A 53,442-nucleotide genomic window follows, 5' to 3' on the forward strand; every position below is an offset into this window, starting at 1 on the left:
TGGGGCACATCAGCCCGCAAGCCTACGAGGCCCGGATGAGTGCTTGAAACTGTGTCCACGGTTGCTGGGCAAGATCAAAACGATCAGCTCCGAAGTCCGTAACACTCACACTTTCAACGAGCTTCCCGTAAACAGTCCTACCCATGTAGCCATTCAGCTTTGCGCCCTCGGGCCCTGACATGTCTTGAACTGTGTAGGGAAGACCATCAGGTCCCCGATAAAAGACGTTAGACGCCAAGTTGGGATTACCAGTCATCCCCCCCACCACGTCCCCAACATAGCGCTGCGTCCAAACCTTGGTTGACGCATCCTGAGCCTCTACAGGGTCTTTCAAATCCTGAATCCCATTCCCCTTCGCTCTGTACCACCCTGCCCCGTCCACGTCGAAATTACCCAACCGCAACGAGCGTGTGCTCCAGCGAAAGAGCTGTTTAAGCGCCTGCCAGATCCTGTCGAAGTCGCGGTTTACAGTCGAGGACAGGAAGTCGCCATTCTCCTGGTAGTCATTCAGCCGCTCAAACGGCACGTTGAGTTGTAGGTAGATATCAGCCTGATCGACTGGCGCCACCGTAAAAGTGATGGTGCTGGTGGGGTTCCCCACATTAGTGATGGCGAACCCGGAACTGATCTCGATACCGTCGATGTATACGTCTAGGTCTGTCGCGGCCAGCAGCAAGAAGGGAATGGTGAATATCTTTGTCACACCGTTGCCGGTGTAACGCTTGTCGGTGGGTCCTTCTGGAACTGCCATGGTCTGCCCCTTGGTGGTGGCGGGCTAGTAGTCCACTTGAACTTCATGGACGCCCGCATCTGGACGCCAATCGTCACGCCGGGCCTCTGTCGGTTTCCCGACTATTCGGCCAATGCGTACGGGGGTTTGGCTGATGGCGCCAGCGCCTGAGTCGAGGTAGTCGTCGGCCTGATTGGTCAATGCCGGGTTGAAGTTGCGCATCTGGTCCCACAGCGGGCCGCGCAGTACGTCGACGTGTGCCCACAAGAAGCGGGCTGACAAGGGCGATTCAAAGGCATCAAGGATGCGTTTCTGTTTGTTGGTGCTCGAGTACTCTTCCCCTACCCCGCAGCCGGTGCCCTTCAAGGCTTGCTTGAGGATGTTCGGGACGAAGCCCCCCGGCCCGTTGGTTTCAACAACCACTCGGGTGATTTGAAATTTAACGACAAGCTCTCGCACCTGGTGCACTTGGCCACCGATGATCCGCCCTTTGTCGTCGAACTCGGCCAGTTCGCCGGTCAAGCCTTCGGCGACGTGCCAGTAGAGTTGCCCGCGGGCGTCGGTCAGCAGCAGGGTGAATGCTGAGGCATCTGATTTGATCTTGCCCAGCGAACAGTCCCAGTAGGCCACCGCGCCGACTATCTGCGTTGCGCCCAAGAACATGGCCACCGCATTGTTGGCGTGGCGCAGTGTGGGCTGGACGTCGTAGGGGATGATGCGTTCCGGGTCCAGACGAACCTCCGTCACGGGTTTCGAGTGGAGCTGATACTGCGAATCCCATTCGTTGATGGTGCGGGTTTTCTTGCGACGGTCGGCCAGTTCGGCAGCGTTAAAACGCTCCGGCCATGCGCTGCCGGCGTAGCAGTCCACGAGCGTTTGTGGAGGCGTGAAGAACGCGATCCCGCTTTTCGTCAGTTGATAATCGACACCCAATGCCAATAACCGGGCGTGCTTGCCGATACCTGAAAACACCACGTCCGGAACAAAAGGCAGGTCGTAGGCGTTGAGCTTGGCATCGTCTATCCGGTGTTCCTGGGCGAACATGCGGATGGTCAGGCAGTCAGCGCCCAAGCCCTCTACTTCGTCGTAGAGGCTGTCGTGGGTGTGAGGCGTACCAATGAACAATTGCCGGGCGCCGGGCACCATGATGTGGATCTGTTCGCCCAAGCGGTAGCGCATTTTCTCCCGCGCCTCGGGCGTGCCAATGTTACGCGGCACTTCTACGTCATCGTTCTGGCACTCGTCTGCACGGGCCGAGGTGACGTTGGACAGGATGCCTTTGGCGAACATGCTGCCGTTGCGGCTGTCGACTGCCCCCAATACCCACCACTGTTCCACCGTGCCTTGGTTGTGGGGCAGCAGGTGGCGCGTCAGCGGGTGGTTGCGGATGACATTCTGTGTGTCGCGGCTGGTCTTGTAGGCGGTGGGATCAGACTCTGACTGGTGCAGGATTCGGTAGGTCGGGTCGCAGTAGTACCGCCATGCGTTGTAGACCGCAAGCAGCGTGGATTTGCCGAACCCACGGAAACAGCGCAACACCGCGAGGTTTCCACGGTGCTCCAGCCAGTAGCAGGCCCGCACGTGTATGTCCGGTACCGCCCAACGCATGCGCTTGGCCCACATCAGGAAGAAGACCAGCAGCGAGACCTTAGTGGACATTGGTGCCCTTACTTACACGCTCAAGCAGCGCCAGGGCCTGACGTTCGGCCTGTGCGACTTCTTGATCCAGCTCCTTTTCCTCATCATTAAGGGATGGATCTTTGTCCTTGGTCAGCGTGCTGGTGATGTTCATGACTTTGACCAATAGGGTCATGGACGCCGCTGCGTTCTTCTTCGACCAATAGCGGTTGCCGCGCTCTTCCTGCGTCAAGTCAGACGCCGCTTTGCCTGCGCCTGGCCACGTTGACGGATCGGCCTCGTTGATCACCACGTCAGCCAGGCCCACGGACAATTCCTGCAGGCGGGCGATTTGATCCAGTCTCATCGCTTAACCCCCACAGTCGCCCCAAGGTTTGGCGCACGATCGGGCATGGCTTCGCCCGGTTCCCACCAGAACGATTGCCCGAAGTCCTTTTGTGCGCGGCGTTTCATACGGCGCAGGTAGCCGGGTGACAGCAGCTCTTGCATGTCATGGAACACGGCATGTTCAAAAGCGGCCTTGGTGTACCAGCTGCGAATGAACGGGGTGTTCTGGTAACCGAGGCGAAGCAGGTTTGCACCGACGTCTTGAGGTTCAGTACCCTTTTTGAAGACGCTGCCCACCGTCAAGCCCACATCGGCAGCGGTGCCGTACACCGGGCCGAGCAGGCCGGTAAGGTTGGATTGACCGCCCCGGTTATCACCACCAAGACCGGTATTCAGTATGTCGCCAAATATGCCTACGCCACCCCCGCGCAAAGCTGCCTGCACCCAAAATTTGGGGTCGTTAATGTTGCGCGGATCACGGCCATTCATGATGTCCATAAGCTGGTTGGTCATGGCGCCAGCCATCAATAAACCCGTGAAGACAGAGGCGGAATAGGCCAGCTTGCCAGCGGTGGATTCGATCTGTGAGGCGCGTTTCCAGTGACGCTCGAACATGGCCACGCCAAAGGATTTAAACAGGGTCAGGTGACGCAATGACTCGCCACCGATGCTGCCGGACTGTGTACCTTGACGCAGGGTTGCTCGGGTCATCAGGCCAGGCAGGATTGAGGTGAATTCGGCTTCGTTCTGGATGTAGCCCAACAGTTTGCCGATGGCATCGTTCTTTTGTTTGGCGCTAAACCCTTGCAGGCCCGCGATGGATTCAGGAGTGAGCATGTTCTGACCACGCCAGTTTTCAGGGGCTGCCGATTGCCACACGGCCCAGTCATCCTGATGGATGCCATATCGCTCCAGACGTGCCTGTAGCTTCGGGTCTGAACCCCAAGCGCTACGGGTGTCGCTGGCCATGCGCGACATGATTTCAACCGAAAATCCCCGGCGCATTGCGGTTGTCCAGCCCTCCAGCAGCGTGACTTTCATCGTGGCGTTGGCCAGCTTGGAAGTCCAACCGGCTGACAGGTTGTCGGTGTGGAACGTGACCATGTCCGAGGTGATGCTGTCCATCCCAATGGCCATGCGCGAAGCCTCAGCGCGGTAGTCCTTGGAAACACTCTTGAGCGCGCTCACAAGGGTTTTGCCAATGGGTAGGCCATGGTAGGCGCTGGTAATGGCCAGCGACTGAACATCGCCGATGACAGAAGCAATCAAGGTGGCCTGCAACTTGGCCGCCACCATGAAGTTGCGGATACCCTGATTGAACTCGGCAAAGCGGGCATTCACGGGCACGCCCAAGCTGCCGTTGAGTACGTTCCACACCATGTCCGGAGTGGCACCAAATTCGGTACCGGAGAAGAAGCCGTCGCCCTTCCCGTCTTTGATTTTGGCGGTGTCAAGCAACAGGCGATAGGTTTGCGCTGAGTTGGGGCCAAGCTGCTCGATCATGACGGTGTCTTTGATCTGGGCATGCACAGAGCCCTGCATCGCTTCAAACACAGAGGTAGGCCCAAAGTCGCGCATGTACTCCAGGTATGCGTCACCGTCTTTGAAGTGAATTTGCCGGTGGGCATCGTCGTGCTTGGCGGCGCGACTGGTGCCACCCGCAGCCCCCGGCGTCATCTTGTTCAGGCCATCTGTTTTCAAGGTTTCGTGCGCAGCCAGCAGAAAGTCGGTCACCGCTGCATCATTCATCTGCGTACCGTCTTCGTTCAGATAGCGTTTCCTGTCCAGCCTGTTCAGCACAAATCCCGCCCAAGCGTCCGGTGTTGCAGCCCGCACCTTCACCAGGCTGTGGGGCTGCGGTAGCCATCCATAGTCGAGTCGCCCAATGTTCGCGCCAGCGGCGTTCTGCCGTTCACGGATGGCGTCCATCTGCTCCCGCCATACCTTGGCACCCTTCGCGGCTAGCTGGTTGCCCGTGTCGCGACCGAACACCTCATGCACAAAGTCCCGCTCTGCGGCCTTGTTGGTGATCATGCCCAAGAACTTGGGGGCGGCCGCATCGATGGTTTCCATGATCGAACCAAACGCCCGGTTGCGCTCACCCTTGATACGGCTGTCCACCTGGCGCAGGCGCTCGAACAAAGCAGAGGTAAAAGGCTGCTTACCCCCAATGACCGCAGCTCGGGTCTCTTGGTTGGCCAGCTCGCGGGTTTGCGCCAGCAAGTTCTGTCCCTTGCGCTGCGCTGCCTTGTCAACGCTGGCTAAGTGATCGGCCATAGCGGCCTGAGCAGCGGCCAACTGGCGCTGTTGCTCGGTCATGGCGTTGAATTTGGCGGGATCGGTGCGAGCAAGGTCGCGGATGTGAAAGCTGATCTTGTCCTCGATCACTTGGGCCTCGGCCTTTTTGAGCGGACGGCCAATGGCCTGTTCAACTTCTTTGATGCAATCAGCGCGCATCGCCATGGGCTTGCCTCCAGTGGGAATGGAAGCAAGCCTATGAGGTGGCGGTAGACGGTTTCCCGACTATTTGGGGTGAGGTCACAGACGCAGCAGGCAACCAATGGCCGCCGTGTAGGAAGAGGCTTCACGAATGCCAGCCGCATGTTCAGCTTCGATCTCGGCAAGTACCTGATCCGCTCGAGCGCTGGTGGCGTTGCCGTCTGCGTCATAGCCCGTGCGCACCATGGCCTCGGGGTTTCGGGCCACAGCACCACGTAACAGCTGGAGTTCGGCAGGTTCGGCGCGAGCGGCGGACTTACCATCACCAGCAGGTTTACCAGTGTTGTTTACCACTGCGGGGCCCGGTTTATCTGGGTTGGCAATTTTTGGTGCTGCTGGTTTACCACTGAGTGGTAAGCCGGGTTTCGGTGCGCGGGTTGCTACCGGCTCACGGGGCAAGGTGGCTTCATGCTCTCGCACCAGGGAATCAATTTCTTCACGAGCGGCACGTTCATTGATCTGACGCGGGGTCAGCGGTTGCTTGGCTGCTGCGACTCCTGCCGCCAGCGGCTTGCGTTGGAAGCCTTGAATGATCTCGTCTGCTCGTGAGTTAAGGCGTTCATCGAAACGCGTCGGCAGTTCGCCACGTTCCAGGGCGTTGAGGTCTGCGCGAGCCTGTTCTGCGTTTCGATTGCCGGACAGGCTGTCATTCAGTTCGGACTGTCGACCCGATAGCTGTGCACGCTCTTGCGCTATGGCAGCACGTGCGGATTGTTCGGCTTTTTTACGGCCAAGGCCTTGTCCTTGAAACGCTTTGGCGCGGTCACGGAAGGTGGTATCCAAGTCATCCAGGGTCTTGCTGACGGTGGCCAACTCTGCACGCACATCGCGCACGTTGGGCAGACTGCCGGTTGCAGCGTGTTCAGCCTCGGCCCGAATCACCGGCAGCAGTTCTTCGCGAGCGTTGACCAGGGCGTGTTCTCGGCTTGGGGCAATGACGTGTGACTCATCACCGGCCCGCAAGAAGCTGGCCGACTGAATGTTGTCCGGCAGCACCACCGGCTCGCCGCGGTTGATCGATTCAATCGCCGCGCGCAATGCATCTTGGTGGGCAACCGCAGATCGTGGATCTACCGGTAAACCGGGTGCGGTGTCGATATCAGCATGCTGAGCGTTGCGATCCGCAAGGGCAGCATCAATCTGATCGGTTGTTGGCCGGCGCAGGGTCGCCCGGCCAATTCCAAAGAAGCCCAACCCAAGGATTGCGTCAGTTGCAATGGCCGTTCTATCCATCACCCGGTATTGCGCGGCTTGGGCATGATAGCCACCGGACTCAAGAAACTCTGCGGAAACACCACGGTGAGCCATCCCTAGACCAACGTTCGCGCCAACCGCCAGCGCCGCGTCACCGACTAACGATTTTGCAAAGCCTGCCATTGGAATAGCAGCGCCAACGCCCGTCACAACGCCCTCAGTCAAGCCCAGCCATGTTGCGGTGCTTTCGTCGATTCCTTCCGCCATCGATACCTGCTTGCGCGAATAACCCGCAGGCCCACCGGCAGCCGCCGCACCACCCAAAGGCCCGCCCAGCACAGCCCCCACGACTGTGCGCGGCAGGATTGCCATAGCTTCACCGATGATCTGGCCAGCAATACCAACCTCAGTCCGGTCGGGCCGCAGGCTCATCACGGATTCAGCCGTGCTCTCGCCGATTTCTTGAGCTTGCGACTCTCTGAATTGTTGCTGTGCTTCGATCTGGCCTTGCTCGGATTCGGGAAAATAGGACGCCCCGATAGCAAGGTCGGACTCGATCCCAAGGCTCCCCAGTTGAAGCGCCGCCGATTGGGCCGTGCGCACGGCCTCGATGCCACCGCGCAGCAGGCCGGGGCCAACCACATCAAGGGCGCCTGTGAAGAATCCGGGTTTAGGTTTGTCGCTTGTACGATCAAGGCGCTGATCCTGGCTTAGTGCCTCATTGTCTTCGACCAATCCGTCTAACCAGCTCATTTGACTTTCACCACCATGGGTTGATGGGTCGCCGGATCAACTTGCACCCTGCCCGCATTCATCAGGTAATACGAACCCTCTTTACCTGGTACCGGCGACAGCGGCATGTCTTCAAGCTGGCTAATGGGGAATTGGCTGCGCTCAGCCAAACCCTGCAATTCAATGTCCACGATCTTGCTGAAGACCTTGTCACTCAGGCCGTAGGGTTTGATGACCTTTTCTCCGCCATGTTCGCCAACACCACCTGTGGCCATGTTGACAGCCTGTTCAGCCAGATCACTGTCCAGCTCGGGTGATGGGCCGTCATGCTTGATACCCTTCGGCCCGGACATGCCCGCGTACAAGGATTTGTAAGCCAGATACGCCTGTTCACGCTGCGGCGTACCCGGTACCAAGGCATTACCCACGGCTTTATCGAAGGCTTCGCGAAACATGGCGTCCTTGGGCATCGGCGTTGATTTGTCCGTCAACACCCTGGCACCGGCCAGTAATGTCTTGGGCACATCGGTGCCATCATCTCCCTTGAGCCCACGGAGCTGGGCCATGCCGGCCAAGATCGTAATGGGCTGGTCCGCTGCCAGCGGCTTGATGGCGGCGGCATAATCCGCACCGGATGGCGCTGAACTTGCGATGGCCCCCAACAGTTGCAACTTGGTGCCGTCATCGGCCTGGGTCATCAAAGCACTCAACATCGTCTGTTCTTCGGGCTTCCACGGGTTTCGCGCCACCTCCGGCCCATAAGCCTTGCGCACGGCATTGACCACATCGAAGCGTTCGGCAATCTGCTCGCCCAGCTTCTGTTGGCCTTCGGGGGTCATCACCCCCGACACGTCGAGCGGCGCCACATCAGCACCGGTTCGGAGGGCGTTAAACGTGAGCGGATGCTCACGCAGCATTTTGGTGTTGTTGTCGACTGCACTTTGCAGGCGCGTGACATTGGCCTGCTCGGTCACGCTAGCGCCCTGGCTGACCATCTGCTGACGCTTGCGGTCGATGTACTGTTGCTGCTCTGCCAGAGGCGCACGCAATAGGCTCTGCACTTCGGTCATTTCATGCATGCGGGTGTTGAATTCCCCGGCTGCGGACGTGCCCGACAAAGCCGACTTCCAACGCTGCTGGTCGGCGGGTGTCGGCGGTATGCCGGTGGTAGCCTGCTTGTCCATCTGACTGAGCACCCGTTCAGCCTTCATTTCCCGCATTTCGGCCTGACGCTGCTGGTGTTCCTTTACCTGAAAGATTCGACCACTGACGGTGTTCAGCAGTTGGTTACGCTTCTGTGGGTCAAGCTTTTTGGCGTAAAAGCCGTCTTCGGCGGTGAGGTCGTGCTCGACCTTTTGCAGGCTGGCCAAGCTTTCACGCGACTCAATAACGCGCTGGGTGGCATGCGTAGTCCAGTTGCCGTCTTTGAAGTCTTGTTTCTTGCTGGCCCACCCTTCGCCGAACGCCAAGCGCCCAGCTGTATCGATGTCTTCGGCATCCATCCGCGCATTGATCTGTTCGACGTTGGCGCCCGGCATAGCGGCATCCTTGCCCAACATATCCATGCGCGACAACAGATCGCTTTGAGCCGAAAGAATGCGCCCCTTGGCCGAGGCGGCGCGCACGCTGTCCAGCCCACCTAACTGGATGCGCTTTAACGAATTGCCAATGTCACCCTGCTGCGCCTCGTTAAGTCCGGGGGTTTGCAGGGGTTCGAGCTGCGCCACGGCCGTGTTGTAGGCCTCCTCTGACTTTTCATAGCTCAGCGTACCGGTGCGCATCTGCTCATCCAGATCCAGCGCAATGGTCTTGACCTGTGATTCACGATCGATCAGCGCGTTGCTGGCTTTTACGCGGGCAAGTGCCTGATCTTCTTTGGTTCGCTCATCAAGGATGCTAAGCCCGGCATTGACCAGCGTGCTGGCCACTTGCTGGGCGCCACGGTTCTGCAAGCTGGGGTCGGGGGTAATGACGCGGTTCTGCACGACGTCTTGCTGGACGTTGACCCGGCCAAAGTTACCCAGGGGAATCTGTGCCATTAGCCGTTACCTCCTGCTCTCGGCGCCGTGCCATTGGCCGAGGCCTTCCAGCCTGACATGGCCAAAGACGAACCGGTATTCAACACGCTGCCCACGGCCTGCGAGTTTGCCGCCGCCCGCGCCTGGCTGCCGCTGAGTTTGTAATTGCTGGCATCAACATAACCACGGGCCTTTTGGTTTTGCCCGTTGAAAATGGTCAACGCCGCATCTTCTTCGGCATTGCCGATGATCTCTTCATTGATGTTGATGGCGGTACCGGCCCCGGTCTCAATGCCGGACGCCGCGAGCGCCGCATTGGCCTCACTGGACTGATTGCGCGCAAGGCGACGTATGCGGTCAGCCTGTACGGCAGATGCGCTTGCAGCAGCGTCTGCGTCTTTTTGCGCCTGCTCTGATTGAGCATCCGCGTTAAGACTGGCCTGTTTGGCCGACTGATTGCCCGAGTAAACCGAGTACGCCGTGCCTGCGACTGCCGCAGCCGCTGCAACGTACCCACCATATGCAGCCATAAACGCAGCGCCGGCAGCCATTAGATAAGCTCCTTTTGAAACAGGGGCGCGAACAGTTCAAGCCCCAACGATTGATACAACCGTGACGTACCCTCGACGTTTACGCCGGTGCCGATGCCCATTTGAATATGCTTGGCCCCCTTCATACGCGCCCATGCCTCAAACGCCCTGATCAGGCGGATAGCGGTAACGCCATGACGCTTGTTGGGCTCAATGAACAGGGAATAGTCGTAGGCCACCAGGTCATCGTTAAACCATTGATCAACGACCGCCCCAGCCATGCCGCCGACCACAAGACCATTGACCTCTGCCACAAACACCACCCCGCTCGGGCCATTGATCAGCTCGTGCAGGAAGCTGCCCGATTTGTCCGCGTTGAACGCCATGGTGGAATAGCTGCTGGTGGCATGCAGTAACGTGCCCAGCTCGATAAGCCGGGGTACGTCTGAGTGTTTGGCTGATCTGATCATGGTGTTACCTCAATCGTTGAACGTGGCTTTTTTGATGACGCACAGCAGATGGAACGGCAGCGGTTGGTCCTGAGTGATTTCCAGTGAGGCTTGGCCACGGTCCCACCCCAGGTTCTCCATGCGGTGAACGCCGGTAAACAACACAGGGGGATGGTCAAGCACCTGCACGCCCAGATTGCGGAACGCGACGGTTTGGCCATTGATCTTGCAGCCGATGGTTTCGAGGAATCGCAAGGTGACTTCGCCGATACGCATGCTGTTGCCCTGCACGCTGCCTGTGTTACCGGCGACTTCAGGGGTCAGTGTTTTGATTCGGGTTTTGAAGTTGAGGCCAATGGACGTGGTGTAGGCCTTGCGCGGAATGCTGACTTGGCCAGCAGTGACGAGTTGCTGTTGCATCACAACGCCATCCGCCACGATGTCGACCATTTTCCCTTCAAGGTGATTCAGGCCGCCCCATACGGTCTGGCCGTCAGCGCTGGATGCATTGACCCCGGAATCGACACGCACATCAGCGGCGAATCGCTCGATGTAACGCACGTTTTGACCGTTGATGGTTCGGCGAACCACAACCCACACTTGATCCCCGTTTTCACTCGGGATGGATGCCGCTGATTCAAAGGCGCCATCGGTGACCTGACGCGCCCAACCGATGACGTCTTGATCACGATCCACCGTCATGGTGGCCATCACGCCGTCAGCCCGAACCATGTACAGAATGGATTCAGGCTCTTGCTGATAGGCCATATCGACAATGCCAGACTTGGTGGCGTGTTCGGACAACACCGACATGTCAGGCGAGCCAAAGGTGTCGGAGTCGTATTTGTAGGCCATTGCCCGCAACTTACGGTTCGCACGCTGAACGAAATACAGCTCATTGCCGATGCGTACCGGGCGCACGCGGTTGCAACCGTAAACGGATGGGTTCTTGGCGCGAATGTTGGTCGGGGTAATGGCCTTCTCTACCCCGCCGCTGACGGTGAATTCACCGCCGTAGGTCAGCGGGATCAGGGCGTTGATCTGGCCAATGTGCAATATCGGGTTGATCTGATCCGAGGACAGGTTGTACGAGATAGCGTCATCGTCCTTGGTGCCCAACTCGAAGTTCAGGTACTCCCCGGTGCGCGACTCCCAGATGGTTTGCGGAAAATTGGGCGAGCCACCCAAGGCAAGGCGTTGCTCGTACAAAGTGCCCGCGCCCGGATAGCCGTCGATATCGTTCCAGACAGACGCCTCAAGCGACCAAGCATTCGCCGGTGATGCCACCGCCGATGTAGGCGCCGAACGAATGATGCCCGAGGCCACGGTGGAACTGGTGTAGGTACTGACTTCAAGCAAGCCGCCGTTGATTTTGACGAACTTGCCAATATCGTTGGGGCGCCAGCCAGCAATGCCCAAGGTCATGCTGACAGAGCCCCCGACAGGTGTGGCCGCACTCAGTGTGTTGGTGGTTTGCGGCGAACCTTTTAACGACCAGGTGGGCCGCGTTGCTGCACTGAATGCGTTCAATACCTCAACGGTGGCCACGGTTGCACTGGTGACGGCAGAAATGCGGGCAATGCCGCCGCCTGACCAGATTTCACGGCCCACATCGGCGGCCAGGAATGCGGCTTCGACCGCCGTTGCCGAACGCCCTGCCCCCACGGTTGGATCGCTGAGCGTGATCGAGGTCAGGAAGTCGATACCTTTTTCGTCAAAAGGCTTGGTCACAAACGGCGCCGGGGCAAGGCTCCACTCTGTGTGAGTGATGCGCCGCAACCTGCCAACCGGCACCTTGCTGTTGAAAATGAACATGGTGTCGGCACCCTGCACATAGTCCATGCGGTCAAGCAGGTCGTGGCTGTAGGGGCTGGCCAACTCAATGCCGCTGTAGACCCCGTTGGCAAAAAAGATCCGCACGTACAAATCCCCGAACTCGATCATGTAGGCCTGTGAGGCGTTGAATACGTAGGGGATCAACCGACACTTCTTGTCAGGGTATTTGGCGGCTGCACACATCAGGGTTCCGTCACGGCGCAAACAACCGCCATGGATCACTGGCCAAGCGTTTTCGATCACCTCCGCACCGTTCTGGTACCGGGCAATATCGACACGGCCCAGCATGCGCGGGGATACCTCACCGGCGGTGAAGTTGGTCTGTATCAGCGTCAGGCGAGGCATTAAAAGCCACCTCCGAATCGCGCACGCAGCAAGCGTTCGTCACCCAAGGTCTGCGGCGGATCTTCTTGGCCATCGACAGCGCGGGCACGCTTGAGCGCCATTTCAAGCTTCTGCTCAAAGGACTGTTGCAGCGCGGATGATTGGGTGACGGGGTACGCCAACGCGGCAGCCATGGCCAGTGTCAGCAGCTTTACCAGACCGGCATCCCATGTGTTTTCCACTTCGTTGCGGAACACATAGCGCAGCTCCAGCACGGTGGTGTTGGCTTGCAGGGTTCGGCCTTCGACCAGGTAGTCGATCTGGGCATTACGGCTGCCCACTTCCAGCACGCGCAGGAAGTCGGCCGGCAGTTCAAATGAATGGCTGTAACCGAACGCAGGCGCTACGGCATCGGGTGCCAGCACTGCCCGCTTGATTGCGCAGTTCCACGGATGGGCGCGCAACATGTCATCGCGAATAGTCGGGTACAAGTTGGCGCAGAGCTTGGCCCGGTCAAGGTTCAACTGGTCAGCAAAGTCGTTGATGGTTTGCGAGCCCAGCATCAGCAGCGCGTTGGAACAGATAGATACACCGGTGGCCATGCTCATCCTCAAAACCTCCAGATACAAAGACCGGGGCACGCGGCCCCGGTCGGTTAATGCCATCCATGGCCGCCACGAATCAGTTTTGACCGGCGTACTGGGCAACCAACGTGATCACTTGGCCTGGCTGCAACGCTGCACCTGCAACAGTGGAGAGCAGTTCACTTTGGTCAGTGGCCAAGCCTTGTTGGGCCACGGCCACTTCAAACAGTCCACCGTTTGCAAACTGAGCCTCAGCCACAGCGTTACCAGCAGCAGCAACCGATGTGGCAGCGAGGTAGCGAGCCTGCGAAACCGGATCGCCTAGGTTGATGGTTGAGGACGCAGCGCCACCCCCGAAGTACAACTTGGTGCCAGGCATCAGGCGAGCACCGAATGGGATAAAGCCCCAGGAGATTTTGTCGCCGATGGCAACGCCACCAGCAGGAACGGTGTAAGTGCTGACCAAAATCTGAATGTCAGCCCCTTGCAGATTGGGCTTAACCAACTGCTGTGGGAGCGCCGCACGGGCTGCGGCTACGAATGCGTTTACGGTTGCCATGGTGTGGCTCCTAAATCTGGACTGAGGGGAAACGTCAAAGCCGCTTACGCGGCCTCAGTTACAGCGATTTCAACCACCTTCTCTTCCTCAGTCCGTACAGCACCGATGGACTGCTTGGCATAGATCCGGACGTTGAAGCCCTTACCTGGATCCTCGCCAACCTTGGTGGTGATATCGGCGCCTTTACCAAGCGTTACGCCAGACTTGGCCCAGGCATACAGTCGACGGGTAGCACCGTCGTATGGGGTGCGCTCAGATGGAATCCAGGTAAAGCCCATCCACTTACCCTCCACATCGCCTTCCTGCAGGAACTTGCCGGCCATGTAGTCAGCGCTGGTCAAGGTAGCGTCCGCGAGAATGTCGGCAGCCGCAGCAGCCGTGTAGGTGATGAACAGCTCTTCACCGTTGTGGTTGTCCGCTTCGTTGCGGCGGAATATTTTGCGGGCCTGAATGATCTTTGCCTTGGTCAAGCCAGTGCCGCCCACAGCAATTTTCTGGGCAACTGGCAAGATGACGTTGCCGGTGGTCGAGCGCGAGCTGCCGCCCATTGAGGCGATGATCACGTCGTCTTTCGCACGATTGAGTGCTGCAACCATTGCCTTGACGTAGTCCGAAGTTGGGTCAACCAACATACGGATCTTGTCCTGGTCGTCGATCATGTCGCCATCGTCCCAGTCGAACAGATCAACAAAGCGCGTGCTGTGTGGCTGATCATTGATCGGGGTGTCTGCGTGTCGCTGGGTGCGGCGCTGCGCAGTACGTTGACCTAGGCGGTTAACAGACTTAGACATGCCGACAATGTTCGGCTCGATGGAAACCCGCGTTTCAAAGCGCGAGGTCATTTGCTGAGCCAGATGGCGGAAGTTGTCAGCAAATTGCTGAACAAACGCCTCGGTAATTTGTTGGGACATAAGATGCACTCCAATGCAGATAAGGGATTGCCTGCCGGGTATCCGCGTTGCGGGCCGGTATTCCTGGCGTGCATCGGCTCTGCGGCGCCTCGGGGCTTTCTGGGTATCTGCGTGCCATCGCAGGCCAGCCCATTGCTGGGATGCCTGCGATGTTTGTGCATGGAGGGTGTCGGTTTCCCGACTATTTGCGGCGAGGGTCAGAAGCGGGTTTTGGGCTTGTTGTATTTTTGATCGTACATGCCGTCGAGCTGGGCCTTGATGCCTGCCCGTTTCGGGTCGTGCTGTGGCAACGCTTCAAGCTGGGTGCGCAGCTCGGCGGCCTTCACTGCAAAATCCGCTTCGCTGACTTGCACACCGCCGTTGATGGGGCTGTCTTCGTTGAGTTCCTTGCCGATGTTGGCGGTGAACGCAATAAAGTCCGGGTCGTTGCCGTACTTAGCCATCAAGGTGTTGAAGTTGCCCGGGGCATCACCCTGGCTGGCGAACGCTTCGGCCGCACGGTAGGACGCCGACACGTTGGTGCGGATCGATTGTTCATCTCCCCAAACGGCTTTCAGGGCGGCGGTGCAATCCTGCTGGGTCAACACGGCTGCACCCCCCATCAGGCCCGGCGCGGCTTTCAAGTACTCGCCAATCACATACTCGACCTGGTCATTGTTCAGACCCTTGGCATGAGCACCCTTCAAAAACGATTGAGTGCTCTCGTCGGCCTTGAATTCATCCCAATCAAAGCCTTCCAGCTCGATCTTGGGGGCGTATTCCTCATGACTCTTGGGCGGCGCATCCCCTGAACCCATGCGGGTTTCAAGGTGTTTATAGGCCTCGGCAACCTTGCGCGACGAAGCTTCCAGATCAAGGCTGCCATCCTCCTTGTTGGTTCGGTATTTCTCGGGAATGAAGTCTTGGCCAGCCGCACCCCCAAGTACCGTTGGAGCCGGTGCGGGGGCCGGTGACGGGGCTGTGACCGGCGCATTGCCTTCGCCACCCTCGCCCGCTTCGGCCATCAGTACAACGCTCATGAAACGCATAAAACTGTTCTTGAAACGCATGGTTATTCCTCTTGGTCGTTGACGTCTTCAACGCCATTAGCACGGTTAATTCGGAGCACAACGTGGTCGAGTACCTCGCGGTTCCCGGCTTGTTTGTAGGTGGTGAGAATCGCGTCGATGCCGCCCACCGTGCAGGCGTTACGGGCAAAGCGCTGAATCAGCAGTTCCAGCACGATCCGGCCTTCGTGGTGTTCCTCGAAAACACGCTTGAACATGGCGTCGACTTGTTCCGGGGTCATGTTCATGCGGCGGTTCCCTGTTGTTTGAGTGCAGCTTCACCGGCCTGCTGTTGCATGGCTTGTTGCTGGGCCTGTTCCTGAGCGGCTTGTTGGGCTTGCGCTCGATCCTCGCGAATCTTGTCCCGGTCGGCCTTGCTGCGAATGACAGCGGACGGCACGCCCAGAGCTTCGCCCTTGAAGCGCTGGGCCTCGTCCATGTCGATGTTGTCCATCACCGTGGGGTCAATCGGGGCAAGAGCTGCGGCGCCGGCAACGAATTGGTCGATGGCTGAAACCTCTTCCAGCTTCTGAGACCTGGCCAGCGGCGACAGGTAGCGCACGGTGAAGTTGCGGCCCGCCAACGACTCAGGCGCTGCACCGAGAATCCCGGCGCGATAGGCCAAACCAAAACAGCGCTCGATCATGGGTTGCAGGTATTCAGTTTGCAGGCGCCCATACACCGGGCCCAATAACTGCCTGATCAAGTTGACGCGCACGTGCACCTCGGTGGCAGTCATTGCCGGGCCGTCCTGTGCCTGGAGTTGATCGGCCATCAGGATCTTGCGGATTGAAGCCTGCAATCGGGCAATCTTGGTCTCGGCGTACTGGAAGTTCGAACCGCTCTGCAACGGCTTCATGCTGTCCACAGAGTTGGCCACAATGATCTTGCGCGGCCCGACCTTGATTGTGCGCGGGTTCAACACGCCGTCGTCTTCAGCGATCCACATGCCTGCGATGGCCAGATCACCCGCCGCCAAGTCCATGCGGCACAGTTCGTTGAGGGTGCGCGAATCCGGCAGCGCATCGAACACGGGGCCAACGGCGTACACGCTGTCCGGGATCATCATCCAGCGCGGTACCACCACCGGCATTTCGTGATAGCCCGACTCGCTCACCAGCTTCTTGGCCTCGACCTCCACCTTGCAGGAAGCGATCGGCATATTCTTGGCCAGCCTGGCCCCGACCATGTGGGTGGTGCGCGGATAGATGGCGTGAACGAATCGCACCATTTCCTGCGGCTTGTCCTTGGCCAGCTTGCGGGTGTTCTCACTGAGGTTTTCTTCGCCAAACTCATTAACCGCCTGTTCGGCGGTGAGTTTGTATTCGCGGTAGACGGTATCAATCTTGCCGCCCGCCTTCGACGCCGAGGCGTACACGCTTGCAATGGGCCACAGGTCGAAGGTGAAACCGCCTTTCTCTTTGTCCTGATCGATGTACAGGGCAAACCAACCGGCGCACACCACATCAATCAACCCCTCAAACGCGGCCGCGTCGAAGTTCGATGCGTGGATGTTCTGCCAGAGAATGTCGGCTGAGTCGTCCAACCAACGGCGTTCATCCTCAGTCTCTTGCCCCACATCCATGCCGAACCACAGGGAGTTCGCCGGGGTCAGGCCCGACATGATCCCGGACGACAGAATCCGCGCTGCGTCGGTGGTGGTGCCGTCAATCATCCGGGCCTTGCGCATCTGCGCTTCCATGGCTGAGATTTGCTCCGTGCAAAAGCCACTCCCCCGAATCGGGTAGCTGTGGTCGAAGCAATCACGCCAGACCGACTCATGCGGCGAGCGCAGCGACTTCAAGGTGCTCAACGTCTTGGCGATCTGGGCGGCGGTCATGATCCGAGGGTTCTCTTGCCTTTCTCAAGGACGCTGCCCGCAGCACCAGCGGACGACAGCAGGCTGCTCTCGGCCTTGCGCTTCTTGCGGGTGGCGGTTTCTTCATTGGCCTTCTGTGCCGCCAAGTCAGCGGCCTTTTGGGCTTCTACGGCGGGGTCTGGCACATCAACCACTTTCGGCTTGCTTGGCTTGCTTCCCATGGTCTTACCCCTTCACAACAGGTTCAGGGCACAACCAGCCTTCACCGGTCAAGACGGGCTGCTTAAGCGTGGTGGCGTCTAGGGTGCTGGTGGCCTGGGACGCGGGCTTGGCATCGAGCGTGCGCAGTGGATCAAGCACCAATGGGGCCCCGCCTTCGGTCAGGCGAATGACTTCGGCTTCGGCTTCTTCTCGGCTGACACCGATAAAGTCACTGAACCAATCCGCATGCCCTTCGGTTGGCGTGTACCAGACCTTCCAGCGGCCACCACCGTTGTGCTTGGCGGTGTAGGTCGGTACGACTGGGGTTTGAGTGGTCGCGCCGGTGCTGGTGGCGGGCGTGGTAGTGGCGAGAGGTTCGCCGGGGATCTGGGTCTTGAACTCTGGAGCTGGCATGGTGCAGGCCTCGATGAAGGTTGTTGATCAACGAGGGCCAGCATCAAGGGGGTGGGCTGTCGGGTTCCCGACTATTTGGTGGGATTACGCTTGCAACTGCTGGTGATGAAGTCTTGGAGCCCAATCACTTGCGCGGTCACTTTCTTGTTGGCGACAACGAGGTCGGCATAATCCTGTCGAGCATCTGCTGCAAGTTCGGGGGTGGCTGCATCAGCGCTGCCGGTGGCGTCGGTATGGGCTGGCACACAGGCGGCACGGACGTACACGCGCTTAACGCCAGCAGTGAGGTCAGCAACAAGTTGAGGTTTCGAGTCTTCGGCATTGCGGATTGCCTCCTGATACTGGCGGTCGATGGAGTCACGAACGATTAGGGCCTGCTCGTATGCCTTGGCTTCGCCTTCCAGCACACCCACACGGCTCGTTGCGGCATCTAGACGGGTGCTGACGTGATCGAGACGCCAGAGCGCCAGCAACAGGCCAATGACGAGGACGGCGCAGAGACCTGCAAGTGTCTTCATTGCACATCCTTGCACTTGGCATGGCGCTCAAGTTGACGAGACCAGACGCCCCAGCATCGTTTGTTGCCCGGCGTGGAGCAGTCGAAACCAGCGGCATAGCGGTACTTGAGCAAGTCGGTGCAGGCTTGGCCGTAGTTGCCAGCCAGTAGATCACGGCGCATCGATGACGCGCGCCAGTTGCCAATCCCGTACTGGCCGATGAAGTCCATGTACACATCGAACTCCACCTGGTGCAGCTTCACGCCCGGCAGTGACGCTGCAAACTGCTTCTCAGCTTGGCTGTTCAGATTGCGAGCCAGTAACTCGGCACGGGCTGGGGTGATGGTGTCGCCCATCTTCACGGGACGGCCATCCTCGTAGCGAGTCGACCCGTAGCCCAGAGTGGGCACATCGCCTTGGGTGGGAATGACAGCGGTGTCGGTAAAACCCTCACTGAGTTTCCACGCGCCAAAACCTGCGGCGCTCATGCTCAACAGGGCGACAGCAATGCGCTGACGTGCGGCGTTCATCGTTGGCATTGATCGCGGATTGCTTCAATGCGGGCAATGCTTTCCGCATGTTCGCGGCGGTCCCGTCTGATTTGGAAGTAGGTACTGATTACCAAGCCCAGCACCGCAACCACAACGCCAGTGATACCGACCCAATTGACCTGAGAAAGCCAGCCGACCACCCCGGTAGCGGCCCCAAGCATCATGCCCTTGTTGGCAACAGATGCGCCCACCGCCTCAATAATTCCTTCCGGAGTAGGGTTTGCCATGCTGTGACTCCTGACTGGGGCTTTCATGGTGGGCCTCCAGGTTAAAAAAAAACCCAGCGCGGTGGCTGGGCTGCGATGACGGCAAGGATCATCGGGGGGATGTGTCGGTTTCCCGACTATTTCAAACTTTGGCGTGGTAGGCCCACCAATCGCCTACAGCGACCATGGGCAACGCCTTACGCTCTCGTCCTGTGGTCTGGCACCAAAACGACACCAGACGCTCACCTTCCGTGTAACGAGGCTCTGCGCCCTGCTTCCAACCAATCAGCGTGGAGCGCGGGACGCCAATCGACTCAGCTGTCGACTGTATGGAATAGCCAGCGCGCAAGATCCCGGTAATCACCGTGAACCAATCAACGCGAAGCTCTGCCGGGGCAAGCATGGCTACCCCCAAAACGCGCGCGCACGCGAGACAGACAACGTGTGAACCTCTATCCCAAGCCCCCTGCCCATCACGTAAGTCATTTCGGATACAACACGCTTAAAGTCCATAACCGGATCATCTGATTCATCAAAGTGGAACGGATGCACGGCACGGCGGTACCCAAGCAAAGCTTCTGGCTCACCGGGCAATTCAAGGCTTGCATCAACGCAGAGCAACACCCAGCCATCGGCAAGTTTGTGAGTGCTCCAGATCAGTATGGGCAGGCTCATGATGACTTCCCCACAAGCGGCACAACACGCACTGACACGCCCGGTGTCTCGCTGAAACGCTTGCTGAGAGACACGTTAACCACCTGAACGTCATCCTTGAAAACGATGCCGTTGATACCGTCACAGATGGCTTTTAGCACGTTGTCTGCGTCAGGTTTCTTGGTAGGCATCACATCACCTGCCAGTGCTTCAGCGGTTTTCTTCTTCGACCAGGACGCAGCAACAGAAACCAGAATTTTCATCTCAACCAGCACCGGGCCGTCAATCAGCTCCCGTCCTGCCATAGCCTGCTGTGCTGCCATCGCAATCAAGGTTTCGTAGTTGGCGGTTTTCTGCGGCGTGAACATTCGAGCGTGACCACCGATGGTGCTAACACGTGGCCTGCCCTTCCCCACAGCTTCACCGGGTACTACGAATGAAACGGGTTTTAGATCAGACATGCGTGTCTCTCCGGATGCCGAGCTTTGCCAGCAGCATTGCCCTGGCGGATTGTGGGTTGGCTGGAATCCCCTGCGCGATGACCAGCGCTTCGGCTTCCTTGCGCGAGTGCTCCAACTGGACCTGTTCACGCGGCCGAGTGCTGTCGTGGCCAATACCGTGAGCGATACGCCCTTCCAGCGGCTGGCCGGTCTGCGCACGACGAACAACGATTGCGTAATTGCGCTCAAACCGTTGGCGCAGCGCCTTGTCGTTGCTCGATCCAGCATGCAGATCGAACGTGCTGGTGGCTTCGGCTGCGATCTTCACGGCCTCGTGGCTGTACTTGCCTGAACGGGCTTCATCCCACGCTTGGGCTTCCGATGGCAGTCCGGGCACTTGCAGGCACATAGCCCGAAAGACGTTTGCAGGCGGTGGCCAGTCGAATTCGTCGCCTTTCTCGACCAGAACATTGAGACCGTTGGCGATTTGCTTGCCCGTAATACCCTTGAGAACCGTGGCCCATGAATGGCTCATGTCAGCTGATACGCCGAAATTCGACGTCCAGCGGTGGCCGTACATCTCGCTCATCTTGATCCAGAGCTTGTCGAGCAGCGGTTGCGGCATCCTCTCCGTCTCGCTCGGCAATGGCTGCTCGCACCCGATCTGGAACTGAGAGTGGGCCTTGTCGAGTATTGCGTTGGCCTGATGAGGCACCCGGGCCTTGATGGTTTTTGGCAGGGTTTTCGGGTCGAGCGTGTCCATTGGCGGTGCTCCCGCTGGCTTTGGCGTATTGGATTTGGGAGTTGAGGTAGGCAACCAGTTGGTATTCCCACTGGGCCTGGGATTGCTCTTTCTCTGGCCTGACGTACCAGTACGAGCAAAATGCGTCGAGCAGCTCGGTGGTGGCTGCACTGACAGGGATTTTGTTTTTGAAGCAGATGGCCTTGAAGGTTTTCGGGTCTGGAGCCCAGCCATCGAGCGGCATCGGGAAATAGCTCCCGCGCTCTAATAATTTAATAGGATTAACGGATATCGGAGGTAGGTTGCTGATCAGGGGTTCGCTTGATTCTGATCCGGTTGTTGATCCTTGCTCTGATTCGACGAAAATACCGGATTCATTGAGGTTTTCCGGTGTTTCTTCTGGTTGTTGATCAGGTTGTTGATCGGGTTGTTCATCGGTTGCTGATGTTTTGGACGGACTATCCCAATCCGCATTCGGCAGCTGATAAACAAGGGGGCCAACAGGGGTTATTGCACCAAGGGTGATCAGGCGATCAACCAGCGATCTGACCTTTTGCCTGGTAGGGGATCCAGACTCATGACGGCCACGCGTAGGGGCAATATACAGCTCTTCACGGAACATTTGTTCGCTGAGTCGCCGCTTTTGTCCAGACACGCCTGTCCTGTAATCCATAAACCGGCGAATGGCGCAGTAAAGCTTGAAGACGTCAGCAGGCTCATCAGCCAGGGCGCTCCACTCTGCGTCATTGATCTGGAAGGAAGGCACAGTTAGTCCTCCTCGAGCTGATCAACATTCTGGACGTGTTCCATCCAGCGCTTGGCCTGATGAAAAATCGCCTCAATGTCACGCTGGTTGAAGCACCGCATATCGTTAGGCACGATCTTCAAGTCAAGGACAGACAGGATTTGAGCGAACCGCTCGAACTGCTCGGGTTTCATGCGGCTGATCGTCGCCTCGTCGCAACCGACTGCAAGCGCTACCGGGCCGTTGCCGATCGATGCAAGACGCTGCATGAGAACGGAGTAGTTCTTGCGGGCCCTTACGTTCTGCTCTTGGTTCAATGGTGGTGTCGACATAATCAAGCCGCCACTTCGGCGGAACCCTTGAAGCGCTCCGGGTACAAGATGTGAATTTCGGTTATTTCGTGATCGAAAACCTGGCACAAGTTTTCGGCCAAGGATGTGGATGCGCGTTGAGCGCCCCGCTCAATCCGGGAAAGGTTTCCGGTATCGACTGTCTCGCCGACCTGGGCAAGCCGCGCCGAAACCTCGGCGAGTGTCCAGCGGCGCAAGGTGCGCGCTTGTTTTAAGGGAGTCATTGCAAGGCCCTGAGTTGATTTCAAGGACAATTCTGCGCAGTGCGCAGATTTAACACAAGCAAAATCTGCGCTGGACGCTTTGCGTGTAACGCAGTAAGTCTCGAGAATTGCTGAATGGATATCGGACAAAGCATTAGAAAAGCGCGTAAAGCCAAGGGCTTGACGCTAGAAGCTCTCGCCAACCAGGTCGACACCGACACGGGCAACCTGTCACGCCTTGAACGTGGCTTGCAGGGTGCGAGTCAGGAGCTACTGAAAAAGATCATGGCTGCTCTCGATATGACTATCGGGCATAGCCAGCCGCTCGATGATGGGCATTCAAATGTGCAGATGGCTTTACAGCCAAACAGAGCACCTAAGGAGTACCCGCTGATTAGCTGGGTTAATGCTGGATCGTGGGCAGAATCCCCCGAGAATTTTCAGCCAGGTGACGCAGACGAGTGGATTTCATCAACCGAAAATGCCGGTGATCATGGTTTTTGGCTCGATGTGAAAGGCGACTCGATGACCTGTTTTGGAAACCCAAGTTTTCCAGAGGGGTCCAGGATCTTGATCAGGCCAGAATCAGACTTAGTTAGCGGAAAATATTATGTCGTCCGGCTGCTAGATAGCGGAGAACAAACCTTCAAGCAGTACGTTGAAGATGCTGGGCATAAGTATCTTCGCCCGCTTAATCCGAATTACAGAACTATAGAAATCAATGGCAACTGCCACTTTATTGGCCGCGTTGTCGACGCAAAAATGACCGGACTTTGATAGGGACATCAATATGAAAAAGCTGACCTCTCGAATCGCATTAGCCGGGCTTATAGTTTCCGGACCTGCATGGGCGCTAACTGGTAACGACCTCATAAACATGATCCCTCAGTATGAAAAATCGGCTGGAGATTTTAGTGGCGGTATGTTTTTAGGATATGTCGTGGGTGTAGCAGAGACAGCTAATGGCGTTCTTTACTGCTCAAAATCTGGCGTAACTAACGGACAGAACGCAGCAATTGTTATCAAGTACCTCCGAAACAATCCAGAAAAGTGGGCAAATGATGCCAACTCGCTGGTGTTGAACGCCCTAATTACAGCCCACCCGCCTTGTAAAAGCAAAACCTAAAAATCCTCACTAATTAAGCATACCCGCCTTGAGCGGGTTTTTTTCGTCCCAAGAAAATAATCTGCGCTTGACGCAGAAAATAATCTGCGCATAATGCAACCTGTGTTCTGCGCTGCACGCAGATTGTAGCCGCTGTAAAACCACACAAACACCGCTCTTTAGCTCCAACGCATCACCACTGCCGGATCACCACCGGCCCAGATTCAAAGGCAAGCGATGGACCGGCCTCAACGGTCCAGAGGGATGGCAACTGTCCCAGGGTGCGCAGCGCAAAGCCCCGAATCAGTTTTCCAGCGGACAAGGTCGCGGCTGGAGAGAAGGAAGCACCGGAATTTTTCACTTCTGCACCTGGGCAACCGGGTGCATTGGGAAAACAACCCTCACAGGAATACGACATGAATAGCACCACCAAACTCGGCAGCAAAATCAAAGTCGGCGACCTGATGTACGTTGGCCTTAATGGTCGCATCGGAAAAATCATCGAGTTCAAAGCACACCCGGGCTGGCCTGGTCTCCCCGGCCATACAGGCCGCGTGGCGATTACGGACCGGGGCTCAATAACAATCGGCGATCAGCATGTTTGCCGAGTTCCTGCGTAACGGGCTTTTTCACTTCTGCCACCGCATCGGTGGCAGAGGGAAACCAACCAAACGCCACCTTGGAGGCGACCATGACTTACGAAGTGATTGTTGAAGGGTTTGTCCTCCAGGTGGAGGTTACGAACTGCGAAAACACCCCGCCCAACCCGAACAGCTGGGCCAGTGATTGGGATTTTCAGGGCAGCCGCGAACTGGAATTCGTTGTTGTTTCAGGCATCACTTATGACACCGACGGTGTGCGGATGGATGCCCCGGCCAGCGAACTGGCAGATGCGGCCGAACAATACGAAAAGCAGATCGAGGCCGAACTCTGGCGCCAGATCGACAGCCACACGCATCGGCAACGGTGGGCAGCATGAGCCGTGCCCACATCATTGCAGTAGGCATGATCAATTCACGATTTGTTGAGCTGCTCGCAGGCAACACCTCTGCGCAACTGCACGCCGAAACGAGCATGGCCATAGAAATGGCCCACTCACTGGGTGCGATCGATACCAGCGAACACCGACATTTTGTGGCCCGGCAAGACCGAATCCTTGAGCGCCAGCATCAAGACCTTATGGCTAAGTTGGAGGGGTTTCGAGCATGACCATCATCGCCACCAACCGAAAATCACTCATCCAAGCCCTGCACCGTCAGGGCTTTTTTCTGGTTAACGAATTGCCCCGCCCGATTCGTATTGAAGTACGGCGCGGTATGTTGATCGCGAGGGTGTCATGACCAACCGCCAACGTCAGCGCCGCTGTCTGCTGTGGCGAGGCTCATTCCCTGCCCTCGCCATCTTCGCCGTCCTGATGCTGCTCAGCGCTTTCGCTGATCGGATCACCCAATAACCCCTCCCCTTTTCAATGCTGCGCACGTCGCGGCAAGGAAACTCTTGTGTCCGAATTAGCCATCAAGCCCACGTTCAGCCTGGCACCGCAAAACCTCGACGAGGCATTGAAGTTCGCCGACTACCTCGCGAACTCCGACATTGTCCCGAAGGACTTTCAGAAAAAGCCCGCCAATATCCTGGTGGCCGTGCAGTGGGGTATGGAACTGGGCTTGCAGCCCATGCAGGCCATGCAAAGCATCGCGGTCATCAACGGGCGCCCATCGCTCTGGGGTGACGCGGTAATCGCTCTGGTCCGCAGCTCGCCGCTGTGTGAGTACGTGTACGAGACCGACGACGGCGAGACGGCTTCCTGCCGGGTGAAGCGTGTCGGAGAGGACGAGCAGACCCGTACGTTCAGCATGAACGATGCCCAGCAGGCCGGCCTCAAGGGCAAGCAAGGCCCTTGGGCGCAGTATCCGAAACGAATGCGCCAGATGCGCGCCCGGTCCTTTGCTCTGCGAGACGTATTCCCCGACGTGCTGCGCGGCATGCCGATGGCCGAGGAAGTCCAGGATATCCCAACCGAGCGCGAGCTCAACCAGACCCACGCCCGTAAAGCCGAAGAGCCGAAGGTGCTGCCGGCCTACCCCGACAGCAAGCTGGAGGAAAACGCGGAGAAATGGCGCGGAATGATCGCGCAGAACCGCACAAGCCCCGAACACCTGCTGGCGAACCTCACCAGTAAATACGTCGTTACCCCTGAGCAAGAAGAGCGCATCCGCGCCCTTACCCCTATCGAAGGAGAAGCCACCGATGAAAGTGCATAACGTTCAGCAAGGCACGCCCGAGTGGCATGCTCTTCGTTCCAGCTATTTCACCGCTTCGGAGGCGCCCGCGATGATGGGCGCTTCGAAGTTCCAGACCCGCAACGATCTGCTGACCATGAAGAAAACCGGCATTGTTCCGGACGTCAACCCGCAGCAACAGGCCGCATTTGACCGTGGCCACGCCACTGAGGAAATGGCGCGCCCCTTGGTCGAGGAAATGATCGGCGAGGAGCTTTACCCCATCGTCGGTACCAGCGGCAACCTGCTGGCCTCCATGGACGGCGCCACGATGCTGGGTGACGTACTGTTTGAGCATAAGCTGTGGAACGAGAAGGTCGTGACGCAGATCCGCGCCGGCGAGCTGGATCCCCACTACTACTGGCAGTTGGAACAGCAGCTGCTGGTGAGTGGGGCCGAACGCGTGATTTTCGTCTGCTCCGACGGCACCAAAAACAGGTTCGCGCACCTGGAATACAGCCCGGTTGCCGGTCGTCGTGAGCAGCTGGTCGCTGGCTGGGCCCAGTTCGAGCAGGACCTTGGCGAATTTGTGGTCAAGGAAGCCAAGGTCGAAGCGATTGGCGCTGCCCCCGATCAACTGCCGGCGCTGCGAATCGACGTAACCGGCATGGTCACCGCCAGCAACTTGGACGCGTTCAAGTCCCACGCCCTGGCTGTAATTGGCGATATCAACACCGATCTGTCGACCGACAAGGACTTCGCCGATGCGGACGCCACCGTGAAGTGGTGCGGCGAGGTTGAAGAAAAGTTGAAGGCAGCCAAAGAGCACGCACTGAGCCAAACCGAAAGCATCGACGTGCTGTTCAAGGCCATCGACGACATCACAGCAGAGACTCGACGCAAGCGCCTGGAGCTGGAAAAGCTGATCAAAGCGCGCAAGGACATAATCCGTAGCGATATTGTCATGGATGCCGCGAAGGCCTTGCAGGCGCACATCGACCAGATCAACGAGACGCTGAACAGCCGGATCCGGATGCCGAGAGTGTCGGCGGATTTCGCAGGCGCCATCAAGGGCAAACGCACCATCGACAGCCTTAAGGAAGCCGCCAACGCCGAGCTGGCCCGCGCCAAGATCGAGGCCAGCCGCATTGCTGACCTGATTCGAGCGAACCTGAAAAGCCTGAACGAACTGGCCATTAAGCACGGCTTCCTGTTTCACGATGCGCAGGAACTGGTGCTCAAGGCCAACGATGACCTGGTGGCGCTGATCAAGGTCCGGATCAACGAGCACGAACTGCAGCAGGCGGAGCTCAAGCGCCAGGAAGAGGAAAAGGCGCAGCAGCTCGCAGCCCAACAGCGACAGAAGGCCGCTGAACCGGTTGTTGAACAGCCAGTGAAAGCCCCGCAAGAGCCGGAGCTGGTCGCCGCCACGCCGATCAAGACGACTGCAGCAGCTCAGCAGCCCGTCGATGATGGTCAGCGCATCAAGCTTGGCGATATCAGCACTCGCCTGGGCTTCACATTGTCCGCCGAGTTCCTGCGCTCTTTGGGATTCGAAGCGGTGGAGCGCAAGCAAGGCGCCCAGCTGTACCGCGCCAGTGACTTCCCACGCATCTGCGTCGCCCTGGTCCACCACATCCAGGCAGTACAGGCCAACCAGGTCGCAGCCTGATCATGGCTGCCCAGTCCATCCTCGACATCTACGACAGTGTCGAGGAGTTCTCCGGGATCCTTGTCTCCGCTGAGCTGCATGCCAGCGGCGGATGGGAACTGGAATTCGTCGAGAACATCCGCGCCAGCTTCAAGCGTTACGGCGCCCACACCAATCTGAGCCCCGCTCAACAATCGAAGCTTGAGCGCATCGCCAAGCACTGAGGAATGCCCATGAAAGCTGAACACAATGCAATTATCGAGCGCGCAAAGCTGGGCGGATATGAGCCGTCCATGATTGCGCATGAGCTGCTTGTGCACGACCTGGTGCAGGCGGCACTGTTTGAGTTCCGCAATGTTCGAGCGCCGTTTCACAGTCTGAACGAAGGCCAGCAACAGGAAGTCATCGACCGGGTGACTGACGCTGCGGAAAAGTCTGTTTATAACGCCATCAGCATCATCAGCTCCCGCAACGTCGACACCATCCCGGTGACCATCGTTGACGCAAAGTTCAAAGCCAAGGCAATCACGGTAACTGCCGCCATCGATGCACAAGATCCGAACCGGCACGGCCTGATCGATGTGGCTGGGCGTCTGTGTCTGCTGGTGCTGGCTCCGAACGATTACGCCGAAGGTCTGGACGGCATCAAGGCTGAGCGTGATCAGCCGGACTTACCACTACATGTCAGCGATATCACCGGCAGCCTGTTCGAACACAGGGCGACAGGATCGGGCGAACCGGTCGGTGGACACCCACTTGGCAGCGCCACTGAACTGGCCGAGCGCACCGGTGGTGCTAGCGGCGCCGACCTGGACAAAGAGTTCGGCGAGTTCACCTACGACGATGCCAAGCAATTGATCGTGCTCAAGTCCAACAACAAGGCGTTCAAGGGTCACTGGGTGCAAAGCCGACTGGCCATCGATAGCGACAAGACCGCCACCCTGCTGCTGCGGCTGCTCGATGACAAAGTGGTCGAGATCGAAACCGAGGGTGAATCGGCATTTGACCACAGCTTCAAGGTCATCGCCGCGCTGGAAGACGTCGTCTGACTCTCCCGCCCCAACACCACCAGGCGCCAACGCGGCGCCTTCTTTTCGCCTATAGGAAATGCCCCATGAATCTGATTACCCCGTACGACACCGAAACCACCGGCCTGCCGCTGTTCCGCGATCCAAGCGACGATCCACGTCAACCGCACCTGGTGGACATTTGCATTCTTGCCTTCAACGCCGACGGCACTCTGGTCGATTCCTTCGAAGCCATGGTTCGCCCAGATGGCTGGGTGATCCCTGCCGAAGTAACCGCGATCCACGGCATCACAAACGAAATGGCGATGGACTTAGGTATTCCCGAGTCAGAAGCATTGGATGGTTTCATGGCCATTCATGACCGTGCGGGCCTGCGGGTAGCCCACAACATCAGCTTCGATGATCGAATCATGCGCATTGCCCTGTCGCGGTACCGGGGCAAGGAAGCAGCCGATGCATTCAAAACCACTCCAGGCTACTGCACATGCCAGTCCAGCAAGAACCTGGTTCAGTGCCCGCCCACTGAAAAAATGATTCGCGCCGGTTTCGGTAAGCAGTTCAAGCAGCCTACGGTTGCCGAGGCGCTGCGGCACTTCACCGGCGAAGAACTTGTCGGCGGTCACCGCGCGCGACCTGATACCGAGGCGTGCACCCGCGTTTACTTCGCCATGAACCCGCCTGTTTTGGTGGCGTAATAGAAACGCCCCAAAAGAGGCGTTTATTTACTCAGGCTTTTGACCATTCCCCACGCTTAGACCCCGATCTATCCCCCAATCAAGCGCCTGATCAATTGTCATACCGAGAACATTGTCGGTGTAATCCTCAACAATAGGTTTCCCTGCACCGGTATACACACCAACAAAAAGCTGCTTTGTACCGTCGTCTAAAGTTCTAGCACGTACATCAACTTGAGTGCCATTTTGGAGCTTCAACTCCTTACTGTTGAAATTGGCATGCACAGCTGCCCAGTCAAAATACGTCTGTGTTCTTTGAAACATTTCCCAATCCCCTAAACATTGTTTGAGTAGGGAGTAAGGCACACGGACTAAAAATACTCCAACTCAGAGTTGCTCCTTTTATGAACCCAATCGCACAGCGGGCGCTTGATCGTGCCCGCGAATCTGCTCCGCCTGCCCTGATAGCTCCGATTCAGGCCAATCCGTCACTGCCAGAGCTAATCATCACCGGCCCCATCAACCGCATCATGGAGCTTGAGGGCAAGCGTTTTGCACTTGAAGTGGTGCAGGCCCTCGGCTCATCCATACGCAATCCATCAGTCGTCAAGCAGGTAATTGGCAACCTCACACGAACCGCCGTCGCACAGCCATCCAGTTACGCAAGCGGTATCAAATTAGTCATCGATCTGTTGAAGGGGGCGTCATGAGCGAGCTCTCCGACCGATACAACAGCCTGCCGTTCAAAGATCGACAAATGCTCAACGCCCTGATGGTCGAAGCTGAAATTCGATTCATCGAACTTGAGAAAAAACGCATGTTGGCCGACATCCGCAAGAACGTCAGGGTCATCAATGACCGAGTGAAAAACATGCGGCGCCACCTGGAAACGTTGCCATGACAAACACAGCAGCAGTTAGAACAGATCAATGCCTCCCACGCATCCTGCGTGCCGGCAAAGCCCCCGCATACCTGGGCATGTCGAGAGCTGCATTCGCAGAAATGGTGCGACCTTATGTGCAGGAAATTCGCATCGGCGCGCAAGGCGTTGGGTTCGACAGGTACGAGCTCGATCAATGGGCTGACAACTACATCAAGACCAAATCGGTTGATAAAGCATCGCCGCAGGACAACAATCCGCCCTGCAGTGGGCGCCCGGGAGAGAAACAATGGCGCGAAAAACGATCTCCGGTCTCTACGAGAGGAACGGTATCTGGCACATCGACAAGGTCGTCCGTGGTACACGACTTCAAGAAAGCACTGGAACAAGCGAAAGGGAAGAAGCCGAGCAGTACCTGATTTTTCGGCTTGAGAAACTCAGGCAGGAGAAGGTTTACGGCGTGCGTCAGGTGCGAACCTGGCGCGAGGCCGCCACCCGTTTTTTGGTGGAATATCAGGACCAGCCATCAATTGCTTTATCTGCATCGCACATCGAACAGCTTGATCCTTACCTCGGTGAACTGCCCATAACCCACGTCGATGACGGGGCACTGGCGCAGTTCATCAAGGACAGGCAAACGCCGGGGCTGACAAAGACCGGCAAGGTTAAGCCCGGCGTATCGAACAGGACAATCAACATCGCCCTGCAACGTGTCGTCAGGATTTTGAATCTATGCGCACGCAAGTGGCGGGATGCTGAGAAAAGGCCATGGCTGGAATCGGTGCCGATGATCAGCATGCTGGATGAGAAGACAAACAGCCGAAAGCCCTACCCGCTTTCTTGGGAAGAGCAGTCAGTGTTGTTTGCTGAGTTGCCAGCACACTTGCAACGTATGGCCATGTTCAAGGTGAACACCGGCTGTCGTGAGCAAGAGGTCTGCAAACTGCGTTGGGATTGGGAGATTGCTGTGCCCGAGTTGGATACCAGTGTTTTCCTGATACCTGCAGGCTTTGGCGGGAGACGTGAAACCTCTGGTGTGAAGAACGGCGAGGATCGTCTTGTGGTTCTGAATGGGGTGGCCAAGTCAGTTATCGAGAAGCAACGCGGCCTAAGTAAGGAATGGGTTTTCCCTTATGACGGTACCGGGATGCATCGGATGAACGATTCGGCCTGGAAGAAAGCGCGGGTACGTGCAGCGAAGATATGGCAGGAGAAATACCTGCGCCCTGCCTTGCCGGGTTTCGCATCGATCCGGGTACACGACCTGAAGCACACCTTTGGCAGAAGGCTACGTGCAGCAGGCGTGACACTGGAAGATCGAAAGGCATTGCTTGGGCATAAGAACGGAAGCATTACGAGCCACTATTCTACCGCAGAGCTTGGGCAACTGATCGAAGCGGCAAACAAAGCATCGTCAACTGATTCGCGGGGGCCCGCACTGACGATCTTGAGGAGGAAAACAGGGTGATCCCCCGCAAAAGTCCCTACGCATGAAAAAGCCCAACTCGTGAAAGTTGGGCTAAGTCATTGAATAATATGGTCGGGACGGAGTGATTCGAACACTCGACCCCTAGCACCCCATGCTAGTGCGCTACCGGACTGCGCTACGCCCCGACTAGGCGTTAGAACTATTTGAAATAACTCGGGCAAATATACCTTAAGCCTAAAAAAAGCGAAAGTAGTAATGATCAAGTTATTTGCGAAGGATCAACAAAACATCTTCAAGCTCTGAAATGGTTTGGCGGATCAACTGCTTGTACTGGGTTGTATCATCTTTCGCTTCATCACCTGAAAGACGCAACCGCGCACCTCCAATTGTGAAGCCTTGGTCATACAACAAGGCACGAATCTGCCGGATCATCAACACATCCTGTCGTTGATAATACCGGCGATTTCCTCGCCGCTTTACGGGGTTAAGTTGAGGAAACTCTTGCTCCCAATATCGCAGCACATGCGGTTTGACCGCACACAACTCGCTAACTTCGCCGATGGCGAAGTAGCGCTTGCCCGGAATTGGCGGGAGCTCGTCGTTATGACTTGGTTCCAGCATAAGCCTCTACTCGGGCTTTTAACTTCTGCCCTGGACGAAAAGTGACCACACGGCGTGCCGTGATCGGGATTTCCTCTCCCGTTTTCGGATTGCGGCCAGGCCGCTGTCGCTTGTCACGCAAATCAAAGTTGCCAAAACCGGACAACTTGACCTGTTCATTGTCTTCAAGAGCGTGCCTGATCTCTTCGAAAAAAAGCTCCACCAATTCCTTGGCTTCACGTTTATTCAGGCCCAGCTCTTCATAAAGACGTTCCGCCATTTCAGCTTTCGTCAGAGCCCCCATACGTCACTTCCTTAACGTGGCGTTTAACCTTTGTTCGAGCGAGGTGAGGATGTTCTGCGTCGTGGTATTCACCTCATCGTCATTAAGAGTGCGCGATGGATGCTGCCAGGTCAAGCCGACCGCAAGGCTTTTTCTATTGGGATCAATACCTTTACCTTGATAAACGTCAAAAAGCCTCAGGTCTGTCAACCACTCGCCCGCATTTTCACGAATGACATTCAACACATCACTGGCAGCTACGTCTTTGTCGGCAATCAAAGCCAGATCGCGACGGACTTCCGGAAAGCGCGAAAGCTCAGAAAATTTCGGCATTTTGCCCGACGCCACTTCTGCCAAAACCAATTCAAAAACAAAAACAGGCCTGTCCAGACCCAATTTTTTGTTCAGTTCCGGGTGAAGCGCGCCTACAAAACCTACCTGACGACCATTACGCTCAATACGTGCAGTCTGTCCAGGGTGGAGCGCCGAGTGCTGACCAGGAACAAACTCAAAAGCATCCAAAGCACCCGCAAAGCCCAATACAGCTTCCACATCAGCTTTAATGTCAAAAAAGTCGGCCACTTCACGCCCCTGCGCCCAACCTTCAGGAAAGCGAGTACCGCACACAACTCCCGCAAGCATGGACTCTTGCTTTAGACCTTCCAACTGCCCTACAAACCGTAGTCCGCTTTCAAAAAGACGGACGCGATCTTGTTGACGGTTCAAGTTGTGTTGCAATGCTTTGACCAAACCAGGCCACAAGGAAGCACGCATCGCCGCCATATCATTGGATATAGGATTGGCTAACAGCAAAGGCTCAAGGTCAGGGTTGAAAAGCTCAAACTGTTTAGGGTCGATGAAACTGTAGGTGATAGCTTCTTGATATCCGCGCGCTACCAGCAAACGACGCAGCTCTGGCAACTCACTGCGAGCTTCAGTCTTGGCTTGAGGCGCCAGTCGGGCTTGCGGATAACGGACTGGAAGACGGTTGTACCCGTACAAACGAGCAAGCTCTTCTATCAAGTCCACTTCCAGACTGATATCAAAACGATGGCTTGGGACGCCTACGCGCCATTGCCCCTCGCCAATTGCAGTAACTTCAAGCCCCAAGGCACACAGCAAACGCTCGACCTGGCCGGGATCCATCTCCATTCCCAACATCTGACTGATACGCGCAGCACGCAGGTTGATGGGGGCAATCGACGGTAAGAACTGTTCGGCAACTGTTTCGATAATCGGACCTGCTTCACCACCGGTAATTTCTAGCAATAAGCCAGTGGCGCGCTCCATAGCTTCACGGGCCAAATTCCAGTCCACGCCACGCTCGTAGCGGTGGGACGCATCCGTGTGCAACCCATAGGACCGTGCTTTACCAGCTACGGCAATTTGGTCGAAGAAAGCGCTTTCAAGAAATACATCTCGGGTTGTCGCAGATACGCCGCTGTGCTCACCACCCATTACACCCGCAATGGCCAGCGCCCGCTGATGGTCTGCAATAACAAGCGTATCACTGCGCAAGCTAACTTCCTGGCCATCAAGCAAAACCAGTTTTTCACCCTCTTCCGCCATGCGAACACGGATACCACCGTTGATTTCGGCGAGATCAAATGCATGAAGAGGCTGCCCCAGCTCCAGCATCACGTAATTAGTGATGTCGACCGCAGCGTCGATGCTGCGCACATCGGCGCGGCGCAAGCGCTCCACCATCCACAGAGGTGTAGGTCGGGATAAATCTACATTGCGGATGATACGGCCCAGATAACGAGGGCATGCAGAAGGCGCCAACACATCTACAGAGCGGACTTCGTCATGTACGGCAGGGACAGGCTCAATCACCGGGCGTGTCACTTCTGCGGCGTACAAAGCGCCCACTTCACGGGCCAAACCTGCCAAAGACAAGCAATCACCGCGGTTCGGGGTCAAATCGACCTCAATACTCGCATCTTCGAGGTCTAGGTAAACACGAATGTCCTCGCCTACCGGAGCATCTGCAGGAAGCTCCATCAGACCGTCATTACCCTCGCCAATTTGCAGCTCGGCTTCGGAGCACAACATGCCATTGGACTCAACACCGCGCAGCTTGGCTTTCTTGATCTTGAAGTCGCCCGGCAATTGAGCGCCGATCATGGCAAACGGAATCTTCAGGCCCGGACGTACATTCGGCGCCCCGCAGACGACTTGAAAAGTTTCAATACCATTTGTAACTTGGCAAACACGAAGTTTGTCAGCGTCCGGGTGCTGCTCGATGGCCAATACCTCACCCACCACAACACCGCTGAATGCACCTGCGACCGGAGCCACACTGTCCACTTCAAGTCCAGCCATCGACAGACGAGCAACCAACTCGTCGCGTTCTACCTGCGGGTTAACCCAACCACGCAGCCACTGTTCACTGAATTTCATCCTGCTCTCCTAAAAATGCGTTACGACTAGCGAAATTGCGCGAGGAATCGCAAGTCGTTCTCGAAGAACAGACGCAAGTCATTCACACCGTAACGCAGCATGGCCAAACGCTCCACACCCATGCCGAAAGCAAAACCTGAGAACTCTTCAGGGTCAATCCCGGACATACGCAGCACATTAGGATGAACCATTCCACACCCCATGACCTCGAGCCAGCCCGTCTGTTTGCAGACACGACAACCCTTGCCGCTACACATCACGCACTCCATATCCACTTCTGCCGAGGGTTCAGTGAAGGGGAAGTAAGAAGGACGAAAACGTACGGCCAATTCTTTTTCAAAGAACACCCGAAGGAACTCTTCAATGGTGCCTTTGAGATCAGCAAAGTTGATATCGCGATCGATCAGCAGGCCTTCAACCTGATGAAACATTGGCGAATGAGTGATATCCGAGTCACTTCGATATACACGCCCAGGGCAGACAATGCGGATCGGCGGTTGCTTCGACTCCATTGTGCGGACCTGAACCGGAGAGGTATGGGTACGCAGCAACATGTTCGCATTGAAATAGAAGGTGTCATGCATAGAACGCGCCGGGTGATGGCCCGGAATGTTGAGTGCTTCGAAGTTGTGGTAATCGTCTTCAACCTCGGGACCTTCGGCAATGCCGTAGCCAATGCGGGTAAAGAACTGCTCAATACGTTCCAGAGTCCGGGTTACCGGATGCAGACCGCCGGAGGTCTGGCCTCGACCAGGCAGGGTCACATCAATGGATTCGGCAGACAGTTTGGCGGCCAGCTCGGCCTCTTCAAACTGGGCCTTGCGCGCATTGAGAACCTCTGTGACACGCTCCTTGGCATCATTGATTAGCGCGCCTACTTGAGGACGCTCCTCTGCCGGCAAATTCCCCAAGGTCTTCATCACCTGAGTCAATTCGCCTTTTTTACCAAGGTAAAGAACCCGGATTTGCTCCAGGGCATTGATATCTTCAGCGCTCTCAACAGCCTCTAGTGCTTTAGAGACCAGCGCATCCAGGTTTTCCATGTACAGACTCCAGATACAAAACAGGGGAAGAGCTTGAAGGCTCTTCCCCTGTTTATGACGTTTAACACCCAAGCTTACATAAGCAAGCCCAAGTGACTGTCGGGGGTACTTAAGCCAGAGTGGCTTTAGCTTTCTCGACAATCGCAGCAAACGCCGCTTTTTCGTTCACTGCCAGATCAGCCAGAACCTTACGGTCGATCTCAATGGACGCCTTTTTCAGGCCGGCGATGAAACGGCTGTAAGACAGGCCGTTGATACGTGCACCAGCGTTGATACGAGCGATCCACAGAGCGCGGAACTGACGTTTTTTCTGACGACGGTCACGGTAGGCGTATTGGCCTGCCTTGATTACCGCTTGCTTGGCAACACGGAATACGCGCGAACGTGCACCGTAGTAGCCTTTAGCCAGTTTCAGAATTTTTTTGTGACGTTTACGGGCGACAACGCCACGCTTTACACGAGCCATGAGTTACTTCCTCTAGTCTTAACCAAAAATTAACGAAGGCGCAGCATGCGCTCGACTTTTGCCACGTCAGACGGATGCAGCAAGCTGCTACCGCGCAATTGACGCTTACGCTTGGTCGACATTTTGGTCAGGATGTGGCTCTTGAAAGCGTGTTTGTGCTTGATACCGTTAGCAGTTTTCAGAAACCGCTTAGCAGCACCACTTTTAGTCTTCATCTTTGGCATGTTCGGATACTCCGCATTCAGTTGATAAACATAACCGCAAGGCCTGCCGTGCCCTGGTGGTTACTTCTTCTTTTTCGGGGCGATGACCATGATCAGCTGGCGTCCTTCCATCTTAGGATGCTGTTCGACGGTACCGTATTCCACAAGGTCAGCTTCAACCCGCTTCAACAGTTCCATACCCAGCTCCTGGTGGGCCATCTCACGGCCACGGAATCTTAACGACACCTTGGCCCTGTCCCCATCACTCAGGAAACGTACCAGGTTGCGCAGTTTTACCTGGTAATCCCCTTCCTCCGTCCCTGGACGAAACTTGATTTCTTTAACCTGGATTTGTTTCTGGTTTTTCTTCGCTGCGGCAATCTGTTTCTTCTTTTCGAAGATCGATTTGCCGTAATCCATCAGCTTGCAAACAGGTGGTACTGCATCAGCGGAAATTTCCACCAAATCCAGTTTGGCTTCTTCAGCCTTAAGAAGCGCTTCTTCGATCGGGACAATGCCAAGTTGCTCGCCCTCAGCTCCGATTAACCGAACCTCGCGTGCCGAGATATTCTCGTTGATCGGGGCCTTCGGTGCAGCTCGTTTATCTTGTCTCATTTCACGCTTAATAATAATTACTCCGAATCATGGCGACCACGCCGGGAAACCGCTTGTGCGAGGAATTCAGCGAATTGCGCGACGGGCATCGAGCCCAGGTCAGCACCTTCACGTGTACGCACAGCGACAGTCTGCATCTCGACTTCCCGATCTCCGATAACCAAGAGATAAGGAACCTTGAGCAAAGTATGCTCGCGGATTTTAAAGCCGATCTTTTCATTTCTCAAGTCTGACTTGGCACGAAATCCGCTCTGATTGAGAGTTTTTTCAACTTCAGCAGCAAATTCGGCCTGTTTATCAGTGATATTCATGATCACTGCCTGGGTTGGCGCCAACCACGCAGGGAACGCACCTTCGTAGTGTTCAATCAGAATACCGACGAAACGCTCGAACGATCCAAGGATCGCACGGTGCAACATAACCGGGTGCTTGCGGCTGTTGTCTTCAGAGACGTATTCAGCGCCAAGACGAATCGGCAGGTTGAAATCGAGCTGCAAGGTACCACACTGCCAGACACGACCCAGACAATCTTTCAAAGAAAACTCAATCTTCGGACCGTAAAAAGCACCTTCACCCGGTTGCAGGTCATACGCAAGGCCAGCACTGTCAAGCGCCGAGGCCAATGCGCTTTCGGCACGATCCCACAACTCATCGGAACCCACACGCTTTTCCGGGCGAGTAGACAATTTCAGCTCGATATCCTTGAAACCGAAGTCAGCGTAGACATCCAGCGTGAGCTTGATAAATGCCGCAGATTCGGCCTGCATCTGCTCTTCGGTGCAAAAAATATGCGCGTCATCTTGAGTGAAGGCACGCACCCGCATGATGCCGTGCAGCGCACCCGACGGTTCGTTACGGTGGCAAGCACCGAACTCTGCCAGACGCATTGGCAACTCGCGGTAGCTTTTCAAGCCCTGATTAAAGACCTGCACGTGGCACGGGCAGTTCATCGGCTTGATTGCGTAATCGCGGCTCTCCGACTCAGTCGTGAACATGTTTTCAGCGTAGTTGGCCCAGTGACCGGATTTCTCCCACAAACTGCGGTCCACAACCTGAGGCGTCTTGATCTCAAGATAACCGTTCTCACGCTGCACCTTGCGCATGTACTGCTCAAGCACCTGGTAAAGCGTCCAGCCGTTTGGATGCCAAAATACCATCCCCGGCGCTTCTTCCTGAGTATGGAAAAGCCCCAGGCGCTTACCGATTTTGCGGTGATCGCGTTTCTCGGCCTCTTCAATACGCTGAATGTAAGCAGCCAACTGCTTCTTGTCAGCCCACGCAGTGCCGTAGATACGCTGCAACTGCTCATTCTTGGCATCGCCACGCCAGTAAGCGCCCGACAACTTGGTCAACTTGAAGGACTTCAAGAAGCGCGTGTTTGGCACATGAGGGCCACGGCACATGTCGACGTATTCTTCGTGGAAATACAGGCCCATGGCCTGTTCGTCCGGCATATCTTCGACAAGGCGCAGCTTGTAATCTTCGCCGCGCTCGGAAAACAGCCGGATCACTTCGGCACGAGGCGTGACCTTCTTGATCACGTCGTAATCTTTCTCGATCAACTGCTGCATGCGCTGTTCAATCGCAGCCATGTCCTCAGGGGTAAAAGGACGATCGTAGAAAATGTCGTAATAGAAGCCTTCCTGAATGACAGGACCAATGACCATTTTGGCCGTTGGATACAATTGCTTCACTGCATGACCAACGAGGTGGGCGCAAGAGTGACGAATGATCTCCAGCCCCTCTTCATCCTTGGGCGTGATGATTTGCAGCGTGGCGTCATTTTCAATCAGGTCGCAGGCATCAACCAGCTTGCCGTTGACTTTGCCGGCGACAGTGGCTTTTGCCAGACCTGCACCAATCGAAGCGGCAACTTCGGCGACTGACACTGCGTGATCGAAAGTACGTTGACTGCCATCGGGAAGAGTAATAGTTGGCATGGCGCCTCCTCTCCTAGTGGTGACCCCTACCAAAGGTCACGTGGGTTGGGATGAGCCAGTACGCGATTCGGTGGTGAGCCTGCCTCACAGTGGCAGGAGCCTTGCGGCCAACCGTTAACCGAACCAGAGTGACTGGAGTTCAAATCAAAAAGTTCAGGGCTCTGTTTCGCGGGATATAAAAAATCGCCACGACAGGCCAAGGGCGGCATGCTAGCACACATGAGCGCTTGATGGAGCGCTCAGCTTGAGGCAGCGAAAATACTGTTCGCCTTGCACAATGGTGAACTTGAGCGGCACTTTCCCCCTCAGATACACCGTGAGTCACATTTAGCCTTATCACCCTGTAAGGAGCATCACATGCCCACTAAACGCTTATTAGCTCTCGCAACCCCATTATTGGCACTACTTCTGCCGCTGAGCGCCCACGCGGACAATTGGCCTGCAGCCCTTAAAAATGACTATATGAAGGATTGTGTCGCTGCTGCCAGCCAAAATATTGATAAAAAAACGGCTACGCAATATTGCGCATGTGGCGCGGATAAATTGTCTGCCAATTTTTCGACAGCTCAGATCAAGCAGTTGATGAGTAAAGAGGTACAACCCAGTGCTGAGCTGCGCGCACAAGCGCTGAAGGCCATCGAGTCATGCCGCGCGACAGCGCCTACCCCCGCCAAACCCAAGAAATAATCCCCCTAGGGTCACCGCCACTTACGCCTTGAGCCACTGACAAAAGCCCGATAATGGGCCATTCCTTAAAAAAAACATAAGGAGTGATGCTTTTTTTAAGTGCCGGCGAAAGCGGCAAAGCCCCATAAATCGGGGGTTTCAAGCCTTCCGAGCAGCTCTGGGAAGCTTACAAAGCATCAAACTGTGACGCAGGGGGGCTCCCAAACCTCACATTTCGACTATGATAGCCAAGTGTGCCCAGTTGGCCTGAGCAGCACAGTACTACTGAAAATATAAGTTTCTTGGAGATACACCATGTCTAATCGCCAAACCGGCACCGTAAAATGGTTCAACGATGAAAAAGGCTTCGGCTTCATCACTCCTCAAGGTGGCGGTGACGACCTGTTCGTACACTTCAAAGCTATCGAAAGCGACGGTTTCAAAAGCCTGAAAGAAGGCCAGACCGTTTCCTTCGTGGCTGAGAAAGGCCAAAAGGGTATGCAAGCTGCACAGGTTCGTCCGGAGTAAATCTCCTTCGAACAAAAAAACCCCGTCCACGTGACGGGGTTTTTTGTGCCTGATACAAACGCGAACTGCTTAGCCGCAGTTCACGCGCGTAATCACGGCATTGTCATCCGCATTGAGGTTCAGGCGATCTGAGCGGTACTCAAGCGTCATGACATCGTTAGGCCCGAGGATACGGGCGGTCTGCGCACCTGCTTTGACGCGGGCCTGCTCCAAAAGCTGCGCCGACGCTTTTTTCCCGACTGCAAAGGCTGCCGCCTGAGCGTCGCACCGCGTGTGCGCAGGGGTGGCCGCCGCAGGTTCCTTGTCAGAACTTGAGGTACTGCACCCGGACAACGCCAGCACTGCCAGCAATGAACCCAATGACACTAGCTTCCAGGACATGAAGCCTCCTTAAAAATAAATAGTCGAGACCTTTGCGACAGTTTTTACGCAAAGAGGTTGCACAGCGCCATGCAAGAAGTACGCGTGAGCGCAGGCGCGTGATTTTGGACGAGAAGCCGTGTATCGCCTTGGCTTAATCGTCACGGAATATGTGCTGTATCAGTACACATCGATGTAATCGAACGGTGGATTGGGCCAATTCGCCTTCAAAGCATTGAAGATCTGCATAACCCAAACCTCGTCACTCGCTGCAACATTGCCCACATACCCAGAACCCGCTGACCAGGTTTCCAGCCTGAAAAGCAGCCCGTCAATATCTGTACCGCCAACCACGCCTGAAGACAGGTAAGCCCGCCCGACTTTCGAGACTCGCAGCTGCGTGTGCACATCATCACAGGCTGAGGCCAATAGCTGTCGTACAGCCTCCAGCGTCAGCCCCTCAGGCTTATTCAAATCGATATACATAGTAATGCCCCTCCCTCAAAGGGTCAGTGTGACATGGGCGCGGCCATTCCTGCGCCCATGCCCACTCTCACACTGATGGCATCTCAATGGCATTTTGCTAAGATCTAGCGTTTTAACGCAACGAGTCCAACCATGAGCAACGTCAGTATTGACGCCGACATCAAGGCGAAATGGCAACAGGGGCAATGTTCTTACAGCCCGGGCAGCCCCGAGGAACTGGCCATTATCGGGATAGATCTGCTGGTTAAAGAACTCGGAATCGAAGCGGCAAAAGCGTTTAGCCATCAGGTTTTCGAGAAATATGGCCCGCCTGTAGAGACGACCTGAGGGTACAGAGACTCAAGCCCACATCGGTCAGGCATCAACCTTGATTCTGCCTTCGCACTGGCTGAGCCACTGAAAAACACGGCTTCAGCACGTACATACAACGCTGCGACCTGCACGGGCACCCCCTGAACGCTCAAGCCTTGTATCAACTGATGCTTACACCACACCGTTTTAAAACGTAACACCAGCGATCAGCGCAATATTGCAGTACGGACGACATTCCCCGGTACGCACAATCGCTTTTGCGCCCAGACACAAGCCCTTAAAGGCATCGTGAGCAAGCATCCGCCTGCCTCCCATCAACCCAAGGCTGGTTTGAGCCTCAATGGCACTGAGCGCAGCACACGGATGTTCAAGCAACTCTTTAGCCAGTACATGGCTTTCAACCTGCATCTCACTCAGGACGATACACAATGTGGTCTCCAGGTCCGGCACTCCACGGGTCAGTGCCAGATCAATCAGCTCAACGCCCTTAGGCACCGGCAAACCGGCATCGGCAATCACCACAATGTCGCCATGTCCCAATGACGCGATCAGCCGTGACAGTTGAATATTCAGCAGGGGTGTCTTTTTCATGACGGTGCGAAACCTAATACGTCAGCCAACTTTGGAATGGACGGTTGAGCGCCTGAGCACGTGACAGACAACGCTGCCGCAATTTGTGCAAACCGGATGGCTTGATCTTCACTCTTCCCCCCCGCGAGGGCGGCAGAAAATGCACCAACAAAAGTGTCACCCGCCGCAGTGGCATCGACCGCCTCAACGCTGGGCGCCGAAAAATGCACGGTATCGCGCCCGCTGACGAACAGCGCGCCTTTGGCCCCCAGCGTCACAATCACGTTGCGCGCGCCCGCCTCAATCAGCTTCAAAGCAGCACACTCTGCAGACGCCAGCGAATCAACAACCACGCCACTGAGGGCCTGAGCCTCACTTTCATTGGGGATCAGGTAATCAATAGCCTCAAGCCACTGTGACGGCAACGGCCCGTTAACCGGCGCCGGATTGAGGATTACGGTCTTATTGAGCGCTCGCCCCCGTTTGAGCGTATGGGCAACGGTGTCATAGGGGACCTCGAGCTGGCAGACGATCACCTCTGCCCCCTGCAGCATCGCGTCACATGATTCGATATCGCCAGGTGCCAGGGAAGCGTTGGCGCCCGGCACGACCACAATGGTGTTTTGACTGTTGGCATCCACAACAATCAGGGCAATGCCACTCACACACCCCGCGACACTCGACACCCCCGAGCAATCAATCTGCTCATCCATAAGACCTGCTCGCAGCTGTTCGCCATAGGCGTCACTGCCCACACGCCCCAGCATCGCGACGCGCGCGCCCAACCGTGCAGCCGCTACCGCCTGGTTGGCGCCTTTGCCGCCATGTACCGTTTGCAGTGAATCACCGAAGAGCGTTTCGCCCGGCTGCGGCAACCGCTGCGTTCGTGTGACCAAATCCATATTCAGACTGCCAACCACTACTACATTTGCGTGCATGCTCGACACTCAACCGATGGATTGCTGAAGGCGTTGCCGGGCGATCGCTCGGTACGGCCCGGTGGATTCACGTAGCACTAGACTCGGCGCAACGATTAACTGCTCAACAGATCGCGCGGGCGTTGCAATACGCTGCAACAAAACCCGTGCAGCGGTTTCCCCCAACTGCAGGATTGATTGACCTACCGTCGTCAACGCCGGGTACACATACCGGCTCAGTTGAACATCATCAAAGCCGATGACAGACAGTTGCTGCGGCACCTGAATCTGGCGTTCAGCGGCCGCACGCAAGACACCAATGCCCATCATGTCGTTGCACGCGAACACGGCCGTAGGCGGATCGTCGGTCAACAAGCGGTTGGCTGCGACATAACCGCCTGTACAACTGAAATCACTTTCCACCCTCCAGTGCGCCGCAGGCTCGATCCCGGCCTCGTTCAAGGCTCGCAGATACCCGGCCTGTCGCAGCTGCGCCACACTATTAAGCGCTGGGCCGCCAATACAGGCAATCGCCCGATGACCCAGCTCAAGCAAATGACGGGTCGCCAGGTACGCTCCCTGCTCATGATCGATTCGCACCAGATCGGCGTCGATACCTTCCAGGCTACGGTCAACAATCACCATGGGCGTGCGGACCCCCGATAAACCGCTGGCCAGTCCCAAATCACCGCCCGCAGAAGCAACTACCAGACCGTCCACACGCTTTTCCAGCAACACCCGCAAGTAGTTGCGCTGCTTATCCGGATCGTCGTCGCAATTGCAGAGGATCACGCAGTAGTTATTACGCTCACAGTAATCCTCGATTCCCCGTGCCAACTCGGCGAAGTAAGGGTTGAGGCTATTAGCCACCAGCAAACCAATGGTGGCGGTGCTTTTGGCTTTCAGGGAGCGCGCTACAGCGCTCGGTACGTAATCCAGACGCGCAATGGCTTCTTCCACTTTCAACCGCACCGGCTCGCTCACCGGCCGGGTCTTGTTCAGCACATGGGACACCGTTGTGTAGGAGATCCCCGCCATTGCCGCCACATCTTTGATGGTTGCCATTGCTTAATTCCGTCGCCGTGCCCGTTGACTGCGGTAAGTATCCAAAATCACTGCCATCACAATGACAGCACCGGTGATGATACGCTTGGTCGGATCGGTCGCGCCGATCTGCGCTAACCCTGCAGCCAGGACCGAGATAATCAGCACCCCAAAAAACGTGCTGATGATAGAACCGCGGCCGCCCATCAGGCTGGTCCCGCCAATGACCACCGCAGCAATCACTTGCAGCTCCAGCCCAGCCCCCGCGTTAGGGTCTGCGGCCTCCAGACGCGAGATCTGAAATAAGGCTGCCACCCCGGCCAGCAGCCCCATCAGGCTGAATACCAGAACTTTGTAGGGCTTGGGGTTGATGCCGGCCAGGCGGACCGCCTCTTCATTGGTGCCGATTCCGACCAGGTAGCGTCCGAACACCGTGCGGGTCAATATCACCTGCGCGACCACGATGACCAGCAATGCAATGATGAAAGACGGCGCAATGCCAAACGCAATTGGATCGGACAACCAGGCGAACGCGTCGCCAATATAGGCGGTGCGCGATCCGGTCATTTGATAAGCAGCGCCGCGGGCCATTTCCAGCACGCCCAGCGACACGATAAACGAAGGAATGCGCCAAGCGACGGTGATCGACCCCGTGAGCGTACCGACCGCAGCAGCGCAGCCCATGCCCAACAATGCGGCTGGCAAGACACTCCAGCCCCACCCCAGGATCGCCACACTCACCACGGAGGCCGCCAGCGCCAGCACCGAACCGACGGACAGATCAATGCCGCCGATAATCAAGACAAAGGTCATGCCCACGGAGAGCACCATCAGGTCAGGAATCTGATTGGCCAAGGTGCTCAACGTACCGTAAGAAAAGAAGTGATCGCTCAGACTGGAGAAGAGCACGATCATGGCCAGCAAAGCGCCAGCCAACCCCACGTACGTGCCCATACCGTAAAAACTGTGCGCAGCGTTGCGCGGCGAGGAAGCGGTGTTCATGCAATGTCCTTGGGCGCCACTGACGTCAGTGGTGCATCGTGTGTTTGATAACCGGCAAACGCAGCCGCCAGCAGTTGTTCCTGACTCCAGCTGTCGCGCTCAAAGGTAGCGGTCAAGCGCCCCGCCGACATCACCCCGATGCGGTCACAGATCAGCATCAATTCCCGCAGGTCGCTGGACACCACCACCACTGCCTTGCCCTGTCGGGTCAACTCCGCGAGCAAGCGATAGATATCGAACTTGGCCCCGATATCAATGCCGCGCGTGGGCTCATCAAACAGCAACACAGCGCAGTCGCGCTCAAGCCAGCGGCCGATCACGACTTTCTGCTGATTGCCCCCCGACAATTGCGCGACGATCTGCTCGGGCCCGGCACAGCGAATGCCCATCGCATCGATCTGGCGCCGGGCCAGCGCACGCTCTTGCGCCCCCTTGATGAAACCCGCACGCGACAGCTGTTGCATATTGCCCAAGCCGATATTGGCGCTGATGGGCAAGCTCATCAGCAAACCTTCGCCCTTACGGTCTTCGGTAATCAATGCAATACCGTGCCTGACAGCGTCCATCGGGCTGCAAATAGGCGCGGGTTGCAGGGGGGTGCCCACCGCGACCGTGCCACTGTCAGCGTGGTCGGCGCCATAAATCAGGCGCAACAACTCTGTGCGCCCTGCCCCGATCAGGCCAGATATGCCGAAAATCTCACCCTGGCGGACCTCAAACGACACATCCATAACCTTGGTCCCACGGCCCAGCCCTGAAACCCTCAGCGCAGGCTCCCCCAGAGGGCGCTCGCCCATCTCCAGGTGATCGCCCAGCTCGCGCCCGACCATCAAATTGACCAGTTGCTGGCTGTCATAGTTGGCAATGGGCTCGACACACACCAGATGCCCGTCACGCAGCACCGCAATGCGCTGGGCTACCCGTGCCAGCTCTTCGAGCCGGTGAGAGATGTAAACAATCGCTACGCCCCGGGCCTGTAACCGGGTGATCTGGATAAACAACAGCTCGACTTCGCGGGCCGTGAGCATGGCCGTGGGTTCGTCGAGGATCAGCACCTGACAGTCGCCAATCAGGTTGCGGGCGATTTCCACCATCTGCTGGTGCCCAACCCCCAACTCACCCACCATTGTGTCGGGATCAATGGCGTCAAGGCCGACCTGTGCCATTGCCTCAATCGCAGCCGTACGCAAGCGCTTGCGGTTGATCCACCCGGCGCTGGCAGGCAGATTGTCGAGAAAGAGGTTTTCCGCCACGGTGAGCGTCGGCAGAAGATTGAGTTCTTGCATCACCATGCGCACACCCAGGCGCTCGGCTTGCGCGCGGCTGCCGGGCGCATAAGGCTGGCCGTTGAAATGCATCTGGCCGGTGGAGGGCACTTCAAGCCCGCCAATGATTTTTGACAAGGTGCTTTTTCCAGCACCGTTCTCCCCCGTCAACGCCAATACTTCGCCGCGATACAGGGTCAGGTCGATCGCACTCAGAACAGGTTGCGCATAGGTTTTACCTATGCCGCGCACTGAAAGCGCCACGCCAGCATCTGGATTTACCATCAAACATCTCCGGGCACCCGGTCAAACACGCAGGTGCCGAGGGCATGGATAGATTAGGGGGTCGTGATCAGCTCAACCGGCGTGGCAATGACACCATCTTTTAGTGCGTCGACTGGCGCTTTGCTGATTAGCTTGAGCGCGGTCTGAATCCCAAAGACAGCCTGCTGAGCGGCCGCCTGGTCTGCGGTGGCCAGCACACGGCCTTTCTTGAGCATCGGCTTGATGGCATCGATGTTGTCGTAACCGACCACCAGCACTTTCCCGGCCTTACCGGCTGCGCGGATGGCCGATACCGCGCCAATCGCCATGCTGTCGTTGCCCGCCAACAGAGCCTTCACGTTTGGATACTCGCTAAGAATCGCAGCGGCCTGCTTGTTGCCCCCTTCGATTTCCCAATTGCCGGACTGCGTGGACACCACCTTGATTTGCGCCGCGTTCATGGCGTCCGTGAAGCCAGCCGTGCGTTGCTGCGCGTTGGTGGTGGTCGAAACACCTTCAATGATGGCCACTTCGTCGCCAACGTTGAGTTTGCTCGCCAGGTACTCACCCACCTTGCGCGCGCCAGCCCGGTTATCAGGCCCTACAAACGGAACATCCATCTTCTTACTTTTAAGCACTTGCGGGTCGAGCTGGTTATCGATGTTTACCACGACAATCCCGGCATCCTGGGCTTTTTGAAGGGCGTTGATCAACGCCTTGGAATCAGCCGGAGCGATCACCAGACCATCGACTTGGGCAACGATCATCTGATTGATGATGTCTACCTGCCCCTGCGTATCGGTTTCGTTTTTGATGCCGCTGGAGATCAACACAAAATCAGCCGGGTGCTGTTTTTGATAATCCTCGGCACCCTTGGTCATGGTGACAAAAAACTCATTGGCCAATGACTTCATGACCAGTCCGATTTTTGGGGGGGTGGGAGAGTCGGCGTGCGCAAGCGGAAGGGAAAACGAGGCCGCTGCAAACAAGGCGACGGCGAGCAAGCGTCCAGCAAAGGGCAGCTTCATGGGAGTACTCCGATCTTATGATTATTGTGAGCAACATCCTGTTTGCACGGGCTGCCAACGCATTGACAGAGTCGCTTGACCGGAAGCCGTGAAGGCACTCAAGTCAGCGAAAAAAAGACCGCGCAAACGTTTGCTTTAACCTCACTATGAAAACGCGTCTGGCATTTGTCAATCACAAAAATCGGCGCCATTAAACCGACGAATGGACGACTTTCCGTACGAAAAGTTACCTCTAAATTCGGTAACCCGTCTCCAAAAACCTGAACAATCACTCTATTTTTAATTTTTATTCATATAAATCAATTACTTATAAAAACTCAAAGCGATCCGATCTGGCTGGCACAAAATATGCCTTTATATGACCAGCATGTGGCCAGTGGATGGCACGTGCCGTGCTAGGTGTATGTGCATCAGCACTCTCATCATTAAGAGAGAACATAATGAAAAAAGCTGTGTTGAAATCCATTGTTCCGGGCGCTTTGGCCCTTTTGCTGGTCATGCCAACCGTTCACGCACAAGAAGCCGCTGCCAAGCCGAATGTGATCATTCTGGCCACCGGCGGCACCATCGCAGGCGCAGGCGCCAGCGCTGCCAACAGCGCAACCTACACCGCTGCCAAAGTGGGCATCGATCAACTGATCGCAGGTGTGCCCGAGTTGAGCCAGTTGGCCAACGTGCGTGGCGAACAAGTGATGCAGATCGCCTCTGAAAGCATCACCAACGACAACCTGTTGCAATTGGGCCGCCGTGTTGCCGAACTGGCCGACAGCAAAGACGTCGATGGCATCGTGATCACTCACGGTACCGACACACTGGAAGAGACCGCCTACTTCCTGGACCTGGTTGAAAAGACCGACAAGCCAATCGTGGTGGTGGGCTCGATGCGTCCGGGCACCGCAATGTCCGCTGACGGCATGCTGAACCTGTACAACGCCGTTGCTGTAGCAGGCAGCAAAGAAGCCCGTGGCAAAGGCGTTCTGGTCACCATGAACGACGAGATCCAGTCGGGCCGCGATGTCAGCAAAATGATGAACATCAAGACCGAAGCGTTCAAAAGCCCATGGGGCGCATTGGGCATGGTCGTTGAAGGCAAATCCTACTGGTTCCGCTTGCCTGCCAAGCGTCACACCATGGACTCTGAGTTCGACATCAAGAACATCAAGAGCCTGCCAAACGTGGGTATCGCCTACTCGTACGGCAACGTTGATGACACCGCCTACAAGGCACTGGCTCAATCCGGCGCCAAGGCCATCATTCACGTCGGCACCGGCAACGGCTCGGTTTCGTCCCGCGTAGTGCCGACCCTGCAAGCATTGCGTAAAGACGGCGTACAGATCATCCGTTCTTCCCACGTGAACGCTGGTGGTTTCGTACTGCGTAACGCAGAGCAACCTGATGACAAAAACGACTGGGTCGTTGCACACGACCTGAACCCACAAAAAGCCCGCATCCTGGCCATGGTCGCCCTGACCAAAACCCAGGACAGCAAAGAGCTGCAGCGGATTTTCTGGGAATACTAAGTCACTCGGATTCCTTACCGTGTGAGCATTAAAAAAGCCAACTGACACCGTTATGTCAGTTGGCTTTTTTGTGAGAGCGCGATTCAGTGCGTTGCCACGGCATCCATCTTTTGGCGCAGGCTCAGCGGGCGCATGTCCGTCCACACCTCTTCGATGTAGGCCAGGCATTCCGGCTTCAGGCCGCTCTTGCCCACGGCACGCCAGCCGTTCGGAATGGCTTTGTAGTCAGGCCAGATCGAATACTGGTCCTCGTGGTTCACCACCACCTGAAAAAGAATATCGTCGCGGTCAAATACTGAACTCATGTGCGGGTCTCCATCGCATTAGACAGGCTGCGCCGACACGCGCAGCAGGGGTCATAGAACAAACGAGCGACCATCCCCGGGAATTAGAGCCGGGCGATGGCAGCCGCCAGGGCATTGCCAAAAATGGCAGCCACTTGATCGATCTCGGCGCCGGTGATGATCAGCGGGGGCAGGAACCGCACCACACTGCCGTGGCGCCCCCCCAGCTCCAGAATCAACCCGCGCTTGAGGCACTCACGCTGCACCAACGGCGCCAGACGGCCGAATGCTGGCGGGTGGCCCAATGCGTCAGGCATGCCAGTCGGGTCAACCAGTTCCACACCCAGCATCAGCCCGCGCCCCCGAACGTCACCCACTTGCGGGAAGTCGCGCTGCAAGAGGTGCAAGTGCTCACTCAGCCGCTCACCCATGGCTGTCGCATGCGCTGCCACATGATGTTCCTTGAGGTAGCGCATCACGGCACTGCCCGCGGCCATGGCCATCTGATTACCGCGGAAAGTACCGGCATGGGCGCCAGGCAGCCAAGTGTCGAGCCACTGGCGATAGACCACCACCGCTAACGGCAAGCTGCCACCAATGGCCTTGGACAGCACCACCACATCAGGCACGATGCCAGCATGCTCAAAGGCAAACATCTTGCCGGTGCGGGCGAAACCGCTCTGAATTTCATCAACGATCAAAGCCACCCCGGCCTGTTCCGTGATGCGCCGCAGCCCCCGCAGCCAGTCCAGGTCGGCCGGAATCACGCCCCCCTCGCCCTGCACCACTTCTACAATCACGGCAGCAGGCAACTGCACACCGGCTTCCGGATCACTGAACAGGGTGTGCAGGTAACTCAAATTGGCCTTGACCCCTTGCTCCCCCCCGAGGCCAAACGGGCAACGGTAATCGTAGGGATACGGCATGAATTGCACGCCATTACCCAACAAGGCGGCCATGGGCTGCTTCGGGCCAAGGCTGCCCATCAGGCTCAAGGCACCCTGACTCATGCCGTGATAGCCGCCCTGAAAGGAAATCACCGTGTTGCGCCCGGTGGCCGTGCGCACCAGCTTCAACGCAGCTTCCACCGCGTCGGTGCCTGTAGGGCCACAAAACTGGATTTTCGCTTCTTGGGCCAAGGCGTCCGGCAAGAGGCCAAACAAGTCTTGCACAAACTGATCCTTGACCGGCGTGGTCAAGTCCAGCGTATGCAAAGGCAGCCCCTCGTCCAGCACCCGGCGGATCGCCTCGATCACCACAGGATGGTTATGCCCGAGCGCCAACGTGCCCGCGCCTGCCAGGCAGTCGATGAAACGTCGTCCTTCCACGTCCTCGACATACAACCCCTTGGCGCGCTTCAACGCGAGCGGGATACGTCGCGGATAACTGCGCGCATTGGATTCTTGACGGCTCTGGCGGGCCAGCAAGGGAGATTCTTCAAATCGATACAGCGTTTCGGTCGTACTGACCCGAACCGGCTGATTGTCGACAAGACTGGTAGCGACTGACATTTGCGGGACCCTCAATGCGCTGAAGAGATTGACCAACACTGCTGACCTGCGAGGACTTTCGCGGTACGAATAATCGCTGCAGGCTTTCCTGCTTTGGAAACGCATTGGCAGGGCCCGGATTTAGAGGTGAATCGCAGAATCCCCGCGCTATGGATCGCTAAAACGACAAAGGGGATGGCACCTTGCAGGCCATCCCCTTTGTTTCAAACAGCAGCACACTGCGCGTTATTGCACAGGCTTAGTGACCTGCTGCTTGTTGCGCACGATAGACCGGTAGGCCAGCCCTAACAGCAGGAACCAGCCCGGCACTGCGTACAACGCCTGCCGCGTGTCGTCCTCCAGCGCCAACAACACCAAAATGAACGCGAAGAACGCCAGACACACCCAGACCATCACTTTGCCGCCCGGCATCTTGTAACGCGATGCCTGATGCAAGTCTGCGCGTTGTTTGCGATAGGCCAGGTACGACAACAGAATCATCGACCAGACAAACATGAACAGGGTCGCAGACACCGTGGTGATCAGGGTGAAGGCTTGCATCAGGTTAGGGATCAGATAAATCACCAACGCCCCGGCCAGCAGGCAAATGCAAGAAAAAATCAGCCCGTTGGATGGCACGGCACGTTGCGACAGGTGCTTGAATTTCTGCGGTGCGTCACCTTCCAGCGCCAGGCCGTAGAGCATACGGCTGGTGGAAAACACACCGCTGTTGGCCGACGAAGCAGCCGAGGTCAACACCACGAAGTTGATGATTCCTGCCGCAGCCGGAAGCCCCGCCAGCACGAACAACTCAACAAAAGGGCTTTTGTCCGCCACCACGTCGCGCCACGGGGTAACAGCCAAAATCGCAATGAGCGCGAACACGTAGAACATGATGATCCGCAGCGGGATCGAATTGATCGCGCGGGGCAAATTACGCTCGGGATCTTTGGTCTCGGCCGCAGTGGTGCCCGCCAGCTCGATACCGACAAACGCAAATACGGCGATCTGGAACCCGGCAAAGAAGCCCATCAGGCCATGGGGGAACATCCCGCCGTCATTCCACAGGTTACTCAGCGTGGCGGCGTGCCCCGCAGGCGACTGATAGGCCGTTACCACCATGTACAAGCCGGTGCACACCAACGCGCAAATGGCGACGATTTTGATCATGGCAAACCAGAATTCCAGCTCACCGAACATCTTCACGGTGATCAGGTTCAGCGACAGCAGCAACGCCACGCACCCGACAGCAGGCATCCATAAGGGGACGCCCGGAAACCAGAATTGGGTGTACCCGGAAATCGCGACTACATCCGCAATGCCCGTGACGATCCAGCAAAACCAATAAGTCCAGCCCATGAAATAACCGGCCATCGGCCCCAGCAGGTCCGCCGAGAAATCAATGAACGATTTGTACTTGAGGTTGGATAACAGCAACTCACCCATCGCGCGCATGACAAAAAACAGCATGAAGCCAATGATCATGTACACAAAAATGATCGAGGGGCCCGCCAGGCTGATGGTTTTGCCCGACCCCATGAACAGGCCGGTGCCGATGGCGCCGCCAATGGCGATCAGTTGAATGTGGCGGTTGGACAGACTGCGCTGGAGTTCGTGAGGTTCACCGACAGGCGGGTGATCAAACGCTGAATCCTTCAATGTTTTTTTACCTTGCAAGTGGATTTTTCTTATAGGTGGAGTTGACTTAACCCCCTCATAAACCGAGAGGTACTTTAAAGGCGACGCGCAGGCAAAACACTGAGCTGCATCAGTGCTTGCCGGACTGTCCTGCAGACAGGAAGGATCATGAAAAAGCGGCCTTACTGGCCGCTTTCAGTTTGCAAGGGCATGCGCAACTCAACCCGCAGCCCGTCGGGCTGACTGTCAAAGCTCAACCCACCGGCGCAGCGCTCGACAATGGCCTGCACGATGGCCAGCCCCAACCCGCAGCCGTTGCTGTTGTCGTGACGCCAAAAACGTTGGGTCATGTGCTGCAAGGTCTCAGGCGAAATGCCGGGGCCGTGATCGCGGACGACAAAATACACATCTGTGGCCACTACGCGAAGTGTCAATTCGACGCGGGTATCGGCCGATGTATGCCGCAGGGCGTTCTCAAGCAAGTTGCGCAAAGCTGCAATGGCCAGCACGGACGGCACTTTAAGCGGGGTCTCGGGCAGATTCGCGGGCACATTCAGGACAATGCGATCCGCCGCCCCGCTGGCCGCATCATGAATGGCCAGACGCGCCACCTGCTCGGGCGAGCATTGGACACCGTCATCGAATGACAAACTGCCTTCGACCCTGGCCAGCAACAGCAGTTGCTCAAGGGTACGGTGCAAGCGGTCGGCCCCGGCTTCAGCGTGGGCCAGCGATTGCTCGCGGGCAGCGCCCTCGGTCATGCGTGCCACTTGCAGGTGGGTTTTAATTGCCGTCAGCGGGCTGCGCAACTCGTGCGCGGCATCGCCGGTCAAACGCCGCTCGCGCTCAATGGCCTTGGCGATACGGGCCAGTAACTGGTTTTGTGAATCGAGTAACGGTTGCAATTCGCTGGGCAGCGGGCTGATTTGCAAAGGCTGCAACGAATCGGCATCGCGGCGCATCAGGGCATCACGCATCCGTTTGAGCGGTGCCAACCCTTGCCCGATGCCCAGCCACAGCAGTAATAAACAGCCCACCAACGCCATGCCCACAGGCACTGAAGCCGCCAGCAGCACTGACAGATTCAACGCCTCCCGCTCCACCTGACGATCGGCTGTGGTGATGCGCAGGTCGCCACGGTCCAGGGTAAAGGTGCGCCAGGCGGCACCGTCGATGATTTGATCGCGAAAACCGGTGGATTCAGACTGCATCGGCTGATCCGGGTTGTTATGGCTGCGGGCCAGAATCTCCCCCCGCAAGGAGCTGACCTGACAGGCCATGCCACCGGGGATGGTCAGTTGTTCAGCGCTGAAATGCGTGCCCTCGCCTT

General features: G+C 56.9%; 66 protein-coding genes and 1 tRNA gene (1 of these 67 only partly in view). 18 read left to right on the forward strand and 49 right to left on the reverse strand.

The features are described 5' to 3' along the window. Positions 1-22 precede the first annotated feature (22 nt). The 27 genes from CJF39_RS15080 to CJF39_RS15205 all read right to left on the reverse strand — a co-directional run bounded on the left by CJF39_RS15080 (position 23) and on the right by CJF39_RS15205 (position 22,220). Entirely contained in the window at positions 23-751 is a 729-nt protein-coding gene (locus CJF39_RS15080; RefSeq protein WP_094994138.1) for a hypothetical protein, read from the reverse strand. Between the two features lie 24 nt (positions 752-775). After that, entirely contained in the window at positions 776-2,389 is a 1,614-nt protein-coding gene (gene terL, locus CJF39_RS15085) for a phage terminase large subunit (RefSeq protein WP_094994139.1), read from the reverse strand. Continuing rightward, a complete protein-coding gene (locus CJF39_RS15090; RefSeq protein WP_094994140.1) occupies positions 2,379-2,714 on the reverse strand; it encodes a hypothetical protein in 336 nt (111 codons plus the stop codon). The genes terL and CJF39_RS15090 overlap by 11 nt, the downstream gene beginning before the upstream one ends. Further along, positions 2,711-5,158 (reverse strand): hypothetical protein, encoded by a 2,448-nt coding sequence (locus CJF39_RS15095; protein ID WP_094994141.1) that lies wholly within the window; start codon positions 5,156-5,158, stop codon positions 2,711-2,713. The genes CJF39_RS15090 and CJF39_RS15095 overlap by 4 nt, the downstream gene beginning before the upstream one ends. A gap of 75 nt (positions 5,159-5,233) precedes the next feature. After that, complete coding sequence (locus CJF39_RS15100; RefSeq protein ID WP_094994142.1) at positions 5,234-7,141, reverse strand: hypothetical protein; 1,908 nt, start codon at positions 7,139-7,141, stop codon at positions 5,234-5,236. Then, positions 7,138-9,159 (reverse strand): hypothetical protein, encoded by a 2,022-nt coding sequence (locus tag CJF39_RS15105; protein WP_094994143.1) that lies wholly within the window; start codon positions 9,157-9,159, stop codon positions 7,138-7,140. Before CJF39_RS15105 ends, CJF39_RS15100 begins: the two co-directional genes overlap by 4 nt. After that, positions 9,159-9,689 (reverse strand): hypothetical protein, encoded by a 531-nt coding sequence (locus CJF39_RS15110; RefSeq protein ID WP_070413391.1) that lies wholly within the window; start codon positions 9,687-9,689, stop codon positions 9,159-9,161. Before CJF39_RS15110 ends, CJF39_RS15105 begins: the two co-directional genes overlap by 1 nt. Then, positions 9,689-10,138: a GNAT family N-acetyltransferase gene (locus CJF39_RS15115; RefSeq protein WP_094994144.1), complete on the reverse strand. Its 450-nt coding sequence runs from the start codon at positions 10,136-10,138 to the stop codon at positions 9,689-9,691. Before CJF39_RS15115 ends, CJF39_RS15110 begins: the two co-directional genes overlap by 1 nt. Positions 10,139-10,147: 9 nt before the next feature. After that, positions 10,148-12,298 carry a hypothetical protein gene (locus CJF39_RS15120; protein ID WP_094994145.1) on the reverse strand — a complete coding sequence of 717 codons (2,151 nt, stop codon included), beginning with the start codon at positions 12,296-12,298 and terminating at the stop codon, positions 10,148-10,150. Further along, a complete protein-coding gene (locus CJF39_RS15125) occupies positions 12,298-12,885 on the reverse strand; it encodes a hypothetical protein (RefSeq protein WP_228385448.1) in 588 nt (195 codons plus the stop codon). The genes CJF39_RS15120 and CJF39_RS15125 overlap by 1 nt, the downstream gene beginning before the upstream one ends. Before the next feature lie 73 nt (positions 12,886-12,958). Next, positions 12,959-13,420 carry a hypothetical protein gene (locus tag CJF39_RS15130; RefSeq protein WP_094994146.1) on the reverse strand — a complete coding sequence of 154 codons (462 nt, stop codon included), beginning with the start codon at positions 13,418-13,420 and terminating at the stop codon, positions 12,959-12,961. Positions 13,421-13,464: 44 nt separating this feature from the next. Then, positions 13,465-14,331: a phage capsid protein gene (locus CJF39_RS15135; RefSeq protein WP_153381657.1), complete on the reverse strand. Its 867-nt coding sequence runs from the start codon at positions 14,329-14,331 to the stop codon at positions 13,465-13,467. Between the two features lie 197 nt (positions 14,332-14,528). After that, positions 14,529-15,380, reverse strand: coding sequence for a hypothetical protein (locus CJF39_RS15140; RefSeq protein ID WP_094994148.1), 852 nt, complete (start codon positions 15,378-15,380; stop codon positions 14,529-14,531). Positions 15,381-15,382: 2 nt separating this feature from the next. After that, positions 15,383-15,625 carry a hypothetical protein gene (locus CJF39_RS15145; protein ID WP_212555983.1) on the reverse strand — a complete coding sequence of 81 codons (243 nt, stop codon included), beginning with the start codon at positions 15,623-15,625 and terminating at the stop codon, positions 15,383-15,385. Next, positions 15,622-17,217, reverse strand: coding sequence for a portal protein (locus CJF39_RS15150; RefSeq protein WP_170942689.1), 1,596 nt, complete (start codon positions 17,215-17,217; stop codon positions 15,622-15,624). The genes CJF39_RS15145 and CJF39_RS15150 overlap by 4 nt, the downstream gene beginning before the upstream one ends. Then, positions 17,214-17,417, reverse strand: coding sequence for a hypothetical protein (locus CJF39_RS15155; RefSeq protein WP_070413398.1), 204 nt, complete (start codon positions 17,415-17,417; stop codon positions 17,214-17,216). Before CJF39_RS15155 ends, CJF39_RS15150 begins: the two co-directional genes overlap by 4 nt. A 4-nt stretch (positions 17,418-17,421) precedes the next feature. After that, complete coding sequence (locus tag CJF39_RS15160; protein WP_094994150.1) at positions 17,422-17,811, reverse strand: hypothetical protein; 390 nt, start codon at positions 17,809-17,811, stop codon at positions 17,422-17,424. A gap of 71 nt (positions 17,812-17,882) precedes the next feature. Beyond that, the gene (locus CJF39_RS23180) at positions 17,883-18,329 is read right to left on the reverse strand and encodes a lysis system i-spanin subunit Rz (RefSeq protein ID WP_094994151.1); all 447 of its coding nucleotides are present in this window, start codon (positions 18,327-18,329) and stop codon (positions 17,883-17,885) included. After that, entirely contained in the window at positions 18,326-18,838 is a 513-nt protein-coding gene (locus CJF39_RS15170; RefSeq protein WP_094994152.1) for a glycoside hydrolase family protein, read from the reverse strand. The genes CJF39_RS23180 and CJF39_RS15170 overlap by 4 nt, the downstream gene beginning before the upstream one ends. Then, a complete protein-coding gene (locus tag CJF39_RS15175) occupies positions 18,835-19,086 on the reverse strand; it encodes a holin (RefSeq protein WP_094994153.1) in 252 nt (83 codons plus the stop codon). The genes CJF39_RS15170 and CJF39_RS15175 overlap by 4 nt, the downstream gene beginning before the upstream one ends. Before the next feature lie 121 nt (positions 19,087-19,207). Next, positions 19,208-19,468 carry a hypothetical protein gene (locus CJF39_RS15180; protein ID WP_094994154.1) on the reverse strand — a complete coding sequence of 87 codons (261 nt, stop codon included), beginning with the start codon at positions 19,466-19,468 and terminating at the stop codon, positions 19,208-19,210. 2 nt (positions 19,469-19,470) lie between these two features. Next, positions 19,471-19,740, reverse strand: a complete 270-nt coding sequence (locus CJF39_RS15185; protein WP_094994155.1) for a hypothetical protein — start codon at positions 19,738-19,740, stop codon at positions 19,471-19,473. After that, positions 19,737-20,180: a RusA family crossover junction endodeoxyribonuclease gene (locus tag CJF39_RS15190; RefSeq protein ID WP_094994156.1), complete on the reverse strand. Its 444-nt coding sequence runs from the start codon at positions 20,178-20,180 to the stop codon at positions 19,737-19,739. Before CJF39_RS15190 ends, CJF39_RS15185 begins: the two co-directional genes overlap by 4 nt. Next, the gene (locus CJF39_RS15195; RefSeq protein WP_249275370.1) at positions 20,173-20,784 is read right to left on the reverse strand and encodes a hypothetical protein; all 612 of its coding nucleotides are present in this window, start codon (positions 20,782-20,784) and stop codon (positions 20,173-20,175) included. The genes CJF39_RS15190 and CJF39_RS15195 overlap by 8 nt, the downstream gene beginning before the upstream one ends. Then, positions 20,696-21,667 (reverse strand): DnaT-like ssDNA-binding domain-containing protein, encoded by a 972-nt coding sequence (locus CJF39_RS23065; RefSeq protein ID WP_170942691.1) that lies wholly within the window; start codon positions 21,665-21,667, stop codon positions 20,696-20,698. Before CJF39_RS23065 ends, CJF39_RS15195 begins: the two co-directional genes overlap by 89 nt. Positions 21,668-21,669: 2 nt before the next feature. Further along, positions 21,670-21,978, reverse strand: a complete 309-nt coding sequence (locus CJF39_RS15200; RefSeq protein ID WP_094994158.1) for a CII family transcriptional regulator — start codon at positions 21,976-21,978, stop codon at positions 21,670-21,672. Positions 21,979-21,980: 2 nt separating this feature from the next. After that, positions 21,981-22,220: a helix-turn-helix domain-containing protein gene (locus tag CJF39_RS15205; RefSeq protein WP_094994159.1), complete on the reverse strand. Its 240-nt coding sequence runs from the start codon at positions 22,218-22,220 to the stop codon at positions 21,981-21,983. A gap of 114 nt (positions 22,221-22,334) precedes the next feature. Here CJF39_RS15205 and CJF39_RS15210 point away from each other — a divergent pair, with 114 nt between their 5' ends. The 11 genes from CJF39_RS15210 to CJF39_RS15245 all read left to right on the forward strand — a co-directional run bounded on the left by CJF39_RS15210 (position 22,335) and on the right by CJF39_RS15245 (position 28,897). Beyond that, positions 22,335-22,976, forward strand: a complete 642-nt coding sequence (locus tag CJF39_RS15210; protein WP_094994160.1) for a helix-turn-helix domain-containing protein — start codon at positions 22,335-22,337, stop codon at positions 22,974-22,976. Positions 22,977-22,989: 13 nt separating this feature from the next. After that, complete coding sequence (locus CJF39_RS22860) at positions 22,990-23,325, forward strand: Rap1a/Tai family immunity protein (protein WP_141232195.1); 336 nt, start codon at positions 22,990-22,992, stop codon at positions 23,323-23,325. A gap of 395 nt (positions 23,326-23,720) precedes the next feature. After that, positions 23,721-23,924 (forward strand): hypothetical protein, encoded by a 204-nt coding sequence (locus tag CJF39_RS22865; RefSeq protein ID WP_141232196.1) that lies wholly within the window; start codon positions 23,721-23,723, stop codon positions 23,922-23,924. Positions 23,925-23,995: 71 nt separating this feature from the next. Further along, complete coding sequence (locus CJF39_RS15215; protein WP_094994161.1) at positions 23,996-24,283, forward strand: hypothetical protein; 288 nt, start codon at positions 23,996-23,998, stop codon at positions 24,281-24,283. Then, a complete protein-coding gene (locus CJF39_RS15220; RefSeq protein ID WP_094994162.1) occupies positions 24,280-24,513 on the forward strand; it encodes a hypothetical protein in 234 nt (77 codons plus the stop codon). Before CJF39_RS15215 ends, CJF39_RS15220 begins: the two co-directional genes overlap by 4 nt. After that, positions 24,510-24,644, forward strand: a complete 135-nt coding sequence (locus CJF39_RS23500) for a hypothetical protein (RefSeq protein WP_283163058.1) — start codon at positions 24,510-24,512, stop codon at positions 24,642-24,644. The genes CJF39_RS15220 and CJF39_RS23500 overlap by 4 nt, the downstream gene beginning before the upstream one ends. A gap of 159 nt (positions 24,645-24,803) precedes the next feature. After that, positions 24,804-25,565: a recombinase RecT gene (locus CJF39_RS15225; RefSeq protein ID WP_094994163.1), complete on the forward strand. Its 762-nt coding sequence runs from the start codon at positions 24,804-24,806 to the stop codon at positions 25,563-25,565. Next, positions 25,552-27,195, forward strand: a complete 1,644-nt coding sequence (locus CJF39_RS15230; protein WP_094994164.1) for a YqaJ viral recombinase family protein — start codon at positions 25,552-25,554, stop codon at positions 27,193-27,195. The genes CJF39_RS15225 and CJF39_RS15230 overlap by 14 nt, the downstream gene beginning before the upstream one ends. A 2-nt stretch (positions 27,196-27,197) precedes the next feature. Continuing rightward, the gene (locus CJF39_RS15235) at positions 27,198-27,398 is read left to right on the forward strand and encodes a hypothetical protein (RefSeq protein WP_094994165.1); all 201 of its coding nucleotides are present in this window, start codon (positions 27,198-27,200) and stop codon (positions 27,396-27,398) included. Positions 27,399-27,407: 9 nt separating this feature from the next. After that, positions 27,408-28,223, forward strand: a complete 816-nt coding sequence (locus tag CJF39_RS15240; protein WP_094994166.1) for a cell division protein FtsK — start codon at positions 27,408-27,410, stop codon at positions 28,221-28,223. Positions 28,224-28,288: 65 nt separating this feature from the next. Further along, entirely contained in the window at positions 28,289-28,897 is a 609-nt protein-coding gene (locus CJF39_RS15245; RefSeq protein WP_094994167.1) for a 3'-5' exonuclease, read from the forward strand. Positions 28,898-28,924: 27 nt separating this feature from the next. Here CJF39_RS15245 and CJF39_RS15250 read toward each other — a convergent pair whose 3' ends face one another. Further along, a complete protein-coding gene (locus tag CJF39_RS15250; RefSeq protein ID WP_141232197.1) occupies positions 28,925-29,200 on the reverse strand; it encodes a hypothetical protein in 276 nt (91 codons plus the stop codon). Positions 29,201-29,280: 80 nt separating this feature from the next. Here CJF39_RS15250 and CJF39_RS15255 point away from each other — a divergent pair, with 80 nt between their 5' ends. The 3 genes from CJF39_RS15255 to CJF39_RS15265 all read left to right on the forward strand — a co-directional run bounded on the left by CJF39_RS15255 (position 29,281) and on the right by CJF39_RS15265 (position 31,224). Next, on the forward strand, positions 29,281-29,586 hold the full coding sequence (locus CJF39_RS15255) for a hypothetical protein (protein WP_094994169.1): 306 nt from the start codon (positions 29,281-29,283) through the stop codon (positions 29,584-29,586). Next, entirely contained in the window at positions 29,583-29,777 is a 195-nt protein-coding gene (locus CJF39_RS15260; RefSeq protein WP_094994170.1) for a hypothetical protein, read from the forward strand. Before CJF39_RS15255 ends, CJF39_RS15260 begins: the two co-directional genes overlap by 4 nt. A gap of 268 nt (positions 29,778-30,045) precedes the next feature. Further along, the gene (locus CJF39_RS15265) at positions 30,046-31,224 is read left to right on the forward strand and encodes a tyrosine-type recombinase/integrase (RefSeq protein ID WP_094994171.1); all 1,179 of its coding nucleotides are present in this window, start codon (positions 30,046-30,048) and stop codon (positions 31,222-31,224) included. A 69-nt stretch (positions 31,225-31,293) separates the two neighbouring features. Here CJF39_RS15265 and CJF39_RS15270 read toward each other — a convergent pair. From CJF39_RS15270 to thrS, 9 genes are all read right to left on the reverse strand, one after another. After that, positions 31,294-31,370: transfer RNA gene (locus CJF39_RS15270), tRNA-Pro, on the reverse strand. A gap of 79 nt (positions 31,371-31,449) precedes the next feature. Beyond that, complete coding sequence (locus tag CJF39_RS15275; protein ID WP_047275136.1) at positions 31,450-31,806, reverse strand: MerR family transcriptional regulator; 357 nt, start codon at positions 31,804-31,806, stop codon at positions 31,450-31,452. Beyond that, positions 31,787-32,089: an integration host factor subunit alpha gene (gene ihfA, locus CJF39_RS15280; protein ID WP_002553164.1), complete on the reverse strand. Its 303-nt coding sequence runs from the start codon at positions 32,087-32,089 to the stop codon at positions 31,787-31,789. The genes CJF39_RS15275 and ihfA overlap by 20 nt, the downstream gene beginning before the upstream one ends. Positions 32,090-32,092: 3 nt before the next feature. After that, complete coding sequence (pheT, locus tag CJF39_RS15285) at positions 32,093-34,471, reverse strand: phenylalanine--tRNA ligase subunit beta (RefSeq protein WP_094994172.1); 2,379 nt, start codon at positions 34,469-34,471, stop codon at positions 32,093-32,095. Positions 34,472-34,497: 26 nt separating this feature from the next. After that, positions 34,498-35,514: a phenylalanine--tRNA ligase subunit alpha gene (pheS, locus tag CJF39_RS15290; protein WP_094994173.1), complete on the reverse strand. Its 1,017-nt coding sequence runs from the start codon at positions 35,512-35,514 to the stop codon at positions 34,498-34,500. Positions 35,515-35,623: 109 nt separating this feature from the next. Next, positions 35,624-35,980, reverse strand: coding sequence for a 50S ribosomal protein L20 (gene rplT / locus CJF39_RS15295; RefSeq protein WP_047275143.1), 357 nt, complete (start codon positions 35,978-35,980; stop codon positions 35,624-35,626). Between the two features lie 29 nt (positions 35,981-36,009). Further along, positions 36,010-36,204 (reverse strand): 50S ribosomal protein L35, encoded by a 195-nt coding sequence (gene rpmI, locus CJF39_RS15300; RefSeq protein ID WP_002553160.1) that lies wholly within the window; start codon positions 36,202-36,204, stop codon positions 36,010-36,012. Between the two features lie 60 nt (positions 36,205-36,264). Continuing rightward, positions 36,265-36,816, reverse strand: a complete 552-nt coding sequence (infC, locus tag CJF39_RS15305; RefSeq protein ID WP_169835808.1) for a translation initiation factor IF-3 — start codon at positions 36,814-36,816, stop codon at positions 36,265-36,267. Then, entirely contained in the window at positions 36,816-38,738 is a 1,923-nt protein-coding gene (gene thrS / locus CJF39_RS15310; protein WP_094994174.1) for a threonine--tRNA ligase, read from the reverse strand. Before thrS ends, infC begins: the two co-directional genes overlap by 1 nt. A gap of 357 nt (positions 38,739-39,095) precedes the next feature. On the opposite strand from thrS, the gene CJF39_RS15315 reads away from it, so the two are divergent. After that, positions 39,096-39,425 carry a hypothetical protein gene (locus tag CJF39_RS15315; protein WP_094994175.1) on the forward strand — a complete coding sequence of 110 codons (330 nt, stop codon included), beginning with the start codon at positions 39,096-39,098 and terminating at the stop codon, positions 39,423-39,425. Between the two features lie 294 nt (positions 39,426-39,719). Continuing rightward, the gene (locus CJF39_RS15320) at positions 39,720-39,932 is read left to right on the forward strand and encodes a cold-shock protein (protein WP_003179963.1); all 213 of its coding nucleotides are present in this window, start codon (positions 39,720-39,722) and stop codon (positions 39,930-39,932) included. 69 nt (positions 39,933-40,001) lie between these two features. Here CJF39_RS15320 and CJF39_RS15325 read toward each other — a convergent pair whose 3' ends face one another. Beyond that, on the reverse strand, positions 40,002-40,313 hold the full coding sequence (locus CJF39_RS15325) for an I78 family peptidase inhibitor (protein WP_094994176.1): 312 nt from the start codon (positions 40,311-40,313) through the stop codon (positions 40,002-40,004). 159 nt (positions 40,314-40,472) lie between these two features. Next, positions 40,473-40,778, reverse strand: a complete 306-nt coding sequence (locus CJF39_RS15330) for a hypothetical protein (protein WP_094994177.1) — start codon at positions 40,776-40,778, stop codon at positions 40,473-40,475. Positions 40,779-40,910: 132 nt separating this feature from the next. On the opposite strand from CJF39_RS15330, the gene CJF39_RS15335 reads away from it, so the two are divergent. Continuing rightward, complete coding sequence (locus CJF39_RS15335; protein ID WP_094994178.1) at positions 40,911-41,105, forward strand: hypothetical protein; 195 nt, start codon at positions 40,911-40,913, stop codon at positions 41,103-41,105. A 171-nt stretch (positions 41,106-41,276) separates the two neighbouring features. Here the strand turns inward: CJF39_RS15335 and rbsD are convergent, their stop codons facing one another. From rbsD to CJF39_RS15365, 6 genes are read right to left on the reverse strand one after another with little or no spacing between them, the layout of a single operon-like run. Beyond that, complete coding sequence (gene rbsD, locus CJF39_RS15340) at positions 41,277-41,681, reverse strand: D-ribose pyranase (protein WP_094994179.1); 405 nt, start codon at positions 41,679-41,681, stop codon at positions 41,277-41,279. Next, a complete protein-coding gene (gene rbsK / locus CJF39_RS15345) occupies positions 41,678-42,598 on the reverse strand; it encodes a ribokinase (RefSeq protein WP_094994180.1) in 921 nt (306 codons plus the stop codon). Before rbsK ends, rbsD begins: the two co-directional genes overlap by 4 nt. A 9-nt stretch (positions 42,599-42,607) precedes the next feature. After that, positions 42,608-43,642: a LacI family DNA-binding transcriptional regulator gene (locus tag CJF39_RS15350; protein WP_094994181.1), complete on the reverse strand. Its 1,035-nt coding sequence runs from the start codon at positions 43,640-43,642 to the stop codon at positions 42,608-42,610. A 3-nt stretch (positions 43,643-43,645) separates the two neighbouring features. Then, positions 43,646-44,623, reverse strand: coding sequence for an ABC transporter permease (locus CJF39_RS15355; RefSeq protein ID WP_094994182.1), 978 nt, complete (start codon positions 44,621-44,623; stop codon positions 43,646-43,648). Further along, positions 44,620-46,173: a sugar ABC transporter ATP-binding protein gene (locus tag CJF39_RS15360; RefSeq protein WP_094994183.1), complete on the reverse strand. Its 1,554-nt coding sequence runs from the start codon at positions 46,171-46,173 to the stop codon at positions 44,620-44,622. The genes CJF39_RS15355 and CJF39_RS15360 overlap by 4 nt, the downstream gene beginning before the upstream one ends. Positions 46,174-46,226: 53 nt before the next feature. Further along, entirely contained in the window at positions 46,227-47,180 is a 954-nt protein-coding gene (locus tag CJF39_RS15365) for a sugar ABC transporter substrate-binding protein (RefSeq protein WP_094994184.1), read from the reverse strand. Positions 47,181-47,620: 440 nt separating this feature from the next. Between CJF39_RS15365 and CJF39_RS15370 the strand changes: the two genes are divergently transcribed. Next, positions 47,621-48,700, forward strand: coding sequence for an asparaginase (locus tag CJF39_RS15370; RefSeq protein ID WP_094994185.1), 1,080 nt, complete (start codon positions 47,621-47,623; stop codon positions 48,698-48,700). A gap of 83 nt (positions 48,701-48,783) precedes the next feature. On the opposite strand, the gene CJF39_RS15375 is transcribed toward CJF39_RS15370, so the two are convergent. From CJF39_RS15375 to CJF39_RS15390, 4 genes are all read right to left on the reverse strand, one after another. Further along, complete coding sequence (locus tag CJF39_RS15375) at positions 48,784-49,005, reverse strand: MbtH family protein (RefSeq protein WP_047275172.1); 222 nt, start codon at positions 49,003-49,005, stop codon at positions 48,784-48,786. A gap of 83 nt (positions 49,006-49,088) precedes the next feature. Then, positions 49,089-50,495 carry an aspartate aminotransferase family protein gene (locus CJF39_RS15380; protein WP_094994186.1) on the reverse strand — a complete coding sequence of 469 codons (1,407 nt, stop codon included), beginning with the start codon at positions 50,493-50,495 and terminating at the stop codon, positions 49,089-49,091. 225 nt (positions 50,496-50,720) lie between these two features. Then, the gene (gene cycA, locus CJF39_RS15385) at positions 50,721-52,133 is read right to left on the reverse strand and encodes a D-serine/D-alanine/glycine transporter (RefSeq protein WP_094994199.1); all 1,413 of its coding nucleotides are present in this window, start codon (positions 52,131-52,133) and stop codon (positions 50,721-50,723) included. A gap of 161 nt (positions 52,134-52,294) precedes the next feature. Next, positions 52,295-53,442: the 3' portion of an ATP-binding protein gene (locus tag CJF39_RS15390; RefSeq protein WP_169964324.1), read on the reverse strand. Its footprint extends 187 nt past the window's final position; the window shows 1,148 of its 1,335 coding nt (coding positions 188-1,335); its start codon lies off the right edge, out of view; the stop codon is at positions 52,295-52,297.

This window comes from Pseudomonas lundensis, from assembly GCF_002269125.1.
Lineage (GTDB): Bacteria > Pseudomonadota > Gammaproteobacteria > Pseudomonadales > Pseudomonadaceae > Aquipseudomonas > Aquipseudomonas lundensis_A.

Bases quoted from the DNA above. Each gene is read 5' to 3' on its own strand.
- CJF39_RS15210 (WP_094994160.1), top strand. From the start codon at position 22,335: ATGGATATCGGACAAAGCATTAGAAAAGCGCGTAAAGCCAAGGGCTTG.
- CJF39_RS15215 (WP_094994161.1), top strand. From the start codon at position 23,996: ATGACTTACGAAGTGATTGTTGAAGGGTTTGTCCTCCAGGTGGAGGTT.
- CJF39_RS15180 (WP_094994154.1), bottom strand. From the start codon at position 19,468: ATGCTTGCCCCGGCAGAGCTTCGCGTTGATTGGTTCACGGTGATTACC.
- CJF39_RS15100 (WP_094994142.1), bottom strand. From the start codon at position 7,141: ATGAGCTGGTTAGACGGATTGGTCGAAGACAATGAGGCACTAAGCCAG.
- ihfA (WP_002553164.1), bottom strand. From the start codon at position 32,089: ATGGGGGCTCTGACGAAAGCTGAAATGGCGGAACGTCTTTATGAAGAG.
- pheT (WP_094994172.1), bottom strand. From the start codon at position 34,471: ATGAAATTCAGTGAACAGTGGCTGCGTGGTTGGGTTAACCCGCAGGTA.
- CJF39_RS15265 (WP_094994171.1), top strand. From the start codon at position 30,046: ATGGCGCGAAAAACGATCTCCGGTCTCTACGAGAGGAACGGTATCTGG.
- CJF39_RS22860 (WP_141232195.1), top strand. From the start codon at position 22,990: ATGAAAAAGCTGACCTCTCGAATCGCATTAGCCGGGCTTATAGTTTCC.
- CJF39_RS15190 (WP_094994156.1), bottom strand. From the start codon at position 20,180: ATGTCTGATCTAAAACCCGTTTCATTCGTAGTACCCGGTGAAGCTGTG.
- CJF39_RS15195 (WP_249275370.1), bottom strand. From the start codon at position 20,784: ATGCCGCAACCGCTGCTCGACAAGCTCTGGATCAAGATGAGCGAGATG.
- CJF39_RS15120 (WP_094994145.1), bottom strand. From the start codon at position 12,298: ATGCCTCGCCTGACGCTGATACAGACCAACTTCACCGCCGGTGAGGTA.
- CJF39_RS15125 (WP_228385448.1), bottom strand. From the start codon at position 12,885: ATGAGCATGGCCACCGGTGTATCTATCTGTTCCAACGCGCTGCTGATG.
- rbsK (WP_094994180.1), bottom strand. From the start codon at position 42,598: ATGCACGCAAATGTAGTAGTGGTTGGCAGTCTGAATATGGATTTGGTC.
- CJF39_RS15255 (WP_094994169.1), top strand. From the start codon at position 29,281: ATGAACCCAATCGCACAGCGGGCGCTTGATCGTGCCCGCGAATCTGCT.
- CJF39_RS15370 (WP_094994185.1), top strand. From the start codon at position 47,621: ATGAAAAAAGCTGTGTTGAAATCCATTGTTCCGGGCGCTTTGGCCCTT.
- CJF39_RS15230 (WP_094994164.1), top strand. From the start codon at position 25,552: ATGAAAGTGCATAACGTTCAGCAAGGCACGCCCGAGTGGCATGCTCTT.
- CJF39_RS22865 (WP_141232196.1), top strand. From the start codon at position 23,721: ATGAATAGCACCACCAAACTCGGCAGCAAAATCAAAGTCGGCGACCTG.
- CJF39_RS15240 (WP_094994166.1), top strand. From the start codon at position 27,408: ATGAAAGCTGAACACAATGCAATTATCGAGCGCGCAAAGCTGGGCGGA.
- CJF39_RS15200 (WP_094994158.1), bottom strand. From the start codon at position 21,978: ATGTCGACACCACCATTGAACCAAGAGCAGAACGTAAGGGCCCGCAAG.
- CJF39_RS15145 (WP_212555983.1), bottom strand. From the start codon at position 15,625: ATGAACATGACCCCGGAACAAGTCGACGCCATGTTCAAGCGTGTTTTC.
- terL (WP_094994139.1), bottom strand. From the start codon at position 2,389: ATGTCCACTAAGGTCTCGCTGCTGGTCTTCTTCCTGATGTGGGCCAAG.
- CJF39_RS15325 (WP_094994176.1), bottom strand. From the start codon at position 40,313: ATGTCCTGGAAGCTAGTGTCATTGGGTTCATTGCTGGCAGTGCTGGCG.
- CJF39_RS23500 (WP_283163058.1), top strand. From the start codon at position 24,510: ATGACCATCATCGCCACCAACCGAAAATCACTCATCCAAGCCCTGCAC.
- CJF39_RS15205 (WP_094994159.1), bottom strand. From the start codon at position 22,220: ATGACTCCCTTAAAACAAGCGCGCACCTTGCGCCGCTGGACACTCGCC.
- CJF39_RS15245 (WP_094994167.1), top strand. From the start codon at position 28,289: ATGAATCTGATTACCCCGTACGACACCGAAACCACCGGCCTGCCGCTG.
- CJF39_RS15320 (WP_003179963.1), top strand. From the start codon at position 39,720: ATGTCTAATCGCCAAACCGGCACCGTAAAATGGTTCAACGATGAAAAA.
- CJF39_RS15235 (WP_094994165.1), top strand. From the start codon at position 27,198: ATGGCTGCCCAGTCCATCCTCGACATCTACGACAGTGTCGAGGAGTTC.
- CJF39_RS15365 (WP_094994184.1), bottom strand. From the start codon at position 47,180: ATGAAGCTGCCCTTTGCTGGACGCTTGCTCGCCGTCGCCTTGTTTGCA.
- CJF39_RS15155 (WP_070413398.1), bottom strand. From the start codon at position 17,417: ATGGGAAGCAAGCCAAGCAAGCCGAAAGTGGTTGATGTGCCAGACCCC.
- CJF39_RS15130 (WP_094994146.1), bottom strand. From the start codon at position 13,420: ATGGCAACCGTAAACGCATTCGTAGCCGCAGCCCGTGCGGCGCTCCCA.
- CJF39_RS15330 (WP_094994177.1), bottom strand. From the start codon at position 40,778: ATGTATATCGATTTGAATAAGCCTGAGGGGCTGACGCTGGAGGCTGTA.
- CJF39_RS15080 (WP_094994138.1), bottom strand. From the start codon at position 751: ATGGCAGTTCCAGAAGGACCCACCGACAAGCGTTACACCGGCAACGGT.
- CJF39_RS15110 (WP_070413391.1), bottom strand. From the start codon at position 9,689: ATGGCTGCCGGCGCTGCGTTTATGGCTGCATATGGTGGGTACGTTGCA.
- CJF39_RS23180 (WP_094994151.1), bottom strand. From the start codon at position 18,329: ATGAAGACACTTGCAGGTCTCTGCGCCGTCCTCGTCATTGGCCTGTTG.
- CJF39_RS15335 (WP_094994178.1), top strand. From the start codon at position 40,911: ATGAGCAACGTCAGTATTGACGCCGACATCAAGGCGAAATGGCAACAG.
- CJF39_RS15275 (WP_047275136.1), bottom strand. From the start codon at position 31,806: ATGCTGGAACCAAGTCATAACGACGAGCTCCCGCCAATTCCGGGCAAG.
- CJF39_RS15135 (WP_153381657.1), bottom strand. From the start codon at position 14,331: ATGTCCCAACAAATTACCGAGGCGTTTGTTCAGCAATTTGCTGACAAC.
- CJF39_RS15375 (WP_047275172.1), bottom strand. From the start codon at position 49,005: ATGAGTTCAGTATTTGACCGCGACGATATTCTTTTTCAGGTGGTGGTG.
- CJF39_RS15170 (WP_094994152.1), bottom strand. From the start codon at position 18,838: ATGAACGCCGCACGTCAGCGCATTGCTGTCGCCCTGTTGAGCATGAGC.
- rbsD (WP_094994179.1), bottom strand. From the start codon at position 41,681: ATGAAAAAGACACCCCTGCTGAATATTCAACTGTCACGGCTGATCGCG.
- CJF39_RS15160 (WP_094994150.1), bottom strand. From the start codon at position 17,811: ATGCCAGCTCCAGAGTTCAAGACCCAGATCCCCGGCGAACCTCTCGCC.
- CJF39_RS15105 (WP_094994143.1), bottom strand. From the start codon at position 9,159: ATGGCACAGATTCCCCTGGGTAACTTTGGCCGGGTCAACGTCCAGCAA.
- CJF39_RS15360 (WP_094994183.1), bottom strand. From the start codon at position 46,173: ATGGTAAATCCAGATGCTGGCGTGGCGCTTTCAGTGCGCGGCATAGGT.
- CJF39_RS15250 (WP_141232197.1), bottom strand. From the start codon at position 29,200: ATGTTTCAAAGAACACAGACGTATTTTGACTGGGCAGCTGTGCATGCC.
- CJF39_RS15115 (WP_094994144.1), bottom strand. From the start codon at position 10,138: ATGATCAGATCAGCCAAACACTCAGACGTACCCCGGCTTATCGAGCTG.
- CJF39_RS15260 (WP_094994170.1), top strand. From the start codon at position 29,583: ATGAGCGAGCTCTCCGACCGATACAACAGCCTGCCGTTCAAAGATCGA.
- CJF39_RS15090 (WP_094994140.1), bottom strand. From the start codon at position 2,714: ATGAGACTGGATCAAATCGCCCGCCTGCAGGAATTGTCCGTGGGCCTG.
- CJF39_RS15185 (WP_094994155.1), bottom strand. From the start codon at position 19,740: ATGAGCCTGCCCATACTGATCTGGAGCACTCACAAACTTGCCGATGGC.
- CJF39_RS15355 (WP_094994182.1), bottom strand. From the start codon at position 44,623: ATGAACACCGCTTCCTCGCCGCGCAACGCTGCGCACAGTTTTTACGGT.
- CJF39_RS15140 (WP_094994148.1), bottom strand. From the start codon at position 15,380: ATGCGTTTCAAGAACAGTTTTATGCGTTTCATGAGCGTTGTACTGATG.
- CJF39_RS15350 (WP_094994181.1), bottom strand. From the start codon at position 43,642: ATGGCAACCATCAAAGATGTGGCGGCAATGGCGGGGATCTCCTACACA.
- pheS (WP_094994173.1), bottom strand. From the start codon at position 35,514: ATGGAAAACCTGGATGCGCTGGTCTCTAAAGCACTAGAGGCTGTTGAG.
- CJF39_RS15315 (WP_094994175.1), top strand. From the start codon at position 39,096: ATGCCCACTAAACGCTTATTAGCTCTCGCAACCCCATTATTGGCACTA.
- CJF39_RS15220 (WP_094994162.1), top strand. From the start codon at position 24,280: ATGAGCCGTGCCCACATCATTGCAGTAGGCATGATCAATTCACGATTT.
- rplT (WP_047275143.1), bottom strand. From the start codon at position 35,980: ATGGCTCGTGTAAAGCGTGGCGTTGTCGCCCGTAAACGTCACAAAAAA.
- rpmI (WP_002553160.1), bottom strand. From the start codon at position 36,204: ATGCCAAAGATGAAGACTAAAAGTGGTGCTGCTAAGCGGTTTCTGAAA.
- CJF39_RS15095 (WP_094994141.1), bottom strand. From the start codon at position 5,158: ATGGCGATGCGCGCTGATTGCATCAAAGAAGTTGAACAGGCCATTGGC.
- CJF39_RS15380 (WP_094994186.1), bottom strand. From the start codon at position 50,495: ATGTCAGTCGCTACCAGTCTTGTCGACAATCAGCCGGTTCGGGTCAGT.
- CJF39_RS15150 (WP_170942689.1), bottom strand. From the start codon at position 17,217: ATGACCGCCGCCCAGATCGCCAAGACGTTGAGCACCTTGAAGTCGCTG.
- CJF39_RS15175 (WP_094994153.1), bottom strand. From the start codon at position 19,086: ATGGCAAACCCTACTCCGGAAGGAATTATTGAGGCGGTGGGCGCATCT.
- thrS (WP_094994174.1), bottom strand. From the start codon at position 38,738: ATGCCAACTATTACTCTTCCCGATGGCAGTCAACGTACTTTCGATCAC.